Origin of the sequence: Larkinella knui (assembly GCF_003858645.1) — a bacterium.
Lineage (GTDB): Bacteria > Bacteroidota > Bacteroidia > Cytophagales > Spirosomataceae > Larkinella > Larkinella knui.
This window is the reverse complement of record NZ_RQJP01000001.1, coordinates 346,030-403,700: the sequence shown is the minus strand read 5'-3', so window position 1 is coordinate 403,700 and position 57,671 is coordinate 346,030. Positions and strand designations below refer to the sequence as shown.

Genomic DNA, 57,671 nt, shown 5'->3' with positions numbered 1-57,671 from the left:
AAAGTAAAAGAACTGTATAAGGATTTGCACGACGATGCGATCCACATGAGCGACGAACTGGAACCGTTCACCGCCGAAGAATACGCCGATTACGTTTTTAAAGCCTATTGTGGCATCTGTCTGGGTATTTTTGATTACGACCGCATGGGCCTCCAGGAGATTGACGACACCCTGGTACCGCTCCCCAACAGCAAAACGGAATCGTCCTTTATGGTGATTCACCGCGGGGTGATGGCCATGCTGGGGTACGGCGACGATGTGATGGATACGTTCTGGGACACCCTCGGAATCAACGCGTACTTACTGATTCCAAGCGCGGTGCTGGCACACAACGACATGGTCGCGCGTGATGCCGAAAACCGCCTGAATACGCTGCTGAACGATTTGCGTACGGATAAATCCCGCCTGACGATTCCCGAACTTATCGAGCAACGCAACGTGATCGACGATCTGCTGAACGATGATATTCTCGGCGACGTCTTTCAGTATAAAACCGAGCAGGAACTCTACAAAGAGGGCATGGAGCGCCGGGGAATTGCGGAACGGGTCAAAGACGCCCGCAGCAAACTGGAGCAGATGGACAAACTCATCAGCACCAAACAGGAAGAACGGACCAGCGAATACCAGCGCCGGATTCAGTACATCGTGACCATTGTCGGTGCCTTTAGCTTCTACCAGATTGTTCACGACTTCTTTGTGAATGAAGTGGCCAGAGAAGATCCGGGATCAAAAGAAAAATTTGTCAATTTGGAAGACATACCATCTTGGTTTTTATTGCCAATAAAATGGCTTGACGGAATTTCCCAACGACTATTTAAGTTTGAAATCCTACCCTACCAGAGTTGCTATGACCCCCTGGATCTGGCTCATTTAGCAATAAAGCTGGTTTTTATCGGGCTGATTCTTTTCTTGCTTTTCAATATTCTGTTCGATCCGAACAAGAGCCGGAAACACTTCTGGCAACGCCGAAATCACCACCGTACTCTGCCTAAAACCCATGCCCCGAATCCCAAAAATCGTTCGTCTTCTCCGAAACGAAAGCGTACGGCCAACCAGTGAACCGGTATCCCGGCGTAGTTTCCTCCGCCAAACGTCCGGTTTGGTGCTGGCCGGTGGTTTGCTGCCGCTGCTGTCGAAGTGCCGAACGCAAACCGCCCCCCGGATTGTGATCATTGGAGCCGGTATGGCGGGGCTGACGGCGGCCTGGCACCTCGAAAAAGCCGGTTTTCAGCCAACTTTGTATGAATCGTCGGCCCGTACCGGCGGGCGGATCGTGTCGGCCGAAAACGTGGTGGCACCGGGCATTATCACCGAAATGGGGGGCGAATTTATCGACTCCAATCATAGCGACATGCTGGCGTTCTGCCGCGCGTTTCAACTCCCGCTGCTGGACCTGAAAACGCCCGCCGAAAAGAAGCTGATCGGTACGGATTACTACTTCGGTGGTCGGCGGATTCGGGAGCAGGAAATCATCGAAGCGTTCCGGCCCTTTGCCGGGCGGATTCAGCAGGACATCGACAGTTTACCCGAATCGCTCGACCCTAACCATCTCCTTGTCAAAGTGCTGGATCATCAGTCGATTGACGAATACCTGACCCGCATCGGTATTACGGGCTGGCTATTCAACCTCATCAGTTCGTCGTTCACCAGTGAATTGGGTTTGCCGGCTGGAGACCAAACGAGCCTGAATCTGCTGGTGGTCCTGAAAACCGATACGTCGAACGGGTTTGAGATCTACGGCGAAAGCGACGAGCGGTTTAAGGTCATCGGCGGCAATGAAAAGATCGTTACCGAGCTATACAAACGCCTTAAAAGCCCGATTCATACCGGTTTTCACCTGGAAAGGATTGCTCCGAAGGATTCCGGTTATGAACTGTCTTTTGCCAACGGCAAACAGGTCGGAGCCGATTTTCTGATCATAACCTTGCCCTTCTCGGTCCTGCGCGAAGTCGATTTTAAAGTCGATATGCCCGCCCGGAAGCGCCGGTGCATTCAGGAATTGGGCTACGGGATGCAATCCAAATTGTTCATCGGGGTCAACGAGCGAATCTGGCGACCGGAAGGGTATTCGGGGTATGTCCTGAGCGATCATATTCACAATGGCTGGGACAGCAGCCAGATGCAAACCGGCAACCGGGGCCCCGGCGGTTACAGTCTTTTTCTGGGAGCCGACAAAGGGAAAAACCTGACAATTTCGCAGTATCAGCAGTATCTCGACGGCTGCGACCGGGTTTTCCCGGGAATGAAACGCGCGGCCAACGGTCGAAAGGGCTATTACAACTGGAACGAAAACCGCCTGGCGCGGGGTGCTTACGCGTGCTATAAAGTGGGGCAGGTTTCGGCCATCGGCAACACGGAGTCCGAAAAAGTAGGCACTATTTTCTTTGCGGGTGAACATTGCAGCCAATCATTTCAGGGCTTCATGAACGGAGCCGCCGAAACCGGCCGCAAAGCCGCAGAAGGCATTTTGAAAATAGTACAAGGAAACGGCCGGCCAAAGCTGGAAACCCATTCTTGAGGCTAAAAAAGCAGTGGTAGAACTGGAACGTTCGAAGGTAGGAATGTAGAATTTACCGGGCTTAAACCCGACTGTACTCATGAGACTGTACCTGCTTTTTTTTGTCTTTCATACGCTGACGCTTCAGGCACAGACCCGGTTTTACGTCGCGCCTTCGGGTAAGGACACCAACCCCGGAACGCTTGCATTGCCGTTGGCATCTGTTGGGAAAGCCCTGGAAAAGGCAAGAACCGCTCCGCAGCAAACCGTCGAGATTCTTCTTCGGAAAGGTACGTATTATTTGCCGGAAACCGTACGCATCACCCCCCAGACCAGTAACGATAAATCGCTAACCATCAGCGCCTTTCAAAAGGAGAAAGCCGAACTGAGCGGAGGAAGAAAGCTGGCGCTCCACTGGCAGAAAACCACCGGAAACACGTGGACCGCCCGCGTCGAAGGACCGCCTTTTGAGCAACTTTTCCTGAACGGCAAGAAGCAGATTCTAGCGCGGTATCCCAACTATGATGCCAAAGCGCACGTCTTCAACGGCACAGCCGCCGATGCCCTGAGCGACCAGCGGATCAGCCGGTGGAAGTCTCCCGAAGGTGGTTTTATTCATGCTCTTCACCAGGGCGAATGGGGCGATTTTCATTACCGGATTACCGGAAAAACAAACGGAAAACTCCAGCAGGAAGGCGGCTGGCAGAACAATAGGCCCGCACCCCTGCACCCCAGCGAGCGGTTTGTCGAAAGTGTTTTTGAAGAGCTGGACGCGCCGGGCGAATGGTTTTACGATCGCAAAACGCAGCTGCTTTCCCTGATTCCGCCCGCGGGAATCAATCCCGAAACCGCCACCGTGGTCGTATCTCATCTGAAAAGCCTGATCGAATTAACCGGTTCACGCGAAAAACCGCTGAAAGAAGTCCGCATCCGGGGCATCCGGTTTGTAAATGCTGAACGGACGTTTATGGAACCGTATGAGCCGCTGCTGCGGAGCGACTGGATGCTGTATCGCGGTGCTGCGGTTTTTCTGGAAAATACCGAACAGTGCCGGATCGACGACTGCGAATTTGCCGACCTGGGTGGTAATGCGTTGATGATGAGCCGTTATAACCGGAAATCAGCCGTTGAAGGGTGCCATTTTCACGACATCGGTGCCAGCGCCATCAGCTTCGTGGGTGATTCGTCGGCCGTTCGGTCGCCCGCCTTTCGGTATGAAGAATTTGTTCCTTACGGTCGGATGGATCTGAAACCGGGGCCGAAAAATGACCGCTATCCCGCCGAATGCGTAGCTGCCAACAACCTCATTCACGACATCGGACAGATCGAAAAGCAGTCGGCTGGCGTCGAAATTGCAATGGCTTCCGGGATTGTCGTTCGGCACAACACGATCTATCAGGTACCCCGATCCGGTATCAACATCGGCGATGGCACCTGGGGCGGGCACCTGCTGGAGTTTAACGATGTGTTCGATACGGTGTTGGAAACCGGCGATCACGGGGCCTTTAACTCCTGGGGCCGCGATCGGTTTTGGCACCCCAACCGCCAGACGATGGACAGTCTGGTGGCCGCACATCCCGAGCTCATACGGCTCGATGCCCAGCAAACCGTCATCATCCGCAACAACCGGTTTCGCTGCGACCACGGCTGGGACATCGATCTGGACGATGGCAGCAGCAATTACCACATTTACAACAACGTGCTGCTGAATGGCGGGCTGAAATTCCGCGAGGGATTTTACCGGACGGCGGAGAACAACATCCTGATTAACAACTCCTTCCACCCCCACGTCTGGTTTAAAAACAGCCAGGACATTTTTCGGAAAAACATCGTCATGCGGCCCTATTTTCCCATTGGCATCAAGGAATGGGGCCAGGAAGTGGATTTTAATCTCTTTCTGGATCAGGCCGCGCTTGAAAAAGCCCGCCAGAGCGGCACGGATTTCCACAGCGCGTTTGGCGACCCGGCGTTTGTTCAGGCCGATGCGGGGAATTATCAGGTCAGCCCAACCAGTCCGGCGCTAAAAACCGGTTTTCAGAACTTCCCGATGAATCAGTTTGGCGTCCAAAAAGCGTCGCTCCGTGCCCTGGCCCGCGCGCCGAAATTACCGGTTTTGCTGGACCACCGGTTTGAAGAATCGGTTCAGGAACTGGTCTGGCTGGGCGCATCCCTACGAAATGTGCAGGGCCTCGGCGACCGTTCGGCTTTTGGTCTGCCGGACGAAAAGGGCGTCATTGTCGTAAATATTCCCAAAGGGAGTCTGCTCGAAAACTCGGGGCTGAAAAATGGCGACGTGATTCGAACGGCCAACCAGGAGGAAACCCCCAACCTCGGCCGGCTGGTCGCCATTCAGCAGCAGGTCAACTGGACGGGGCGAATGGCCGTCACCGTGATCCGAAACCAGCAAACGGTGAAGCTGACCTTGCCGTTAAAGTGATTGCTCTATTTTTCCCTAAACGCATCAGCAAACACTAAAGTGTAGAACCAGCCCCGTAGGGGTTACCTGTTACTAGTCAAGCGGATCATAGTCGTAAAATCAAGCCCCGGAGGGGCATCCTAATTTAAAATTGCTTCAGGACGCCCCTCCGGGGCTTCAAAAGAAAAAAGAATCGGTTTTTCTAGTAACAGATAACCTCTCCGGGGTAAAAATTCAGTCGTTCCAAAGTTTCCCAGCGTGTTTTTTTCTGTTTACAACAGTTTGATAGTATTCCTATTCCTCATTCAATTTCACAAACGCAACATTGCGTTTCAGCCCTTCCAGTTTCGTTCGTTTCACGGCGGAACGTCGGAAAATTTCCTGAAAAATTTCCTGGGTTATTTCTTCCCAATCGTTTTTTGTGAACTCCGTCAGCGCGGGGTTTGGGTCAAAATCCGGGGTATGATGGGGGCGGGAAAACCGGTTCCACGGACAGACATCCTGACAAATGTCGCAGCCGAAAATCCAGTTTTCAAACTTCCCTTTTACCTCGTCCGGTATGGCTTCTTTCAGCTCGATTGTGAAATAGGAAATGCACTTACTGCCGTCGACCACGTACGGATCGGTAATGGCATCGGTTGGGCAGGCGTCGATGCAGCGGGTACAGGTGCCACAATAGTCGGCGATGGGGCCGTCAGGAATTAATTCCAGATCCAGAATCAGTTCGCCGATAAAGACAAAACTACCCATCTCGCGGGTGATCAGATTGGTGTGTTTGCCTACCCAGCCCAAACCGCTGCGTTTGGCCCAAACCTTATCCATCACCGGGGCGGAATCGACAAAAAACCGCCCGCCAACTTCGCCAATTTCTTCGTGAACAAACGCCAGTAGTTCTTTCAGTTTATTTTTGATAACAAAGTGATAGTCTGTACCGTAGGCGTATTTCGAAATCTTATATCCGTCCTCCTCGCAGGCGATGGTTTTCTCCGGATAGTAATTCAGCAAAACCGTCACCACCGACCTGGCACCATCGACCAGAAGTCGCGGATCAAGCCGTTTGTCGAAGTGATTTGCCATATACCCCATCTTACCGTGCATCTGCCGGTCGAGCCACGATTCGAGCCGGGGGGCCTCCTCTTCCAGAAATTCAGCGTTGGAAATCCCGCAGAAATCGAAGCCCAGTTCGGCGGCTTTGGATTTGAGCAATCGGGTATGTTTTTGCGGTATAGAAATCATAAATTGCCTGAACTTCATACCCCGGTTTGGCGGTTTTATCAACCAGAGTATGACACATTTAACGATCAGTTGTCAAATTTAACAGTACCAGGTCACGAATAAAAATGCCATCTTGTCAGTATTCTGAAAATTGGCAATGAATTTGCAACTTTTACAACTACTATGTGGTGGCGACGAAATACAACCAAGCGTATGGAAAATAAAGAAACTTTGAATACCGAAGAGCAGGAAATAACGCAGCAACCTGACAATACCGCCCGTGAATCAAACGTGGTTTCAGATGTCCCGACTGACAATACGACGGACGATGTTGAATCCGGCGCAACGGGCGAACAGGTTATCACAGAATTCGATAAAGTCAGTGTTGAACTGTTCGATTTAAAAGATAAATACCTGCGGCTGTATGCCGATTTTGAAAATTTCCGCCGTCGGACGGCCAAAGAGAAAATCGATCTGATCTCGAACGCCAACGAAGGGCTCCTGGTGGCTCTGCTGCCCGTGCTCGATGATTTCGAGCGGGCACTGAAATCGGCCGAAAACACCTCGGATGTGGAAGCGTTGAAAGAAGGGGTGAAACTGATCTTTACTAAATTCTATAAAGTTCTGGAATCCAAAGGAGTTAAACCAATGGACTCACTGGGCCAGGTTTTCAATCCTGATTTGCACGAAGCGATCACCCAGTTTCCGGCTCCCAGTGATGATCTGAAAGGAAAAATCATTGACGAAACCGAAAAAGGCTATTTGCTGAATGATAAGGTGATCCGGTTTGCAAAAGTGATTTTGGGCTCCTGAATGATACTATTATGACAGGACGATAAAACTGAACAGGACGGCGATGGGCGCTTCCCGTTCAGTTTTATCGTTTTTCAACGAACTATACATGGCTACGAAACGAGATTATTACGAAGTACTGGGGGTTGACAAGAACGCTACGCCGGAAGACGTCAAAAAAGCCTATCGGAAAATGGCGATCAAGTATCACCCTGACAAAAATCCGGACGACCCCACCGCCGAAGATAAATTTAAGGAAGCCGCCGAAGCTTACGATGTTCTGAGCGATCCGCAGAAAAAAGCCCGTTACGACCAGTTTGGCCACGCAGGCATGAACGGCGCGGGCGGAGGTGGTCAGTCGATGGACGATATTTTCTCGCAATTTGGTGACATTTTCGGCGACGAAAGTCCATTTGGCAGCTTTTTTGGCCGGGGCGGTCAGCAACAGGGCCGGCGCGTTCGGCGCGGTTCGGATTTGCGGATCAAGCTGAAACTGAATCTTCAGGAGATCGCCAACGGAGTCGAGAAAAAAATTAAAGTGAAACGGCACGTTTCCTGTACGACCTGTGGCGGAAATGGCTCCAAAAACGGAACGGCCGTAACGACCTGTAACACCTGTAACGGGTCCGGCCAGGTTCGGAAAGTGGTCAATACGATGCTGGGCCAGATGGTTTCGACCAGTACTTGCCCAACCTGTAACGGCGAAGGTAAAATGGTAACCGAACGTTGCGACACCTGCTTCGGTGAAGGGCGTTTGTTGCAGGAAGACGTCATTCCAATCAAAATTCCGGCGGGTGTAGCCGAAGGCATCCAGCTTTCGGTAACCGGCAAAGGAAACGTTCCTCCGCGCGGGGGCGTGGCGGGCGACTTGCTGATTGTAGTCGAAGAAGAAGAGGACGAAAATCTGAAACGCGACGGCAACAACGTGGTTTTTGATTTGCACGTCAACTTCGTTGATGCGGCTTTGGGAACCTCTGTGGAAGTACCGACCATCGATGGACGGGCCCGGATTACGCTGGAACCCGGCACTCAGGGCGGCAAAATCCTCCGTCTGAAAGGTAAGGGAATCAAGGAGTTGAATGGCTACGGCCGGGGTGATCAGCTCATCCACATCAACATCTGGACCCCCAAAACATTAAGCTCTGAAGAACGCAGCATCCTGGAACGCCTGCGAAGCTCTCCGAATTTTCACCCCAAACCGGGGAAGAACGAAAAAGGGTTCTTCGATAAAATGAAAGACTTTTTTCATTGATCACGCCGATTTTTACCGCTAAAGCAAGAAGCCCGACCGTTTGGCCGGGCTTCTTGCTTTAGGGCTTGCCCCTGCCGGAATCGGGCAGGATCTTTTTCTCCCTGGGAATCTGAAAAGATCGCAGTCTTGCGCCCGAATTGGGCATCGGTATTACCTGGTTTTCATCAGGTTTATGGACCGGCATTTTCGACTGAAACGAGGGTTTGGCATTGGGCATTACCCCAATCTGGCTCGTATCCGCCGGGATTCGACTGGTGTCTGTCGACATCGTGATGCTCATCAACAGACCATACAGCATCGCTACCATACGCAGTATTGATTGAACGTTCCTAAAACTACCCCTCAACTCCTTTCAAAGAATCGAGGGGTTATCGGTTAGCCTAAAGCATTTAGGTGCTTCTGAAACAGCGCATCGTATTTTTTCGCCAACGCTTCGTTCTTCGTTTCCCGGAAGGCGTTGACAATCGTTTGCAAATTGTACAGATCAAAGTTGGCGTCGCTGCTGCCGCCACCGGTTTTCTTGATGTAGGTCAGGCTCTGGTCGGCCCGCATCGCCACCACATCGGCAATTTGCTGGGCGGTTTTGGTATCGCCCACTTCCAGCAGAATCCGGATGTAGTTGGTCGAAATCTGGTCGTACGGAATACTCTTGTCGGGAATGACCTGCAACGAATGGTTCAGAACCTCTTTGGCCTGGGCGTTTTTGCCTTCGCGCATCAGCTGATCTGCCAACCGCAGGAACGCAATCCGGGCCGAAATAACCGGCGAACCCCGGTACGTATCGTCGTAATACGAATCCGGATTGTTCATTTCCCGCCAGAAAGTCTTCTTCATCATGTTGTTGTACATCACGTCGGAATTGACAAAACCGTCGGACGCGCTCGGCACCTGAACCGGCATGAGCCGGTAGGCATATCCTTCCAGTTGCATGTGATCCTTCAGATTGAGGTAGTTGGACTGCCCCAGCGTGGTCGAGAAATAAATCGGCCGCTTCCAGTTGTTGGTCGCAATCATGTCGAGCATCACCAGATCCGGCTTGTAAATATCCTGTTTGCCGTAATTCCAGACCAGGGTGTCTTTCAGCATCGGCAACAGTTTTGCAGGAACAAACCCCAACTTCTGGACCTGCGCTTTATCAACGGGCAAAAAGAACGTTTGCGAGGGCAGAATATTGGTCATTTCGCCCGTCGTAAGCGGCACCTGAATCGCCTGATTGCCCTGTTTCACCAGCCCGATGTATTCTTTCAGGTTGATCCCGTTTTTCACCGCCGGTATTTCATAGAAAGGAATTACGTCGTTTTTCCCTTTGTTAAACTGGGCAAACTCGAGCGAGATTGGCAGCGCTTCGGACTCGTACGTTTTGCGTTTCATTTGCTGGATATACCATTCCGTACCGAGCAAGCTCAGGTTACATACCCGTACGTCGGTCCGGAACCCTTCCACTTCCTGCGCATACCACAAGGGGAAGGTGTCGTTGTCACCGCCCACAAACAGAATAGCGTTCGGAGCGCAGGAATTCAGGAGGTTTTTGGCAAAATCAACGGAATGATACCGGTTCGACCGGTCGTGGTTATCCCAGCTTTTGGCCCCCATCATGACCGGAACCAGCAGACATAAACCAGCCACCAGTCCCACACGCATTTTTTCGTTCTTCAAATAACCCGCCAACCCATCGACCAGGGCCACAACGCCCAACCCAATCCAGATGGCAAAGAAATAGAACGATCCCACATAAATGTAATCCCGTTCACGTGGTTCGGAGGGCGGGGAGTTCAGGAAAATCTGTAAGGCAATACCGGTAAAAAAGAACAGCATTCCGACAATCAGCAGATCTTTCGGTCGCCGGAAGTATTGAATCACAATCCCGAATAAGCCTAGCAGGAACGGCAACATGTAAAAATTGTCGCGGGCCTTGTTGTTTTTGATCAGGTCGGGAACGCCATCATCGTTGGTCCAGGGCAGCAAATACCCCGAGCCTTCCTGATCGCCCGCGCGCCCGGCAAAATTCCACATCAAATACCGCCAGTACATGTGTCCCAACTGGTACTGAAAGAAGAACTGGAGGTTGTCCCCCATCGTTACTTTCCGGGTCGGCTGGCCCTGCGCATCGAGCGGAATGTTCAGCATCTGCGAATACAGCTGCGGGTGGCCCGGCTGGTTGCTGTAAATACGCGGAAACAGCATCTGCTTGTCGCCGTCGTAAATGTATTCCGGGGCATAATCGAAGATTTTATACTGGCCATCCCGTTTTTCATACTGCGGAGCGCCTTTTTTCTGATCGACGGGCCGGGAAAAGAACAACGGACCGTAGCTCAACGACCGGTTTCCGTATTGCTCCCGTTTCAGGTACGACACGAAATTGACCACATCGCTCGGGTTGTTTTCGTTGATCGGCGTATTGAAATCCGAGCGAATCAGTACCTGAATATAGGATGCGTACCCAATCAGTACGAACGCCAGCCCCAGCAGTGCTGTGTTCAGAATTGGCCGGTTTTTCCGCGCCGACCAGATGATACCGTAAATCAGCGCACCGATAAAGATTATCGTAAAAATGATGATACCCGACGTATAGGGAAGTCCGAAGTTATTAACGAAGAACCGTTCAACGGCAAAGGCCGCACTGGGTAAACCCGGAATAATACCCGAGTTGATAATGCCCAGAATAACCATCCCGACACCAAAGGCAATCAAACCGCCCCATAAGGTAATTTTAGGCGACTTCTTAAAGTAGTAGATCAGGGCCATGGCGGGCAGGGTCACCAGGTTCAGCAAGTGAACCCCGATGGAAAGCCCGATCAGATAGGCAATAAAAATCAGCCAGCGATTGGCCGCGGCTTCATCTTCAATTAATTCCCAACGAAAAGCCGCCCAGACAACAATGGCCGTAAAGAATGACGACACCCCGTAAACCTCGGCTTCAACGGCCGAAAACCAGAACGTATCTGAAAACGTATAGGCCAGGGCCCCAACGGCACCCGAACCAATTACGGTCCAGATTTCGGCTTGTGTCAGTTCATTGAATTGCTTGTTAATCAGTTTACGGGCCAGCATCGTGATGGTCCAGAACAGAAACAGGATGGAAAACGCGCTGGCGAGCACGGACATCATGTTAACCCAATAGGCCACCTGGGTTACATCGCCGAGGGCGAGCAACGAGAAAAGTCGCCCGGTTAGCAGGAAAAACGGCGCTCCCGGCGGGTGAGGTACCTGAAGTTTATAGGCACAGGCAATGAATTCACCACAATCCCAGAAACTGGCCGTCCGTTCGACCGTCGACGAGTAGGTAAACAGGGCGACGGCAAAAAGTAGCCAGCCTGTCCAATTGTTCAGGCGTTTATAGGAGAACGCCGACGACTGCGAAGGCGTATCCGAAATAACAGTAGACTCTGTTCCTTTGATGGTTTGCATTGGGGTAACAGCTATTTTTCCTCAAAATTAACAAAATAAACCCCGCTTGACGCCGGTCAAGCTCGTTAAAGTTTGTTAAAGCTGTTTTATCGACCGTTCACCCGGTATTCCCCAATCCTGCGACTTATCAACCGAAAGCCACCCGTTGTTGATTTCGGCTATAAAATGTCTAATCCAATTCGGTACTTCAACTCGGTATTCAACTCACTCAAAACTCGTATGAAATCTCTTTTCAAACTTGGTGTAGCCATCGATTGCATGGCCGTTTTGTACGCTATTTACGACGCATTGGCGGGCACATTCTTATGGCCGGAACTCTATGCCGGCCGGGGCTTGCTCATCATTGCCCTTTGCGGGACCTTTGTAGCGCTGGCGATTTATAGTAAAACCCGCGACCAGATTTCTCTGTCCACCGTCACCTCGCGTCTTCCGGCGTTCCCACTGTTGGGTTTCGGCCTGATGATGCTGCTAATTGCCGCTTCAAACCGGATAAGTGCGAATAAATGAGGTTGTATCGCGAAGTGAGCGGAGTAAAAAGGAGTTACGCAGAGTAATTTAAGAAAAATAAACTCCGCATAACTCCTTTTTACTCCGCTCAACTCTGCGAAATAACTCATTTACAACGTCAGCCCGCTTCGGCGGAGCATGGCTTGCGGAGAGGGTTCGCGGCCCCGGAATTTCTTGTAAAGCTCCATCGGTTTTTCCGTACCGCCTTTTTCCAGCACGTTCTTGCGGAATTTATCGGCCGCTTCCCGGTTTGAAAGTCCCTTTTCCTTGAAGAACTCAAAGGCATCCGCGTCCAGCACTTCCGACCATTTATAGCTGTAATAGCCTGCGGAATAACCGCCCGCAAAAATATGCGCGAATGCCGGACTAAACGCCGTTCCCGGCACTTTGGGGAACAGATTCACCAGCGAGTCGATGTGGGATTCCACCTGATCGACCGTCTCTCCTTTGGGCGCACTGCCGTGCCAGTACATATCGACCAGGCCGTAGCGCAACTGCGTCAGGTTCGACAAACCAGCTAAATAATTCTGGCTGGCCCGAATTTTCTCGATCAGGTCGTTCGGGATCACTTCGCCGGTCTGGTAATGCTTCGCAAACAGCTTCAGCGCTTCCGGATCGTAGCACCAGTTTTCCATCACCTGCGAGGGCAATTCGACAAAATCGCGGTAGACGCTCGTTCCCGACAGACTTTCGTATTTGCTGTTGGCGAGCATGCCGTGTAATCCGTGACCAAATTCGTGGAAAAGCGTGGTCACTTCGTTGAAATTCAGCAGTGACGGTTTGGTTTCCGTGGGTCGCGTAAAGTTGCAGACGTTGACAATGTGCGGGCGGATGTTGACGCCGTTTTCCACTTTCTGCCCGTGCAGGTCATTCATCCATGCGCCACTCCGTTTACCTTCCCGCGGGAAATAATCGCCGTAGAATACCGCCAGAAACTTGCCATCCTGATCGAAAACATCGTAGGTTTTCACTTCCGGATTGTAGAGCGGGATGTCTTTTCGTTCCTTGAACGTCAGGCCATAGAGCTTGTTGGCAATCGTGAAAGCGCCTTCAATCACGTTTTCCAGTTTGAAGTACGGTTTCAGAATTTCGTCGTCCAGGGCGTATTTTTCCTTTTTCAGTTTTTCGGAATAGTAGCCAAAATCCCAGCGTTCCAGCCGCTCGTCTTTAAAACCGTGCTGCTTCGCGTAATTGGTCAGTTCGGTCAACTGTTTTTCGGCAACCGGTTTGGCATAACCCGCCAGTTCGCTCAGAAACTGCTTTACTTTTTCCGGCGAACCCGCCATACTTTCTTCCAGAATGAAATCGGCGTGTGTCTGGTAACCCAGCAGTTTGGCGCGGTCGTAACGAAGCTGGACCAGTTTGCCGATGATCGCCTGGTTGTCGTTTTTATCCTTGTGAAAACCGCGGGAATTGTAGGCGATAAACAGTTGTTTACGCAACTCGCGGTTGTCGGCATATTGCATAAACGGCTGATAACTGGGTGCCTGCAGGGTGAACACCCAACCGGTTTTGCCCTTTTGTTTAGCTGTTGCTTTAGCAGCTTCCCGGGCGAATTCCGGCAAACCGGCCAGATCTTTCTCGTCCGTCACTTCCAGCATATACTCGTTCGTTTCGTTCAGCACGTTTTCGCCAAACTGCAACGACGCCTGCGACAGTTCTTTGTTGATGGCCCGGAATTTATCCTTGTCGGCGGCTTTCAGATTGGCCCCGTTGCGGGCAAATCCCTTGTACGATTTTTCGAGCAGCATCCGGTCTTCTCCGTCCAGCTTCAGTTTGTCACGCTGGTCATACACGGTTTTGATGCGCTGGAACAGCTTCTCATTCAGGGAGATATCATTGCTGTATTCGGTCAGCAAAGGCGACGCTTCCCGCACAATCTTCTGAAGCTCGGGGCTGGTTTCCGCACTATTCAGGTTGAATAGAACCGACGAAACCCGGCTCACCATGGAGCCGGCATTTTCCAGCGCCACCACGGTATTCTCGAACGTCGGTGCGGCCGGATTGGCCACGATGGCGTCGATTTCCTTCCGCCCCATCGTCATGGCTTCTTTGAGGGCGGGCAGGTAATGTTCATTTTTAATCCGATCAAACGGCACCGTCTCATGCGGTGTTTTGAACGGTTGCAACAGCGGATTTTCACTCATTTTTGCTTTTTCGGGAGAGGGCTGTGCTACAAGTGCCGGCGTTAAAGCCGCCAGGAGCACCGCCGTTTGAGTCATTTTTCGAAGTGTTAACATTTTAGTTTGTTCATGCGGTTTCTTACAACTTACAAAAATACGGAAAAGCCTGAAAAGGAAACTGGTACGAACGGATTTTACGGTTGAGCAGTGGCGATCAGGTCGTCAGGTCCTGTCTGATATAGACATCATATTCACCGGACGTCGTTTTTTGGTAGGGATGAACGGACGTAGCCTCCCGGAAACTGGCCGAACTCCCCGGCTTCATCCATTCGTGGAGTTCGACAATCAGGGCGCGCGCCTGTGGCAACCACGATCCGGTGTTGGTTCGGAACACCTCCGACTCACTGCCTTCAATATCGAGTTTCACCACATCGAACGGTTTTCCATCATTCTGCAAAACCAGGGCGTCGATGGATTCGGCCCGGACCGAACCGGGCGTTGGCGTTTCGGTTTCCTCCACCGTGAACCCCCACTCGCCCCCGCCCGAATCCCGGATTTCCAGATGGGTTGGCCGCGACCACAACCCGGCTTTTACGGCCCGAATCGTTGCATAAGGGGCAATGTTCTGTTGCAGAATTTTGAAGTTTTCGCTTTCCGGTTCTACGCTCAGAATCTGCATGTTTGGGTAGCGATTGGCAAAATAGACAGCCGCCAGACCGATGTTGCCGCCCCCGTCGAGGAAGTGTGCAGGGCTGAATCCCAATTCGACCGCATCGTATTCGCCATACACAAAAATGTTGTTGAATACCTTCCGGTCCGATGTACCCGCCCGCACATAAATCGGGTGTTTCACCTGCGGAATCTGAATTTGAATCACCCGTTTTCGCTTCGATTTAAGCAGAAAATAGAGGTTCAATCCTTTAAAAAAACCGAATCGATGGAGATAGAGAGGTAGTTTGCTGTTCATTTTTCGTAAAAAAACACAAGGTAATGTCTTCTGTATTAAATAAAATGAGTTTTTCAAAAGACAGCAACCGATCGTTTATCTTGCGACTCATTCGCTCATTCTGCCATGCATACCGACTATTCGCCCCCACTCACCCGCGCCCAGGAATCCCGCCTTGCCATCGAACGGCTGTACATTACGATGCGCCACCTCTTCAACCGGGGATTTTATAAACCGTCCGGCGTATCGGGCGAAGAAATCCGGCAGGCTTTGCTGACGCTCCGGCCCGAAATTTACGGCTCCGTCGACGATCCGCAGCGGGTGGAACTCGACGGACTGGTCTACGTCATGGACCGGTTGCCGAAGGGCATCGAAGCCTGCCGGGTGATCACGCTGGTTTCGCGCGAAGGATTTGAGCATTCGCGGTTTCCGGTTCTGGTCCCGGCCAAACGGCGTCGGAACTGTTACCGCGTCGATGCGGAACAAATGGTGATCGAGGTCACCAATGGCCGCAGTGAAATCTACGACATCCTGACCCACCTGACGTTCATGTTCATGGAAGCCGATAAAATCCGGCGTAATGTGTTCATCGAGCGAGGCAACAAACTCCGGGAATGGGAGAAACTGGAAGCCATCATCAAGTCGGGTGGAACCGTAAAAGAAGACGAACAGGAACTGGCGCTAATGTACCTCAGCTCGATTCTGGGCCGCACTTTTGAAGAAACCCAGCAGGCTTTCCATCGGTTCGAGGAAACCGCCGGGACTAATACCGGGCTGTTTCAGATTGTATACGGCCTGGGCAGTGTGTCGGTTCGTGAAATTCAGGAGAAGAACGTCGACCGCGAAATCAACTTCACGCCGATGTTGCGGGAACGCGTCGGGCAGCATCTGTACGGCGAGCGCTGGGCCACCCGCATCAAGCATTCTATTCAGACCAATGGCTGGCAAAACCGCCCCATTCACATCATCAGCGCCAATCCGCACAGTGTGGTCAACTGCCTGTATGCGCCGGCGGCCCTGGCCGATCTGACGTCCTGGGACAATCTGTACGATCTGGCGTACAAGCTCAGTCAACCCGCACAACAGGAACTCCGCCAGCAGGTTACCGAATTTGCCGAGGCCCACGGTTTGCACGAGCTGGAAGATCCGGGCGGCACCAATCTGCTGGTTCAACTCATCGATACGGCCCGGCTCGATGCCACGAAACTGTCGCCCGAAATTGCCCACGACCCGGCTTTGGTTCAGGAAACCCAGCCGCTGCTGCTGGTGATGGACTACGCTTTTGGCGAACAGGCGTTCGAGACGATGGATGAATTGCTGAAACCGTATGACCACGGCGACGAGTCCTTTGCGTTGAACGTGGCTTCCATCTCGATCATGGGCAAAGCCGGTATTCTGACCGGCGACAAAGGCGACCTGATGATCCCGACAGCGCACATTTTTGAAGGAACCGCCGACAACTATCCGCTGGAAAATGACTTTTCGGCTGCTGATTTTGAGGGTTTTGGGATTGCGGCTTACGAGGGCGCGATGATTACGGTTTTGGGCACGTCGTTGCAAAACAAGGACATTCTGGCGTACTTCAAGAACTCATCCTGGAAAGCCGTCGGCCTGGAGATGGAAGGGGCGCATTACCAGAAAGCCATCCAGTCGCACGCCAAAATCCGGGGCAGTGTGCAACCCAGCATGAAGGTCCGGTATGCGTATTACGCGTCCGACAACCCGCTGCTCACCGGTGCCACGCTGGCCTCCGGGAGTTTGGGGACGCTGGGCGTGAAGCCGACGTATTTGATTACGATGAAGTGTCTGGAGAAGATTCTGGGGTGCGAAATTGCGTAGGCAGCTATCCCATCCTTCAAAAATACCGGTTCATTTTCCGTCTAAAAGCTTAATACATTGTTGGTACTTTTTAAATTAATCAACTCACCTCTGCAAAGTAATGCCTTCAACTTTTGGTGATAAGCCTTGATTGGAAAATCGGAATGGAAGAGCTGGAAAACTTTATAAAATCTACAATACAGGTTGATACTAGCGCCCTTGTAACGATCGTCTCTAATTTTAAAGTACGATCAGTTGCTAAAGGGAAATTCATTTTAAAACAGGGACATATTGCTACCGACTACTTTTTTATTAAATCAGGCGCTATACGCATTTACTACGATGCAGACGACAAACAGATAACGGGTTGGATTGCATTGGAAAACGAGTTTTTTACCGAGCTTTCAAGTTTAAAAAGCCAAAAGCCATCCCGCTTCACTATACAAACCCTGGAAGATACCGTTCTGCTGACCATCACGAATGACAAAATGGAAAAGCTCTATAAGCAGTATCCCGAATGGCAGCAGTTTGGCAGACTGGTATGGGAAACTGCTTTTCTGAAAGTAATCGACGGTATTCTCGACTATCAAACCAAGACGGCAGAAGAACGCTATTTGACGGCGTTAGAGCGCTCTGACCTTCTTCAAAGGGTCCCTTTAAAACATTTATCATCGTATCTGGGCATAACACCAACTTCGTTGAGTCGGTTAAGAAAAAATATCAAATAATTCATTTCTTGCCATTTGGCAATTTTGACAAAGCGCATACTTCCGATTTTTGCATGGAAATTAAACGATAATTGATATGCAAGACAAAACATTTGACAGATTAGTAGCCTTCGCTTTGTTTTTTATGGCCCACTGGTTTTTTGGAAACCTTTACGAAGAAATCGTTTTAGCACCTAACCAGCTCACAGATTCTTACGAAGCATTAAAAGGTTGGCAAAACTATTTTAAAATCACCAATCAAATTTACTACTATGTTCCATTTACCCAATTGGCCGTAGTTGCCACTACGGTTTTATATTTTAAATCAACCGGCGAAAAGCAAAAAAACCTCTTAAAAAAGGCAGTTATCACGGGCTGGATAGCTATTTTTTTAACGATACTGATTGTCACGCAACTTAATTTAAAATTGTTTTTCGGCGACCTGGAAAAATACCAACACAAGCTTTTTACGCTTTCGGTAATCTGGCTTATTGGCAATGCCATACGGCTTTACTTTGTTGGCGCATCTCTTTTTTATGTTTTAAAGACGTATAGTTTACGGCAGTCTCTGTATGCAGACAAAACCAAATACAGCGATTGATCTGCCCATCACCTGCCGTCTCTTGCAGATTGCTTTAACTTTTTAGCAGTGCAACGCTCGAACTTGTATACCTTCACTTCTTGTGAGGTTACCCACCCCGATTAGATCAATAAATAGCGGAGAAAATAGATAAAAGACTATCTTTGAAAACGAACCGGACAGCCTTCAGCCATGAACAAACCCGCCGACATCGACAGCTACATCGCCGGGTTTCCGGCCGAAACGCAGGACCTTCTGAAGCAGGTTCGGGAAACCGTTCGGAAAGCGGCCCCCGACGCCGGAGAAACCATTAGTTATGGGATGCCGACGTTCACGCTGAAGGGCAATCTGGTGCATTTTGCAGCTTTTAAAAACCACATCGGGTTCTATCCGGTTCCATCCGGAATTGACGCTTTTAAGGAAGCACTCGCTGCGTATAAAGGCGCCAAAGGCTCGGTTCAGTTTCCGATCGACAAACCGATGCCGCTCGACCTGATCGCCGATATTGTCAAATTTCGGGTAACGGAGAACCTTCAGAAAGCCGAAGCAAAACCAAGAAAGAACTGAGCCATCATGCCCAAAAAGCGCTCTGACGAAGAGCAGGTAACCGACCATATCCAAAAACTCGAGCCCGGTCTGGGGCAGCTCGTCGAAAACATCCGGCAAATTATTCTGAACACCGACCCCGCAATTGGCGAACGAATCAAGTGGAATAACCCGAGTTTCTATTACACCGGGGAAATGAAACCGTTCGATCCGAAGGAGTACAAACGCGACATAGCGGTTTTTAACCTGCATAAAGGGCAAATCAGGCTGGTTTTTCCGACTGGGGCCCGGGTCAATGACACCTCCGGTTTGCTCGCAGGTACGTACGACGACGGTCGGCGGATTGCTCTCTTTACGGATCAGGCGGATATTCAGTCGAAAAAAAAAGCACTGCAGACGGTGATTCACGAATGGCTCAGGCAGGTGGAAAAATGAATAAGTGACAGCCCTACTTGTCCGGTATTGCAAACCAGGCCGGGTGGATGTAATTTGCTGTATGATACGTTTCTTCCGGATCCTGACTGCGGGTTTCCTGCTGCTTTTCGCTTTCGCCCAAACAAGCGCGCAGGTCATCAACATCAACACCCCCACCAACACCCGGTTTACAACTGAAAGTGTGTGGCACTTTCGCGCCGGCGACAGCACCACCTGGGCTAATCCGGCCTACGACACCCGCCACTGGAAAAAAATCAGCCCCCGTACGAGTCTGGTCGAAAACCCCACGCTTTGGCAAACCGGTCGGGGCTGGTTCCGGAAAACATTCCGGCTCCGGCAGCTCCCCAGGAACGGGGTCACGCTGACCATCCGGCAATTTGGGAGTTCGGTGCTGTATCTCGACGGCAAACGAGTGGCAACGCTGCGGCCTTTCCGGTTTGGTTCGGGCGGTTCCCAACGCATTTCGGTCCTGATTCCCATTCCGGTTGCCGATACCAGCCAGCACCTGCTGGCGGTGCGCTACGCCTTTCGGCGCGATCCCAACGTCAGTATGCTCATCGACAAAGAGCCTTTTGCGCTCGACATTGAACCGGGCGACCGGGCAACCGTCAATCTTCTGGATAACCAGCGGGTTTCGGCAGGTCTCTCCTATTTAATGGCGGGCTTATTCGGTGTCCTGAGCCTGCTGCATTTCTTGTTCTACCGCGCCAATCCTACCCAGCGAATCAACCGGATTCTGAGCCTGATGATGCTGTTTTTTTCGCTCATTTTTGTGGTCGACCTGATCAGTGAATTGACCGGCACCCTGTTTGCTAATTCAGTCATGGGAGCCGTCAGCTGGCTGGTTATGAACGGCGCATTTGGGCTGCTTCTGCTATCGGTTTATACCTACCTTGGCCGACGCCCCGGCTGGATTTTCCGAGGCACGCTGCTGCTGTTAACGGTGGACGTTGTGTACACCGTTTTTGTCAGTCCCGTTTCCATTTCCTGGATTCCTTTTGCGCTGGTGGTGGCCGAATACATCCGGGTTAGCTGGCTGGCGAAGCGGCAAAACCCCGACCCGGATGCCCGGCTGCCCTGGAAATCGCTTAAGTTTACGCTTTTTATGATGCTGGCCATTATTCCGGTGGCGGTTGGTGGATCCCTGCTGAACCATGCCTACAAGCGCGAAGGCCAATTCGACTGGCTAATGGCCCTGACGGTCGTCATGGCGCTCATTTCCCTCTTCAGCATTCCCGTGGGCCTGTCCCTTTCGCTGGTGCGCGATTATGCCCGGACGTACCAGTCGCTCCGCCAGAAACTGGATGAAGTCAACCGGTTATCCGCGCAGATGCTGGCCCATGAACAGGAAAAACAACTACTACTGGCCAGCCAGAACGAATTGCTGGAACACCAGGTAGCCGAGCGCACCAACGAACTGAAGCAGTCACTGACGGAGTTGCGGGATACTCAAAACCAGTTGATTCAATCCGCCAAAATGGCCTCGCTGGGCGAACTGACGGCCGGTATTGCCCATGAAATTCAAAATCCGCTCAATTTTGTCAATAACTTCTCGGAGGTCTCTTCCGAACTGGTAGCAGAACTGACCGAAGAAGCCGCTAAGACGGAGCGCGACAGTGGGCTGGAAGCCGAGTTGCTGGCCGATCTGGGGCAAAACCTGCGGAAGATAACCCACCATGGCGGGCGGGCTTCGGCCATTGTCAAAGGTATGCTTGAACACAGCCGCAGCATCACCGGCGAAAGGCTTCCAACCGACCTGAATGCCCTGATTGACGAATATCTTAAGCTAGCTTATCACGGCATCCGGACCAAGGATCACACTTTTGAAGCCACCCTGACTACGGATCTGGCTGCGAATCTGGGGCTTATTGCGGTTGTCCCGCAGGAAATAGGGCGCGTTCTGCTCAACCTGTTTACAAATGCTTTTTATGCCGTTCGGAAACAGAAGCAGAACGCCCCAGGCGGCTACAAACCCGAAGTCACGGTACGAACCAAACGCACAGAAAACCAGCTAATTATTCAGGTAAGAGACAACGGAACCGGTATTCCGCCAGACCTGCGACAGAAAGTATTCCAGCCTTTTTTTACCACCAAACCCAGTGGCGAAGGAACGGGGCTGGGCTTATCACTCAGTTACGACATCATCACCAAAGGCTACGGCGGCAGCATTTCGCTGGAAACCGGGGAAAATGAGTTTACCGAGTTTACCATCAGTCTGCCCGTTTCCTGATTGCTATTCTGAAGAGGGAAGGTAAGCGTATCGCCTGAAGATTTTCCCAGGTTTTGTTTTGAGGGAAACGGAAGGATTACGCATAAAATTATCGCCCGGCATCTTCCGCCTGCTTTTTCAAAAAATCATCAATTTGAATCACATTCCGTATGTCCTGCGGTCGCCGGGCCAAAATCTTCGTTTCTCTCAGGTCCTTTAAATGTAAAAACCGGATCGTGTTTCCGTGCGGATTAAAGCAGGTTCTGGAGCGGTTATAGCATTCTTCAAATTTAAAGTTCCGGTGTACGACAGTCAGCACATCGATGTAATTATTCAGACCGAAAATTTGTATTTGCGTAAAGTCCAGGGTCTTAACGTGGCTAAGTTCATCTTCTTCATAGCCCATTCCCAGAAGAGTGCAGATTAATCGCATCCCATTTTCGTGCGTAGCCTCCATCCAAACGTAAACATCTTCCGTTGCCCGGGAAAGCCCGTTGAGATACATGGCAAAACCGCCAATCACCATGTATTTTTACTGGCAACGCTCGGCGTGTTCCGCAAACAACCGGAAATCTTCGTTTTCTAAATCCACGGATGCGGCTTCATGGTTATTTTCCTTTCCCAGTTTGGGAATCCTTTCAACGCCCAAAGTCGGGCCTGCATATGAAAAAACTTCACATACCGCTCCTCGGGCGTATCTTTCAACCCATCGGCTAACTGTTTTTCATACGGATCATTCAGATCATCGTAAAAGACAATTCGCTTCTTTTCCATACCTTAAATAGCATCAATTTCCTCTGAAACACAAAAGGATGCCGTTTGAGCGACATCCTTTTGTGTTTTTTTAACAATATGGGCTCACAGCGGCCCCGTTACCAGCTCATCCTCCGCCGGAACGGTTTTCTTGCGGTCGTTGAACATAAGCACGAACAGGACCAGCACCACAGCGGCAATACCGGCGGGCACCAGCCAGACCGAGGTCCAGTCCACTTTGCCATTTACCGTGTAAATATCGGCTACAATACCGGCCAGTTTGGAACCGATGCCCATTCCAATCCCGTAGGTCGCGAGCGTAATGAGACCCTGCGCCGAGGATTTGATGCGTTCTCCGGCTTTGTTGTCGGTATAAATCTGACCCGTTACAAAGAAGAAATCATAACAGACGCCGTGCAGAACGATGGCAATGTAAAACATCCACTCGCCCGAACCCGCGTCGCCGTAGCCAAACAGCAGAAAGCGCGCAATCCAGGCCACCAGCCCAACCACCAGCATGTATTTGACCCCCAGACGCATGAAGGCCACCGGAATCAGCAACATAAAGAAAAACTCCGAAGCCTGACCCAGCGACATTTTATTCTCCACGTTGGTCATTCCCGAATCGGTCAGGGCCGGGTTGGCCATGGCGTAATAAAACGACAGTGGAATACAGATCAGCACGGACGACAGGAAGAAAATGGCAAACGACCGATCCTTCAATAATTTAAAAGCATCGACCCCCAGAATCTGCCCAATCGAGGCATTGGCACTGGCTTTGGGGGGCGTGTTCGGCAGCGTAAAGGAGAATAAGCCGAAAAACAGCGCGATGTACATCGCAATCTGGAAAATCGTCACCTGGTCGCCCACTTTAAAATAACCGACAATATTCGTGATGACAATCCACGCCACCGTTCCCAGCACGCGAATGCCCGGAAATTCTTTCTCCGGATTTTTCATGTGCTGCATGGCAATGGACGTCGTCAGCGACATGGCGGGGGCAAACGTGAGGCAGTAGGCTAAAATCTGCCAGAAAAACTGATCGGGATCTTTTTCGCGAATCAGGAAAAACAGGATGGCGGCACCGGCCAGATTCAAAACACCCAGCACTTTCTGGGCGGCAAAATACCGGTCGGCAATCAGGCCGATAAAAAAGGGGGCCACCAGCATGGCCAGCGAAAAAGCCGTATACGCATTTCCGACCTGATCGCCGGTAGCATGTAGTTGCGTAAAAAGGTATTTGCTCATCTGTCCGTACCAGGCTCCCCACACCGAAAACAGGAGAAACATCATTACAGAGAGTTGAATGCGGGTTTTGAGATTCATTGGGTTTACGTAGCGGTTTAAAGAATACGGTCTAGTCAGGGTGTCATTGCGGGTTTGAAGATAAACTAATTGCGTTAAGCGTCAAATGCCGGTGCCATAAGTTTCAATCAAATCCCCATTTTATACACTTCAGACGGCATCTTTTCCACTTGGTAAAAAGTTCGCTTCTTTCAGCATCGGCATTCGATACCTTTGGAATATGAAACTGATCTACGCTATTTTAACTGCCGCTCTGGTTTCGGTAGCCTTTGGGACACAGGCCCAGAAAGTCGACCTCGACCGCTTTTATTTTGACGCCGGTTATTTGATCCTGCCGAAAGAATACACGCCAGCCGACCATCGCACGTTTGGCGTCCGCGTGCTTTGCTCGCCTTCGGTGGCGTCGGCTTTTCCGGAGTCGGCGATTTATGAAAAAATCGGTTTGTCCGGTTTCCAGCGGGTCGAAAACAACCCGGCCGTCGGCATTACGGTCGAGTTTGGCAACGTCCGGTTTGAGAAAAGCGAAACCAAAACCCGCGTCGAAGAGAAAAAAGACAAAGACGGCAAGGTGACCAGCCAAACAACGTATTATACGATGACCGTTCGCTACAGTTTCAGTGGCAATTACAAAATTATCGGTGCCCGGACGGACGAAAAATCGCTTTCCCGCAAGGAAAAAGAGAAATCAAAGGACCTGCAAAACAACCGGTTTTTGCAGGCGGCTTCGCAGACCGATCCGGCAAAAAGCGTTACAACGAGCGGTTATTTTCCGTACGAGTTGTCGTACACGACCATCGAATACAAGAATCTGGCGGATGCCAGGCGGTATATCGAGCAAAACCAGCAAACCATTCGGACGGATCTGATCACGAAATATGTGACGGATGCGCTCGTGAGAGTGAACGAAGACGCCAATCGCTGGTACGGTTATGTGCCGACCCAAACGCGGGAGTTTCTGTGGATTCTGGATTCAAAAAGTCATCCCGAATACCCGATTCAGCAGGAAGCTATTAAAGCCGTGAAGGAGTTGTCCAAGCGGATGGCGGCCACGCAACCCATCGACCAGCTGGCCCGCGATCTTCAGCCGGTATTGGATTATTTTCAGGAATTGAAAACCAAATACCCCGGTTTGGACAAACGGAATCAGAAAATGCGGTATTCAGCTTTTTATAATCTGATGGTACTCAACTATTTTCTCGACCGTCCGGATCAGGCGATGGAAGAAGCCGATGGGCTGATCAAAAACGGCTATGATACTAAAGATGGTGAAAAATACCTGGGCTGGTCCGAGGAGTTGAAGCAAATGCTGGCGAAACACCAGATGGATTCGCGGCATGTTCAATAAATACCCACGGACTTTAAGTCCGTGGGTACATTTTTACTTCTTCATTCATAAAGCGGGATACGGGTTCGGTTGACTGAAGAAATAAAATAAGGGTTTCGAAGCGTATGCTGAGGGACCAAATCGACTGAACGGTTTAATAATTTTTGCAATTCTTCCTCCAGATTCCAAAAATTTTCAGCGTACCCATCGAACGGTTCCGAGATTTCAAAATCGATTAATAAATCTATATCGCTTTGTGTGGTAAACCGATCCGTACAGACTGACCCAAAAGCATACGCTCTTTTCACTTTATGATTTTTCAATAAAGCGATGAGTTGGGGCAATTTGGCCTGTAGAGAAGAATGGAGCATAGCGCAGGTAAATTACGGATTATTCGATCATCTTCAGCAACTCATTCAATTTCAACAACGCTTCGATTGGTGTCAGCGTATTGATATCCAGTTTGCGGAGTTTTTCCTTCACGGCTTCGGCTTTCGGGTCACCGGTTTCGAAGATTTTAAGAGTAATATCATTGTGTTTGGGCAAATCCCGCAATGTTTCGCGTTTGGTATCCGCCGAACCTTCGCGCTGGCTTTCCAGCAGTTGCAGAACCTCTCCGGCCCGGCTCACAATGCCCGTCGGCATACCGGCCATCTGCGCCACGTGAATCCCGAAACTGTGCTCGCTTCCTCCCTCCTTCAGCTTCCGCAGGAAAATCACCTTGTTACCCAGTTCCTTCACGGCCACGTTGAAATTCTTGATCCGGGGCAAATCCGTCGCCAGTTCGTTCAGTTCGTGGTAGTGGGTTGCAAACAGCGTTTTGGCGCGATACGTCGGGTGGTTGTGCAGGTATTCAGCAATCGACCAGGCGATGGAAACACCGTCGTAGGTGCTCGTTCCCCGACCAATTTCGTCCATAATCACCAGACTCCGTTCGCTGAGGTTATTGAGAATGCTGGCGGTTTCGGTCATCTCGACCATGAACGTCGATTCGCCCCGCGACAGGTTGTCGGAAGCACCAACGCGCGTAAAGATCTTGTCGACAATGCCAATCTCCGCTTCCGATGCCGGAACGAAACAGCCCGTCTGCGCCAGCAACACGATCAGGGCCGTCTGGCGCAACAACGCGGATTTTCCGGCCATATTCGGACCGGTAATGATGATAATCTGCTGGGTTTCGTCATCCAGATACAGATCGTTCGGCACATACGGTTCGCCCGGCGGCAGTTGCTGCTCGATCACCGGATGGCGTCCGTCTTTAATCTGCAACACCTTGGCGTTGGTGATCGTCGGTTTGACATACCGGTTTTTCTCGGCCACGCGGGCAAACGACGCCAGCACGTCGAGCACCGAAATCACCCGGGCATTTTGCTGAATGTGGTTCACATATTCGCCGGCCGCCAGCACCAGCTCATTGAACATCCGCTGCTCGATGCTGAAAATCTGGTCTTCAGCATTCAGAATTTTATCCTCGTATTCCTTCAGTTCCGGCGTAATATACCGCTCGGCGTTCACCAGCGTCTGCTTCCGGATCCAGTCCTCCGGAACACGGGTTTTGTGGGCGTTCGATACTTCCAGGTAATACCCGAATACCTTGTTATACGCCACTTTCAGCGACGAAATACCGGTGCGCTGGACTTCCCGGTTTTGCAATTGAACCAGGTAATCCTTGCCCGAAAAAGCAATGGCATGCAGCCCGTCCAGGTCGGCGTTGACGCCACTTTTGATCATACCGCCCTGGTTGCTCACCACCGGCGCTTCGTCGCGCAGTTCGGCTTCAATTTTGTCGACCAGAAACGTACAGGCATTCAGTTGGTCGGCGTATTTTTTCAGGGAAGAGGTGAGCGGCTGTTGCGACATAGCCGTGATCAGCAATTCTTTAATGGGCAGAATGTGCGACAGCGACCGTTTCAACTGCACCATTTCCCGCGGTGAAATCCGCCGAACGGCCACTTTCGAAATCAGGCGTTCCAGATCCCCGATTTGCTTCAGGTGCTGTTCCAGCGATTCCCGTAAACTGGGTCCGTCCGCACCCTGTGCCGCATCCGAATGACCATTTTTAAGCAGCTCAACGGTATTTAATCGTTCTTCGATCAACGGCTTGTCTTTCAACGGCAGCAGCAGCCATTTTCGCAGAAGCCGCGCGCCCATTGGGGTAACGGTCTGATCCAGAATCTGAATGAGTGGAATACCGCCATCCTGTTGAGAGGCTACCAGCTCCAGATTTCGAATTGTAAACCGGTCGAGCCAGACGTATTTATCTTCTTCGAGCCGGGTCAGCCGGACAATGTGGCCCACATCTTTGTGCTCGGTTTCATTCAGGTAATGCAGAATAACCCCGGCCGCAATAATTCCGTCGGTCAGCCCTTCGACGCCGAAGCCCTTCAGCGATGCGGTTTGAAAATGCTGGGTGAGCAGCGGATAGGCAAAGTCGTAGGTAAAGGCCCAGTCTTCGAGCGTGTAGGTATGAAATTTATCGCCAAAATACTCGACAAAATCCTTCCGATGCTTTTTGCAAAACAGTATTTCGGACGGATTAAAACTTTGCAGGAGTTTATCGGCATAAGCCGCGTTGCCCTGTGACGTTAAAAACTCACCCGTCGATATATCCAAAAAAGAAACGCCAAACAACGCTTCGGCCCCTGATCCCCTGGCAAAATGAACCGCAGCCAGGTAGTTGTTCCGGCGGGTATCGAGCACATTGTCATTGAATGAAACTCCGGGCGTAACCAACTCGGTTACACCACGTTTAACGATTCCTTTCGCCATCGCCGGGTCTTCGAGCTGGTCGCAAATGGCCACGCGTTCGCCCGCCCGCACCAGTTTGGGCAGATACGTATCGAGGGAATGATGCGGAAAACCGGCTAGGTCTTCGTTGGCTCCGCCGTTATTCCGTTTGGTCAGGGTAATACCGAGAATCCGACTGGCTTTGATGGCATCTTCGCCGAAGGTTTCGTAAAAATCCCCCACGCGAAACAGCAGAATCGCACCGGGATATTTTACTTTTATCTGGTTGTATTGCCGGTTTAGGGGTGTTTCGGTCGGTTTCTTTAGTGGCTTTGTTGTCGCTGCGGAATGTGCCAAATCAGTACTGTTTTTTATTCAAAAATACGCATTTTCAACTTCTAATCCTGAGGTTTATACGTCAAATGTCTTCCGGAGGCCACAACCGGTTAAATTTCCTGGTGAGGTCCTTTCTTTTCCGGCAGATAATTGCAGCTTTGCCTTTATTTCAAAAATACCAGAAAAATGCCCCGAAAAATTAGTCTCGACGAACTCAACCGGCTCTCCGTCGAAGATTTCAAAACCGTTGACAAATATCCTTACATCCTGATTTTAGACAACGTTCGGAGCCTGAATAACGTCGGGTCGGTTTTCCGCACCGCCGATGCATTCCGGGCCGAAAAAATCTACCTCTGCGGCATTACCGGTACCCCGCCCCACCGCGACATCACCAAAACGGCGCTTGGTGCCACGGAGTCTGTCGCTTGGGAACACGTGCAGGATGTCGTTGCCCTAATTGACGGTTTACAGCAGGAAGGCTGGATTATTGCCGCCATCGAGCAAGCGGAAGGCAGTGTCAGCTTACAGGATTTTCGGCCGGATGCCAACAAAAAGCTTGCGTTTGTGTTTGGTAATGAGGTTACCGGCGTCAATGACCACGTGATTGAAAAAGCCGACCTCATTCTTGAGATTCCGCAATATGGCACCAAACACTCCCTCAACATCGCCGTTACTGCCGGAATTGTCTGTTGGGATTTCCTGACAAAACTTAATAAAAACTTAACACATTGATTTTGTTTTTCCTGTTTCTTTCGTAGTTGTTTGTAGATTTTTTAGTTACCGCAGTACACCTTAACAATATTCCCATATGAAGACGAAAAAGAAGTCGCTGGCTGTTGAAATCGCCAGTTCTATTGAAACCAAGTTGACGGAGGTTGGCGAACAGTCTAAAAAAGTGAAGAAAGCGATTGAAAAATCAGCCAGTAAGCTAGCCGATCGAATCAGCAAGCTCTTTAAAAAGGAAGAAGAAAAGAAGAAAAAACAACTGGCCAAAGCCAAGAAAAAAGCCGACCAAAAGACTAAAAAGGTTGCCAAGAAGTTGAAGAAACCGGTTGTAAAAGCAACCGATAATGGCCAGTCCACCGCGCCCGTTCCAGCCAAAGAAGCCCCCCAACCCAAAGCGGCCACAACACCAAAACCGTCCGCAAAAACCGCCCCTGCTCCCGTAGCGAAACCGACCACAACCCGCCCAACGTCTACAACCCGCAAAGCGCCAACTCCCCAGGCTGCTCCGGAAACGACAACATCTGAATCATAAAAAGCACCCGTATTCCTGAGTAGTATTGCTATTTTGCGTAGGGCATCCGCTCTACGCTTTTTTTATTTCATCTAATTCCCTTTTAATCTGACAGTTATAGTATTTATTACCGAAGTATCGTGCAAGAGGAGCTTTTGCTATACTTTAATTATAAATTATTATTGATAAAAATTTGAATTATTGTTTATTATTCAATTACTTAGCATAAGTAGTTTACCTTACCCGCCGTCTGACAAATACTTAATCAGTATTACCTGTCTCTATCACATGAGCCATTATTTTGTTGGGTACACCCCAAGATGATGGCACTTCAGACCACTATTTTTCATAGTTTTTTGGTAAAAAAGTCTTGAATAGCTGACTTTTGGAAGATTCACTCGTCTAAACGGAGTATAGTCTATCAAGTCCACCTAATTTGACATATACTATGTCACGACTGACTACCCGTATTTTGATTGTTCTCTCGGTCCTGTCAATAATTGGCATGGTGTCAACGCAGGTCTATTGGGTGAGAAAAGCCTACGAATTGCGCGAACGGCAGTTTCTGCAATCCGTTACCAAAGCATTGGGCGAAGTGGCCCGGCGCGTGGCCCGGCCCGAAACCGGTATGCCCGTTGGCGTTCAGGTCGTCATGTTGTCGCCGACTTACTACCTGGTGAATCTCGATGCGCCCATTGACCCGGGTAAACTGGAGTTTTATTTAGGTGCTGAACTGGAAATCCACCAGATACTGACTGATTTTGAGTACGGTATTTATGACAACAATGCCGGTCAGATTATCTACGAAAATTCGTCGAGGCAACCTGCCGAATCGCCAGGCCTCGCAAAAACCGCTTCACGACCGGCTTCATCGCCCTATTATTTTGTCGTCCGTTTTCCCAATCAGGTCCAGTACCTGACGCAACAATTAGACAGCTGGATTCTAGCGTCTGTAATCGTGCTGCTGCTGACGTCCTTCTTCATGTATCTGTTTTACCGGATGCTTACCCAACGAAACCAGACCGAAGACAGGCGCGAATTTATCAACAACATGACGCACGAGCTTCAGACGCCCATTACCTCCATCAAAATTGCCGCTGACGTATTGTCGTCACCCAAAATTTTCGAACAACCGGAGCGGATGTTAAAATACGTACGGATGGTCCAGGAAGAAACCTTGCGGTTGCAACAGCAGGTCGAGACCGTTCTGACGGTAGCCCGTTCTGAAAACAAAGCAGCTTTTAAACTTCAGCCGGTTTCCATCGACATGCACGAGCTCCTCTATAATCTGGCGGAACGTCACGGCGATTACCTGCACCTGGAATTGGAAGCGCATTATCCGGTCATTCAGGCCGACCGTCTGCACCTGACCAATGTGCTGGGAAATCTGGTCGATAATGCGGTTAAATATACTCCTGCCAATCCGGTGATCCGTCTGCAAACCCGCAATGAAAACGGGCAATTCGTCTTTGTCGTTCAGGACAACGGAATTGGTATTGCCCCCGAACATCAACCGCATATCTTTAACGCATATTACCGTGCGCCAGGCGCTAACAACCACAGTGTCAAGGGATTCGGATTAGGCTTGAGCTACGTACAAAAGATTATAAAAGCGCACCACTGGAAATTAAGCTTAAGCAGTGCTCCCGGTCAGGGAAGTTCGTTCAGTATTCGCATCCCACAGCCCATCGTTCAACCCCTCCGGAAAAAGACGGAGTTAAGAGTTAAGAATTAAAAATAGGCTGACGCGTGCTGCGTCAGCCTATTTTTAATTCTTAACTCAATTTATTTGGCAACTTTTTCCGCGGTTGCGGTTTTCACCCGCATGATTCCGTTCATAATCCGCCAGTGACCGGGGAAGGTACAAACGAACGGATAGTCACCGGGTTGAGCCGGAGCGGTAAATTTCAAGCGGTATGTTTGTTCGGGATTTACAAGGGGCGACGCAGCCAGAACCTGGGGAATGGTCGGCACGTAATTTCGTTCCGCACCATCTTTCGCCGTAATCAGTTTATCCGCAGCCGCTCCAATAATTTCCAGTGACTTCGGTTTTCCAACTACGATGTTATGCTGCATGGCATCCGTGTTCTCGAGAATGATTTCAACCTGTTTGCCCGCCGTAACCGTAAATTCCTTTTTGTCAAACTGTAATGCTTCTTTGATCGGCTTGATGCGAATGGTCTCAACATTTGGGTCGGCTGCTGGCTCCGCGGCTACACCCCAGGCCTGCAACACCCGGCTCATTCGCTCACGGCTTTCGCTCGGAATGGTAGTCACCAGACTCGCAACAAACGTCTTGTCGGCATCTTTCAACGTTGCTTTCCGGCGTACTCCCCATCCCTCCGAAATTCCTTTGACAATTGCCGTGCTCCCTGCCGGATCGAGTTGTTGTGACAGCCGAAGCAAGGCAATGACCGAGTCGGCCGGTGCCGCAGAAGTGTAGTTCCGAATAGCCCGTTCGAGCACAAAAGCACTCATATTTTGCGGAGGACGGTACGTCAGTTTATGCGTGAACGTATTATTCTGCTCATTTCCTTCCGCCAGCACGTTACTGCCATCCACCGTAGCAATGACTGAATAATTGCCGGCTTTTTCGAAAACGACAGTAAAGTTCGTATTCCAGGGTCCGTTGTTTCCTTCCTGAATGGTAACGGTTTCACCCGGTTTCAGGCCCGCCGTATGTTTCTGGCTCACATACTCGACTTTTCGCCCCTGGCCTTCAATGCGAATTGCCAGTGGAATCGGCGTTCCTTCCGGAATGGCCACTCCGCCCCGGTTGGTAACCTCAACGAAAATCCGGGCTGATTCACGAACATACGGAGAGGAAGGCTCTGTTCGCACCTTCGTAATGACCAGATCCGGTTTATCACCGGCCGCAGCCAGTTGCGCAGACTGGGGCGATTGAGCCGCCATAGCCGCATGGTCGTGGTGACCACCCATCGTTTCTTCCGTCCTGGTTGCGTTTTTGCTGTTTTGTACCATTTGCTTCAGGAACGTATGCATCAACTTCCCATCATGGCTTGTCAACGCACAGGCGAAGGCATCGGGCAACCAGCGGTCATTCACTTCCCTGGCCGTATTCAGACGAGTCAGGATAGCGGTTTCAACGGTCGGGCTGGTCGGCATTTCCGACAAAGCCAGCAAGGTATTCAAAACCACCAGCGGCTCCTGGTCATTCAGCGAATTGGCTTGCAGCAATGCACTGGCCGCTGTTTCCGTACGTGGCAACACCTGGACGGCGGTTTTGCGAACACCGGCGCAGGCATGTTTCAAAGCCGCTGTTGCCACTTGCATCGCATTGGCATCCGATCCGTCCAGAGCGCCCAAACCCTGTAACGTCCAGAGTGCATGAATGGCCGACGGGTTGATACCAATTTCATCCAGCGTCTGGTCTTTCACCAGTTCCAGCAGTTGCGGAACCACGTCCTTTTGCCCTCTTTCCACCAGCAATCGCTGGGCGGTCTGACGCCAGAACATATTGTTGTTTTTCAAAGCCGCCACCAATTCCTGCGGACGATCCTTGCTCAACACCAACGGCGTATAGGCCGGGGCTTTCTTGTAGGCAACCCGGTAAATCCGGCCGTGGGTAAAATCCCGCAAATCGGTTTGGTAAGCATTTCCCGGACCATTTTGGGTACCTTTTGGCGTCGGATTGTGCTGAATGATATAACTATACCAATCGACCACCCACACCGCACCATCGGGGCCGACTTCGGCAAAAACCGGTGCCACCCATTCGTCGGCTCCGGCCAGTAGATTGAAGCCCAGCCCTTCGGTATCGTCAAAGTCGGTGCCGTTTTTCACCATGATATTCTGGTGCAAAATATGGCCGGTTGGCTCCGATACGAAGGCCACTTTGTTCCAGTAGCTTTTCGGAAAAGCGCGGGCGGTATAGAAATTATGCCCGGCGGCGGCCGTAAACCCGCCAAACACATCGACCTGCCGAACCTTCCCCGTAATCGGTTTCATGTCTTTGTGCGTATCCGTCCCCCGGCTGCCGCTGCCCATACCGCCCGGAAAATACCGGTGCGGAATAGCCATGTACCAGCCGTGGGAGTTGTTGGCCGTCGAGCCGAAGACGTCACCGGTTTCGTTGAAAGCCATACCCCAGGTGTTGTTGGAAGTGCTGGTAACGTATTCCAGTTTTGAACCATCGGGTTTGAAACGGAAAAAACCCTGACTAAACTTCAGGCTATCGGCGCCGACTTTGCCCACAAAACCGGAATAACCGATGCAGCCCCAAACCCAGTTGTCGAAACCGACGTGCAGGTTGGACGGGCCGGCGTGAGTGTCACCCGTCCCGAAACCGGTAAACAGAATCTTTTTCTCGTCGGCCTTGTCGTCGCCGTTGGTATCTTTCAAAAACAGCATGTGCGGTGCCTGTGACACCATGATTCCCCCATTGACGAACGCCAAACCGGTCGGAATACTCAGGCCGTCGGCGAACTTGGTAAACTTATCCGCCTTCCCGTCTTTGTTGGTATCTTCACAGATGAGGATGTAATCGGTACCGCCCGTGTCTTTTCGTTCGTTCGGATAATCCTTGGTAATGAGCACAAAAAGCCGTCCGCGCTCATCCCACGCCATCGCAATCGGGTGCATCACGTCGGGTTCGTGGGCAAACTGTTCCAGCGTAAAATCAACCGGCACCTGAATGTGTTTCATCGATTCCTCGGGCGAAAGCGGCAACTGGCGCATTTGCGGCCCCGAGCGTTTTTCGTAGTTCGGCAAATTGGCTTCCACATACTGGAACGGCTGTGGTTTCAGATCGTCGTGCAACTTTTTCACCTTGTCGCCCACCGCCCAGAGAATTCCCTGTTCGATTAAATCCTGAAAACCCGGCACATTCCACGTCCGCTGGTCGTGGCCGTACGCCGTGTAAAAAACCCGGCCTTTCCCGTAATTACGTGTCCAGGTATACGGTTCGGTTTTCTGCCCGGGCTTATCTTTTTCCTGATCGGCTTTGATGTCGCGCACGGCCAGCACATTGTTGTCGGCCTGAAGTTTTTCGTGCAGGTACGTTTCATCATACGCTTTAAACGGTTTCAGCCCCATGATGGCGGGGTGATTCGGCTGAACCGTCAGCGTCTGAATGGTATCCATGCGGTGACGCCAGAATTGCCCACCCACCATTTTGACATATTCCGGTGAATTTCGAAAGCAATACGAAGCACAGTGGACGGGAATCAATCCTTTACCACCTGCCACAAAATCGATCAGGGCCTTTTCCTGCGGCTGCGGAATACTGTCCCAGTTGGCGTAAATCAGCAAACCGTCGTATTTAGCCAGATTGTCGGCGTTGATATCCTCCAGCCGATCGGTATACGTCAGGTTAATTCCTTTGTCACCGAGTGCTGCCATCAACTCGGGAACCCGCTCGGCCGGCCGGTGGTGACCATTATCGCCCAGAAACAGAATTTCAGTCCGGCGCGGTTTGTCGGGAGTCGCTGCCGAAACACCCGGTCGGCCACCCATGTCACGCGGACTACTGGCCGGTTGCCGACGGGCGCAGTCGGTTAGCAAAACCAGCAGGCCCAGGGTTAGAAATAGATTATAGTTTTTCATATCGGGCTGTTATAATTCGTTGGCAACATCTAGATAGTCCCAAAATCCGGCAGATTCTTCAATTTTCCGCCGTCCATAGCCGAGTCATGGGCCAGAATTCCGACGCTGGTCCAGTTGGCCGACTGCACGGCATTTGGGAACGGGTCGCGGTTTTCGACAATGGCCGACACAAATTCGTGCACCAGGTGCGGGTGCGAACCCCCGTGGCCGCTGCCCTGGATAAATGACAAGTGGGCGTTATCTTCCTCATTATAAACCCCCTGTGTCGTAAACGACTGAATTTCTTCGGGCAGGTAATGGGCAAAATCCGGCACTTTTACCCGTTCCGGAATCTCGGGCTCGGGCTTTTTGGCCGTGTGAATGACGGGATCTTCGCCCTCAATCAAAGGCCATTCGAAGGATTTCAGCGACCCATATACTTCAAAACTTTCGCGGTATTGGCGGGCGGTATCGAACAGGGAGCGGTATACATACGCGGATAAGTCACTGTCTTTAAACTTGATATGCGCCGATTCGACCGCAAACGGTGAATTATAATGCGGGATCAATTCTTCCCGGATGGTTCCTGAACCAAAACACGAAACGTATTCGGCTTCCAGTTGCAGCAAGCCGGCCACCGGGCCAACGCAGTGCGTGGCGTAGTGCATAGGTGGCAAACCGGGCCAGTAGCCGGGCCAGCCGTCCATGTCCTGCTGGTGGCTGGCTTTTAAAAACTGAATTTTCCCTAACTCCCCTTTTTCGTATAACTCTTTGACAAACAGAAACTCCCGGCTGTAGACCACCGTCTCCATCATCATGTACTTCTTGCCGGTTTCGTTGCACGTTTTTACAATCTCCAGGCATTCTTCCACCGAAGTGGCCATCGGAACCGTGCAGGCTACGTGTTTGCCGGCCCGTAAAGCCTTCAAAGTCTGTTCAGCGTGGTTGTGAATGGGCGAATTGATATGAACGGCGTCTACCGCGGGATCGGCAAGCAGGTCATCAATGTTGTTGTAGCGTTTTTCGATCCCGAACGCATCCCCAATTTCATTGAGTTTTTCGGTGTTACGCTGACAAATAGCGTACATATTTGTCTGTGGGTGACGCTGGTAAATAGGGATAAACTCAGCTCCGAAGCCAAGTCCGACGATGGCAATGTTGATTTTCATACGTGTGTGACGGTTTTTCCAACCCGTCGCTCTTTTGGATTTAGTACCGATCTGCAACAACGTTTGAAAAGTTACAGCCGGAAATGATGAAATTAATTAAAAATACAAGACGATTGAACGCAAAAATCAGCGAGAAGAAACCTACCAATTCCGGCTTATTCCTATTTATTCTCAATCAATTACTACAAAAGTAAAAAACAAATCAGGATTCTTCTCGGCTTTTCTTGGCAAATACCGATTGTATTTTAACTAAAAAAGTTTGATAAATTTGTGAAAGACAGCAAAAGAGAGCAAAAGCCATGCGAAATGCCTTACGAAAAGACCTTGAACCCGTTGCCTCTTCGTTCATTGTAAAAGAACTTGTTGAACCGCACTTCGACCCGAACTGGCACTTCCACCCACACTACCAGTTATTTCTGGTGGAAGAGGGCACCGGAACCCGATTTATTGGCGATTCGATCAAGCCGTTTACGGAAGGCGACCTGGTTTTTTTAGGCCCGAACTTGCCCCACCTCTGGCGCAGCGATCAGGCGTTTTTCAAACGGGACTCCAGTCTGATAACCCGCGGCACCGTGGTGTACTTTTCGGAAGATTTCCTGGGCGATCATTTCTTTGAAAAACCGGAAATGAGCTTGATGCAACAGTTGCTGGAGCACGCCCGACGGGGTCTGGAGTGGACCGGACCAACCCAGATGCTGGTCCAGCAGGCTTTGCAAAAACTGGCAAATCAGCCCGTTGGCTTCAACCGGGTGTTGACATTGCTGAATCTGCTCGACGATCTTTCCCACGCCATCGATTACCGGTATATCACCAGTTTAGGCTACACCAATACCGTCAAACCGTCGGAAACCGACCGGATGCAGCAGGTGCACAATTACGTGTTGGGGCATTTTCACGACGATATTAGTTTGGATTCCGTAGCTGATCTGGCAGGAATGACCCCCCCGGCATTCTGTCGCTATTTTAAGGCGCGGGCCAATAAAACGTTTTCGGAATTTGTGTCGGAAATCCGCATTGGCCATTCGTGTAAGCTACTGATGGAAGGCAAATTGAGCGTTACCCAGGTCAGTTACGAAAGTGGTTACCGAACGCTTTCTAACTTTAACCGGCAATTTAAAGGCATTACCGGACAGACGCCGTCGGAATATGTCCGAACCGTTCGGGCGGTATAACTACGACGATCCTGTTTTGCTATCTTTGCGCCCATGCAAGGCACCATTCTCATTATCGACGACGAAGACCGGCTTCGTCAATTACTAGCCCGACTTCTGAGCCTTGAAGGGTATCATGTTCTGGAAGCCAACAACGCCCGCAACGGTCTTCGGGCCTTAGAACTGGAAGATATTCACCTGGTGATCAGTGATGTAAAGCTGCCCGACAAAAACGGCATCGAACTTTCAGCCCAAATTAAACAGCAGTATCCTGCCACAGAAATCATCGTTCTGACCGCTTTCGGGACCATCACCGACGGGGTGACCGCTATCAAAAACGGGGCATTCGACTACATTACGAAAGGTGACGACAACGACCGGATTATCCCCCTCGTCAGCCGGGCGATCGAAAAAGCACAGTTGCAGTTCCGCATCCGCCATCTGGAAGAAAAAGTAAATAAACGGTACGGTTTTGAGAGTATTATCGGTGAATCCAAAGCCATCAAACAGGCCGTCGAACTCGCCCGAAAAGTGGCCGTTACCGACACAACCGTCCTGCTGACGGGCGAAACCGGAACAGGGAAAGAAGTGTTTGCCCAGGCCATTCACCAGGCCAGTCCCCGCCGGTCGGGTGCCTTTGTAGCCATCAATTGCAGTGCGTTGGGGAAAGAAATTTTGGAAAGTGAATTATTCGGCCACCGCGCCGGAGCCTTTACGGGTGCCTCCCGCGACCGGAAAGGCTTGTTTGAGGAAGCGCACAAAGGCACCTTGTTTTTGGATGAGATTGGAGAAATGCCCCTCGATTTGCAATCTAAACTACTCCGGGTTCTGGAAATGCACGAGTTTATCCGCGTTGGTGATACGAAACCAACCAAAGTGGATGTGCGTGTGGTGGCCGCTACCAACCGCGATCTGGAACAGGAAGCGACTGCCGGGCATTTCCGACTGGATTTATACTACCGGCTTTCGGTATTCCGAATCGAACTGCCTTCCCTGCGTGACCGGCGCGACGATATTCCGGCTTTAGCCGATCAATTTGCCCGGCAAAGCGCCTTAAAGATTGGAAAGCGGGACGTACAGCTTAGTCCGGATTTTCAGCAAAAGCTTCGTCAACACGATTGGAAAGGCAATATTCGGGAGCTGAAAAACGTGATTGAACGAGCGGTAATCCTGGCAGACGGACCGGCCTTACTACCGGAACATCTTCCCTACGATTTATTGTATACAGGCAAATTGACGCCAGTAGGGCCGGTTTTTGATCTGACTCTGGTTGAAGAAAATCACATACGTCACGTGCTTCACCACACCAACGGCAACAAAGCCGAAGCGGCCCGGCTGCTAAACATTGGTCTGACCACGCTGTACCGGAAAATCACGGAATACCAGATTAGTTAAGCGGTAAGAGTGATGAGTAACTCGCTTTAGTCCGGTAACTCATCACTCTTACCGCTTAACTTCTAAGCCGTTACGGCCGAGTTGGAGGTAATGAACGAGACCAGATCTTCGTTCAATTCGTCTTTCTGCGTAAAATAAAGACCGTGCGGTTCGCCTTCATAAACCAGCAATTGCGACTGTGGAATCATTTCGTGCGTCCGTTGTCCCGATGATTTGAAAGGCACGGTCAGGTCGGCATCACCGTGAATGATGAGTGTTGGAACCGTGATAGCAGCCAGATCGGCCCGGAAATCCGTACCGGAAAAAGCCTTGGCGCATTCGATGGTTGCTTTTGGCGAACCCAACAACGCCAGCGTTTGATCCCACTTCAGGTGTGAATCACTTACCGGGTGATTGAGCATGTTGACACCGTAAAACTGCTTCCCGAATGTGGCCAGAAAATCAGCCCGGTCATCCTGAATTTTCTCCAGCATCTCATCAAATACCGACGCGTCGACGCCTTCCGGATTATCTTCGGTTTTCAACAAATACGGCGTTACCGCGCTCACCAGAACGATTTTTGAAATCCGGGCCGAACCGTGCCGACTCAGATACCGAACCACTTCGCCCCCTCCCATCGAAAAACCGACCAGCGTAACCTGTTGCAAATCCAGTTCATCCAGGACCGCTTTCAGGTCATCGGCCAGCGTATCATAATCATATCCCTCCCAGGGCTTCGATGATTTTCCAAAGCCCCGGCGGTCGTAGGCAATACAGCGCAACCCATGCTTTGGTAGTTCAGTCAATTGATACTCCCACATCTCGTGGCTCAGCGGCCAGCCGTGAATCAACACGACGGGATTTCCCGTACCCCAATCCTGATAGAACAGATTGACCGGCTCGCCATTGCGACCGGTTCCAGCTTGAATGTAACTCATAACGTTAAATAAGTTAAATGATACCGCCCTATTTACGTATTCAGCGAGAATATGGTTTTATATTTCGCAGAAACTGATTGACGGACCTAAATTTGTTCATGCTAATAAACTGGCCCATAATCCCATAGCAAGCATCGTCAGAATACCGGTCTATTTCTACCAACCGTATGATAAGTTCGCTCCTCGCCCGTTTGCAATTTCAGCCCGACGCTCTCAGTCACCTCCTGTCCGGTTTAACTGAAAACCAGATTCGGCAACGTCCGGCCGCCGACCAATGGTCTATTTTTGAGAATATTGCCCATTTAGGCCGGTATCAACAGGTATTTCTGGAACGGATGCGCATCATTTTAAAAGAAGACACGTTGACATTTGACCGCTATGTTGCCGATCAGGATCCGGAGTTTGAAAGCTGGAGGTCCCTGCCGTATCAACAAGTATTGCATAATCTTGCGATAGGCCGGTCGGATATACTCCATTTTGTTCATCCACTGACGGAAAAGGAATGGCAACGCACGGCCCGGCATCCGGTTTATGGAACGATGACGATTGAAGGCTGGACGGAGTTTTTCCTATTGCACGAAGCTCACCATTTTCTAACCATTCTAAAACTGGCGGGTCCGATTCGAATCGCTGGAAGCGGATCAAACCAGTTCGGGTCCAACCGGTTTTTCCATTGACAGGCGTTAATCGAATAAATTCAATTGCCTTTTCCGCAAAAACCGGGAGGTGTCTAATTTCGGAAAGGTTTGATTGGGCATGTATTTCTTAACCGCAATGTCATGGAACTGCCGGATTTGTTCGGCATATTTCCCTTCGCCCGACATGCGGGTTCCAAACCGTGAATCGTTCAACTGCCCGCCGTGGCATTCACGAATCTGGCTGAGCACCTTGTCTGCCCGGTCGGGGTAATTCTTACGAAGCCAGTCTTCAAACAGCGGTCCAATGGCTCCATTCAGGCGCACGATGGTATAACCCGCCCATAAGGCTCCATGTCGGGCAGCGGCTTCGATCAATTTCGGGATTTCCTGATCGGTCAAACCGGGGATGATTGGGGCCGTCATGACGCCCACCGGAATACCGGCATTGGCTAACTCGGCCACTACCTGCAACCGTCGTTTGGCGGTAACCGTCCGGGGTTCCATTACCTGCCGCAATTCTTCATTCAATGTTGTAATGGTGATTAACACCACGACGAGGTTTTGAGCCGCCAATTGTTGCAACAGATCCTTATCCCGCAAAACAAGCGCATTTTTGGTGATAATACTGACCGGATTGCGGTAGAGAAGACACTGTTCCAGAATCCGGCGGGTCAATTGAAATTGGCGTTCAGCAGGTTGGTAACAATCCGTATTGCCCGATAAATGAATGACTTCCGGCTGGTAGTTTTTCGACAGAAACTCTTTTTCCAGCAATTCCGGGGCGTTTTTTTTGACCATGATTTTACTTTCAAAATCAAGCCCTGCCGAAAAGCCCCAGTACTCGTGCGAATTCCGTGCGTAACAATAAATACAGCCGTGTTCGCAACCCATATAGGGGTTTACGGAAGCAACAAAACCAATATCCGGACTGTTTGGACGACTGACAATCTGTTTCGGAGTTTCAGCAAAGAACTGTGTTTTGACGGCCGGTTCCGGAAAATCGTCATCCGGAACAGTTTGCTCCTGGTCGGGTTCCATTTTCAGGACCTGAAAGCGGTTATGCGCATTAAACTGGGCTCCGCGTCCTTTGAGGTAGTCGTTCTTCATCCCATCAAGTCATGAACTAGTTAGCCCGTAATGATATAAGTAAAATATATAAGACACAACTAAAATATAAAGTATTTTATCATGGGGCCTCCGTTTGGATACGATCAGCTGTTAATTTTTCTTAAATAACTCCCTTACTTTGCCAACCTTTTCGTTTATAACGAACTTGCCGTCGATTATGAAACTTTTAGTTGTCTTCCTTTTCGTTTCCTACGCGTCATTGGCCCAAACGCCGAAGTATATTATTGGCAAAGTTCTGGACCAGGAAACCGGTCGGGGTGTCGGCAATGCCAGCATTATTAACAAGCGTTCACTAGCCGTTGGGCGAACCAACCAGATCGGCAATTATTACCTTCAGGTAAAACCCGGCGATTCGGTAGTTGTAACAAGTCCTACACACGGCCGTTCTGCTTTTCTTTGGGATGGAACCACGCAGCAGCCCGTGATGCGAATGAAGCGGCAACTGGCCGATAATGTCATTGAACTGGCTGAAGTAACGGTTCGGGGCAAACAGGAAGCCGAATTAAAACGGGAACTTGAACAACTCCTGAGCGAACCGGAAGCCAAACGCGGTGTGACCGGAGAACAGGTTTTGGATCGGGTAGCATCCGGTTCCGTCATAACCCTTCTCTACGAAGCCTTCAGCAAGCGGGCCAAATCGGATCGTAAAGCGCTGGTTCTCATGCAGGAAGACCGTCGGCACAAGCTGGCGTCGTACCGATTCGATCTGATTGCCGGTCGGGCAACTGATCTGACCGGAGATGAACTGGATAAGTTTAAGGAGTTCTGCCGCTTCGAAGATATGTTTATTCTGCAATCCAGTGAGTATGAATTAACCTTCGCCATTTTACAGCGCCTGAAAGAATTTAAACGCTAGGTCGCAACGGCTTATCGGGAAGATGCTAAAAAACCGGGCGATTTTCCGATAAGTGGTTTTACTTAAAGCACACAAAAAAGCCATGCGGGATTTCCCTCATGGCTTTCTGATTTACTCAACGTTATGAAAAACTTTTCTTTTCGATGCAAATATATACTATTAGTTAAGATATAAAATCCAAATAGGTCAAAAAAATTTTACGTGATCGGCTAAACTATTTTTAAACGCTCACTGTCAACCACTTAAACCGTTTACTAAAACCGACAACCCAACTACAAAATAAGTACTAATACTCAGTATTAATCGTTCAGTATTAACCCATCGCGAATTGTAAGTCGACGGTCGGCCATGTTAGCCAACAGATCATTATGGGTTACGATCACAAATGTTTGCCCCAGTTCATCCCGCAACCGAAAGAAAAGCTTATGCAATTCTTCTGCGTTGTGTGAATCCAGATTACCGCTGGGTTCATCGGCGAAAATAATGGCGGGGTTGTTAATCAAGGCTCGGGCCACTGCGGTCCGTTGTTGTTCCCCTCCTGATAATTGAGACGGCAAATGGTGCTTCCGGTCACCTACTCCCAGAATATTTAATAATTCTTCAGCCTTTGCCTGCACTTTTTTATCCTCATTACCAGCAATATAACCCGGCAAACAAACATTTTCGAGGGCTGTAAATTCCGCCAGTAAATTATGAAACTGAAAAACAAACCCGATTTTTTCATTGCGAAACCGGGCCAGTTCTTTTTCCGTAAGTCCAAAAACAGGCTGGTCTGCCAACGTAACCTGCCCGGAATCGGGCCGGTCGAGCGTACCCAGAATGTGCAGCAGCGTACTCTTGCCGGCTCCGGAAGCACCGACAATCGAAACGATTTCGCCAGCTTGTATACTTAAATTGATCCCTTTCAGGACGGGCAAATCGCCGTGGGAACGGATTAGGTCAACGGCTTTCAGAAGCGGTTCCATAGTGTAATGTTTGGGGTCAGATTTACCGTTTCTGGTTTAGCGCAACGATGTTCATGTAAAATGTAAATTGAAACTCACCACCCGAAACTCGGAACTATACCGGATTAATTGTTAAGTTTACCGCGAAAATAGTCTTTTTTTCACCATTCCTTGTTTCGCTCAATATGAACATTCACGAGTACCAGGGTAAAGAGATATTAAAAAACTTCGGTGTCCGTGTTCAGGAAGGCATCGTAGCCGAATCACCCGAAAAAGCCGTTGAAGCCGCCAAGTTGATTATGGCGCAAACCGGTTCCAAGTTTGTTGTGATTAAATCTCAGATCCATGCCGGTGGCCGCGGTAAAGGCAAAATCCGGGGTTCGGAGCAACGCGGAGTTCAGTTGGCCAAGTCGGTCGACGATGTTCGGGATATTTCGAAGAACCTGATCGGTAATGTCCTGGTTACGCACCAGACCGGCCCCGAAGGTAAAAAAGTTAACAAAGTGCTGGTGGCTCAGGATGTTTATTACCCCGGAGCTTCCGAACCGAAAGAGTATTACATCGGTATTCTGCTCGACCGGTCCAAGGCCTGCAACGTGATCATGGCCAGTACCGAAGGCGGTATGGATATTGAAGAAGTGGCGGAGCATACGCCCGAAAAAATCTTCAAGGAATGGGTCGATCCGGCCATCGGTCTACAGCCCTTCCAGGTGCGGAATATCGCGTTTGCGCTGGGTCTGCAAGGCGAAGCTTTCAAAGAAATGGTCAAATTCATCGGGTCGCTCTACAAAGCGTACGTCGAAACGGATTCGTCCATGTTTGAAATCAACCCGGTTTTGAAAACCTCGGACAGCAAGATTCTGGCCGTTGACGCGAAAGTGAACCTGGATGACAATGCGCTGTATCGTCACCCGGATTTGATCCACCTGCGCGACATTACGGAAGAAGATCCGCTGGAAGTCGAAGCAACGGCCAATGACTTGAACTATGTCAAACTGGATGGCAATGTGGGCTGTATGGTCAACGGAGCCGGGTTGGCTATGGCCACAATGGACATCATCAAACTGTCGGGTGGCGAACCGGCCAACTTCCTGGATGTTGGGGGTGGAGCCAATGCCAAGACCGTCGAAGCCGGTTTCCGGATTATCCTGAAAGATCCGAATGTGAAAGCGATCCTGATCAACATCTTCGGCGGTATCGTTCGGTGCGACCGGGTTGCGACGGGTGTTGTGGAAGCCTACAAAGCCATCGGCGATATTAAAGTGCCGATCATTGTTCGGCTGCAAGGGACCAATGCTGAAGAAGGTGCGCGCATCATCGATGAATCCGGCCTGAAAGTTTTCTCCGCCGTTCAGTTGAAAGATGCTGCTGCGAAAGTGAAGCAGGTTCTGGAAGAATTGGGAGAGTAAAGTAGAAAGAGGGTATATTTCGCGGAGTTGAGCGGAGAAAAAGGAGTTAAGCAGAGAATTATTAAAAACTCTGTTAAACTCCTTTTTTTCTCCGCTCAACTCCGCGAAATATACCCTCTTTTTATTACCTCGATTTTTGATAATACTTCATCGCATCGGGCATTTGCTTCTCCAGATCACGAATCCGGCGCTCGTCGGAAGGGTGCGTAGACAGAAATTCAGGCGGTTTTTGGCCCGATCCGGCTTTCGCCATCCGGCCCCAGAAACTAACGGCTTCCTGCGGGTTATAGCCAGCCATCGACATAAAAATCAACCCTAATTTATCGGCTTCGGATTCCTGCGCCCGACTGTGCGGCAACGCACGGCCCACCTGATACGCTACGGGAAGCCCCGCTCCTACCGCTTGCAAGAGTAACGCATTGGTTTGGCTGCGCTGGTTTTGCGATAAAGAACCCAGCACCAGTTGACCACCCTGCATCAAGCCATTGGCCAGTAAACCTTCGCTCATCCGCTCATTACCGTGTTCAGCAATGGCGTGTGAAACTTCGTGACCCATTACCGTGGCCACACCCGCTTCGTTTTGAGTGTAAGGCAAAATACCGGTATAGAAAGCCACTTTGCCACCCGGCATACACCAGGCATTTACCTGCGGACTTTCAATCAGGTTAAATTCCCATTGAAAACCATTCAGACGTTCGCTGAGGTTATTGGCTGCCATATACGTTTCAACGGCTTTTTGGATACGGCTTCCAACGCGCTTGATCATGTCTTCCTGCCCACCGGAACGAACAATCTTGCTGGTGTCCAGTACTTCTTTGTAGTTCGTAAAGCTCAATGGCAGCATCTGGGTATTCGGAATCAATACCAGCTGGTTGCGACCGGTAAGAGGAACTTTCTGACAAGCAACGACAAGGCCAAGCATCAACATGGCCATTATGGCTTTTTTCATAGTAGGATTATAATAAAGTTTACAATTTTAGACGCCAAAACTACCTATAAGAGACTGTTAGACACCCGACTTTGTTCAAAATTTTTAATAAGCTTGCGGTTGAGCCGTCTTTCCTGTTTAGATTTGTGCCAGCAGAAAAAGTTTAAAGCGCATGAAAATCATTGCCGTCGGGCGAAACTACGCCGAACACATTAAGGAACTCAACAACGAACAACCCGAAGATCCGGTCATTTTTACCAAACCGGAAACGGCCATTCTGCGACCCAACGATCCTTTTTTCTATCCGGATTTTTCGACCGACGTCCACCACGAAGTGGAGATTCTGGTACGGATCAGCCGTACGGGAAAAAACATCGAGCAAAAATTTGCGCACCGCTATTATGATGAAATCGGAATTGGTATTGATTTCACCGCCCGCGATCTGCAATCGAAGCTGAAAGCTAAGGGTTTACCCTGGGATCTGGCCAAAGGATTCAATGGCTCGGCCCCCATGTCGCCGTTCATTCCCAAGACGGATTTTCCGGATTTACACAATATTAATTTCCGGCTCGACGTCAATGGTGAAACCCGGCAAGTTGGCAACACGTCCATGATGCTGTTTCAGATCGACTACCTGATTTCTTTTGTATCAAACTATTTTATGTTGCTTCAAGGGGATATTCTCTTTACCGGAACTCCGAAAGGCGTTGGACCCGTCCACATTGGCGACAAACTGACGGCGTATATCGAAGACCGGAAAATGTTAGAGTTTGATGTAAAATAGCGACCGGCTACGGCAGTGGAATTATGGTAGAAAAAGTAAAAAGTAACCTGGTTCGAGTAAGTCTAGTTGTTTTTTTGTTGCTCATCCGTTTTCCCGGTTTCGGACAGGCAGCACCTGATAAAGAAATTTTGAAGGCCGTTCAACCCGGTTATTTTCTGTTTCCCATCATGCCCGGTGAAGCCAATTCGCTTTCGGGGGGACTGGGCGATCTTCGTCCGAACCACTTTCACGCCGGTATCGACATCCGCACGGCCCAACGCGAAGGGCTGGACGTGTATGCAGCCGCCGACGGCTACGTTTCGCGAATTGCGGTTTTTACCGGCGGTTATGGCAACGTCATCTTCATTAAACACCCCAACGGCCTGACGACGGTTTATGGCCATTTGAAGACGCTGAACGATACCCTTGGCCGTTACCTGCGATCGGAACAGTACAAAAAGCAAACGTTTGAGATCGACTTGCGCCCCCAACCGAATCAGTTTCCGGTAAAAAAAGGTGAAATCATTGCGTTGTCGGGAAATACCGGTGGATCGGGCGGGCCACACCTGCACTTCGAAATCCGCGATGATAAAAACAACCTGCTTAATCCATTACTATTTGGTTTTCAGGAGATTGAAGACAATGTTCCGCCGTTTTTCGAGCGAATTGCCTTGCAACCCCTGACGCCGGCATCCCGGGTGAACGGACAGGCCGGCCGGGTAGCCGTCACGCCAATCCGCCGACCCAATGGGGAGTATGTGTTAACGCAACCGGTTTCGGCCAATGGTCTGATTGGGCTGGAAGTTCTGGCACACGACCGGACCAGCGGTTCGCCCTTCAAAAATGGGCTCAGCTGCATCGAAATTCAACTGGATGGCCAGGAAGTTTTTGCCTACAACATGAGTAACTTTCCGAACGAGGCAACCCGTCTGATCAACCTCCACATGAATTACGGCGTCGAGCAGTTGACGGGCCAGCGGTATCATCGTTGCTACATCGCCGATGGTAACACACTGAATCTCTACCGGTTTGATCAAAGACGGGGCAAATTGCCGCTGTTCGATGGTCAAGCCCATGAAGTGACCATTACGCTGTATGATTGTAACCAACACGCGACCATGCTACGGTTTACAATTCATCCTGAAGCAGAAAGTGAGCCGTTGGCCAGGCTGATACCGAGTAAATTACCCACGGCCATTTTTAGTTCGGTAGAAGAAAATACGCTCCTCATCCGAGCCCGTAATTTTCCGACAACGACTGCGCCCACGGCTCAGTTATACATCCGGGGAGAAGCTGTTGCGCTGCCAACAACGTACATTCGAGCCAATGAAGCCTACTATATCGTTGATTTACAGAAACAGTTGCCGGATTCGGTCCAGATCGGTAAAACGGTTCTGCCGCTAAATTTCAAAAAAAGAATTCGGCCCGGTCAGGCAACTACGTACCAGGATTCATCGGTGACCGTGACATTTCCCGCCGAGAGTTTATACGACACCTTGCATTTGGCAGTAAGTTATTCGGACAATCGCCTGTCGATCAACCAGGGGACGATCCCGTTGAACGACAATTTCGAGGTCAACCTGGCGGCACTCCAACCTCTGGAAAACGCCCATAGGACTCAGATGTACCTGGTTAGCGGAAACCGGAAAACGTACGTAGGCGGTTTTTGGAAAGACAACCGGTTTCTGTTTCGATCGCGCCAATTGGGCACTTTTCAGCTCCTGACCGATGTGAATCCGCCGACGGTAAAGATTTTACGCAAAGACCACGAAGCCCTGGTTGCCACCGTCAAAGATGATTTGTCAGGACTGGATACCGTCCGGGCGATGGTCAACGGGGAGTGGATTTTAATGCAATACGATTACAAAAAGGCTTTAATCTGGTCGGACAAACTCGATCCAACCAAACCTTTTGAAGGTTCCGTGGTGTTGGAAGTAAAAGACCGGGCCGGTAATCTGACCACCGTAACGGCCACGCTCCCACCAGCTCCCCGGCCTATGACGGTGGATTCAACGGCCATCCCGGAGAAGGAAAATTAGGATTTCGCAGGGCAATGTGCATTTTTTGCCGTTACTTGCCAGTCCGAATACTGTAAACCAAGAAACTATGGCTCTTCAAATCGGTGACGCGGCTCCCGACTTCGAAACCCGCGATCAGAATGGCAACCCAGTCCGGTTATCGGATTACCGGGGCAAAAAAGTTGTTCTGTATTTTTATCCCAAAGACGATACCCCCGGTTGTACGGCTGAAGCCTGCAACCTGCGCGACAATTACAATTACCTGTTGAAAGCCGGTTATGAAGTACTGGGTGTCAGTGTAGATGACGAAAAGTCGCACCAAAAATTCATTAAGAAACACAACCTGCCATTCGCCCTACTGGCCGATACCGACCAAAAACTGGTGACGGCGTATGACGTCTGGCACGAAAAGTCGATGTATGGCCGCAAATTCATGGGCATCGTTCGCACCACCTTTGTGATCGACGAAAACGGCATTTTATCGGACATCATCACAAAAGTCGATAACGAAAATCATACCGAACAGATTTTAAAATAGAAGTGAGATTATAGACCAGAGAGTAGAGACCATGAAAGTCTTTATTCTCTGGTCTCAACTCTTTTATCTGAACATGGAAATTCAACAATTACAGAACATTGCTACGCAGGTCCGGCGCGATATTGTCCGGATGGTACACGCCGTCAATTCCGGCCACCCCGGTGGTTCGCTGGGTTGCACCGATCTTTTGGTCGCCCTTTATTTCGATGTCATGCGCCTGAAACGCGACGAACAGGGGGCCGCTATTTTCGATATGAATGCGACGGACGAAGACGTTTTTTTTCTGTCGAACGGCCACATTTCTCCGGTATTTTACAGCGTTCTGGCGCGTTCGGGCTACTTCCCGGTTTCGGAACTGGCCACATTCCGGAAGCTCGACAGCCGCTTGCAGGGCCACCCGGCCACGGCCGAACACCTGCCCGGTATTCGGATTGCTTCGGGTTCGCTGGGACAGGGCCTGTCGGTAGCCTGCGGGGCGGCTTTTGCCAAACGCTTGAATGGTGACGACAAACACGTTTATGTGCTGATGGGCGACGGCGAGCAGCAGGAAGGCCAGGTTTGGGAAGCGGCTACGTTTGCGCCCCACCACAAGCTGGGCAACCTGACGGCTATCATCGATTTCAACGGCCAGCAGATCGATGGACCGACCAAACTGGTGATGAACAACCGGGATCTGGGTGCCAAATACCGCGCCTTCGGCTGGAATGTGACCGAGATGCAGGGCAACGACATGAATGACATCATCAAAACCCTGCACGAATCGAAAGCCGAGCCCGAAGTGCCGACGCTGATTCTCATGCACACGGAAATGGGCTTTGGCGTGGATTTCATGATGGGCAGCCACAAATGGCACGGTGTTGCGCCGAATGACGAACAACTCGCCACGGCTTTGAACCAACTGCCGATTACGGCGGGAATGGGAGATTACTGAGCATGAAGATCAAACGCCTGGTCATCGAAAATTTCAAATCCATCGAACGGATTGAGCTCATCGAGCCCAATCCGTTCACGGTATTCGTCGGCCCCAACGGGTCGGGGAAATCGAATATTTTCGAGGCTTTGGAGTTTGTGAACATATTAGCTAAATATGACAATAATCCGTTTGATGCTGTTAGACTTTTTGGAGGTATCCAGAGTATAATTAATCAAAAGACTAGGGCATATTCATTTAACTTCAGTCTTGAGTTTAATAATACTCCCCCAAATACAATAAGCGTATATTTAGAATATAGCGATCATGAACAAAGTATCAGAAAGAAAAAAACGGGTGAATTAACTCCAGAAGAAGAAAAAAGATTTGGAGAATTACCTAAGCATTTATCTTTTTATCAACAGTTTTACAAGAGTTTTTCAAGGTTATTCATTAAAAATAATACTCTTCAAAAATTCAATTACCAAGATAATAAATCCCTTAGTCTTTCTGCTGACAATCTTGAAAAGGTATTAAAAAGAATATTTGACGATGAAACTTTAAAAGAAGAGATAGACGATTGGCTATCCTTGTTTATACCTGGTTTTGAAGCTATAACTATTCATTCTGATACAATAAGTGGCAACGATTCACTCTTGTTAAAAGATAAACATATTGATAAGCCGTTTAACAAAAGCTTAATTTCTGACGGTACATATAATATTATCGCTTTACTAACTGCCATATACCAAAGTGATGAACCGCAATTTCTATGCATTGAAGAACCGGAAAATGGCCTAAATCCAAAAGTTGTAAGGGAACTAGTGAACCTCTGCCGATACGCCTGTGAAGAAAAAGGTCATTTTATTTGGTTAAATACACACTCTCAAACCCTCGTTTCCAAGCTTGAACCCAAAGAGCTTATTTTAGTCGACAAAAAAAAGGGCTCAACGCAAGTCAAGCAATTCACAGGAGAACGCTTTTATGGACTTCGCATGGATGAAGCTTGGTTAACTAATGCTCTTGGAGGTGGGCTTCCGTGGTAAAAGCAGGATTTATTTGTGAAGGTGAAACAGAAACTATTATAGTGCGGTCGGACGCATTTCAAAGCTTGCTTAATACTTTCGGTATTGAATGTATTGACTCCGTTATTGACGCATCAGGGGCGGGAAATTTACTACCTCAGAATATAGAAGATTTTCGTCAAAGCTTGATAGATTCAGGTGCAAACCAAATTTTTATACTTACAGATTTAGACGATAGCACCTGTATTACTTTGACAAAACAACGAATTACTGAACGTCTAAATCAAACAATTATAGTTTCGGTAAAAGAAGTAGAATCCTGGTTTTTAGCTGATTCTGCAACAATGAGCAAACTACTTAAAGATTCATTTTCATTCGAAACTCCTGAGAGCCAGGAAAATCCATTCAGTTTCATAAAGAAGTTAATGTTGAAAAAAACCGGGGCAGGCTGTGGTAGCAAAGTTAACCTTGCCAACAAGATGATTCGGCGCGGCTTCTCCATCGAAAATGCCGCCCAACACCCCAATTGCCCCAGTGCGAATTACTTTTTAACTAAATTGCAATCGCTTAGACCATGAAGAAATACACCTATACCGAAAAAAAAGACACTCGCTCCGGCTTTGGCGCGGGTATTCTTGAACTGGGTCGCACCAATCCGAACGTCGTTGCCCTGACCGCCGATCTGGCGGGGTCGCTCAAACTGGAAGGTTTTATCAAGGAATTTCCGGAACGCTATGTGCAGTGCGGTATTTCGGAAGCCAACATGATTGGCGTTTCGGCCGGTTTGACCATCGGCGGAAAAATTCCGTTTGCCACCACGTTTGCGAACTTTGCCACCGGGCGGGTTTACGACCAGATCCGGCAGTCGGTTTGCTATTCGAACAAAAACGTGAAAATCTGTGCTTCCCACGCCGGTTTGACGCTGGGCGAAGACGGCGCAACGCACCAGATTCTGGAAGACCTCGGCATGATGAAAATGTTGCCGAACATGACGGTCATCAACCCCTGCGATTTTAACCAGACCAAAGCCGCTACCATCGCCATTGCGGAATATGAAGGACCGGTTTATTTGCGTTTTGGCCGCCCGGTGGTGCCCATTTTCACGCCCGCCGACCAGAAATTCGAAATCGGGAAGGCCATCGTGCTGAACGAAGGGCCGGATGTGTCCATCTTTGCAACGGGCCACCTGGTTTGGGAAGCCATCAAAGCCGGTGAAATCCTGGCCGAAGAAGGAATTGAAGCCGATATTATCAATATTCACACGATAAAACCGTTTGATGAAGAGGCCGTTCTGGCTTCCGTTCGCAAAACCCGCTGTGCGGTGTCGGCCGAAGAACATCAGTTGAACGGTGGTTTGGGCGACAGTGTGGCGCAGGTGTTGTCCCGTAATTACCCCGCTCCGCTCGAAATGATTGGCGTTCACGACAGTTTCGGCGAAAGTGGCACACCCGACCAGTTGATGCAGAAATACGGCCTCACGGCGGAGAAAATTGTTGAAGCCGCGAAAAAAGCCATAGAAAGACGTGCGTAGCCTGTCGTTTGTAGTTAAAACCTATAAACCATACCTACAAACCAAGCCACTAATTAATGACTGACGAAGAACTCCTGCAAAAATACCGCGATCCGCAAAGCCGGAATTATGCCTTTAATCTGATGGTGCGCCAGTATCAGCAGAAAATTTACTGGCATATCCGGAAGATGGTCATCGACCACGATGACGCGGATGATCTGGTACAGGAGACCTTTATCAAAGTCTGGAATTCGCTGGAGAACTTCCGGGGTGATTCGCAGTTATATACCTGGATTTACCGGATTGCCACGAACGAGTGTCTGAATTTTTTGAATAAAAAACGCCGGCGGTTTTTTCTGCCCATCGGCGATGTCGAGGGCGAGCTGATGGAAAAGCTGGAAAGTAATTCGGACTATGTGACCTCCGGAAACGACCCGTCCGGCGAAGAAATTCAGATGAAATTACAAAAAGCACTATTAAAATTGCCTGATAAACAACGCCTTGTGTTCAACATGAAGTATTTCGATGATATGAAATATGAAGAAATTTCCGAAATTACGGGAACATCTGTTGGAGCCCTGAAGGCGTCGTATCACCTGGCCGTGAAAAAAATTGAAGATTATCTGAATACGAATTAAACCCGATACAGGCTTGCTTGTCAAACCGTTGTGCTTATAAGACAATGGAACCGAAAAAAATAATACGACTTGACGACTTAGACCGGCAAAATTCGCTGCGGCAAGTACCGTTTACGACGCCGGATGGCTATTTTGATACACTTCCGACCCGGATTCAGGCTGAAACAACCCGTCGCTCCCACCGTTTCACGATCAGCTGGTCGTGGCAACGATCGGTGTCGACACTGGCTGGTGCGGGTTTGGTGGCGGCTCTGGTATGGTTTACGTACCCCCAAAAGCAGGATTCGCTGGAACCGGAATTGCTGAGTAAAGTGAGTACCGAATCGGTTCTGGATTATCTGCAGGATCAGGATATTTATCTGGAGGATTACTCCGATATGATCAAAACCCATGAAATGGGCAGTGATTCGACATTGATTCATGAATTGCACGTTTCGCCGGAATCGATACAACAAATGATTGAAGAGGACGCTGCCGGAACCGCAACCATCTGATTATGACCGATTATTTATTTCTAACAATTCATATGAAATCGCTCACCCGCTTACTGGTACTGTTCTTTGGTTTGCTGCTCACGCTGCCGGCTATGGCCCAGAACCAGGATCGTCAAAAAATAGAAAGTGCAAAAATTGGCCTGATTACCAACCGCTTGAACCTGACAACGGAACAGGCGCCCCAATTCTGGCCTATTTACAACGAATACAGCGACCGGCGGAGGGACATTTCCCGGCAATTGCGCAAATCGACCAAACCCGGTGGTAATGAAGCGATTAGTGAGTTGAACGAATCGGTCGAATTGAAACAGAAACTGGTTGATCTGGAGAAAGAATACAACGCCAAATTTTTACGCGTTATTTCTCCCCAGCAACTCCAGGAGCTTCATAATACGGAGCGAATGTTCAATAAAATGTTGATTGATCGGCTTAATCCACAGAATTAAAACCGTCGTTTTTTGAACGACATCAACTTTGCTATACTACAATTTCAACAAGCCCGGCCAGATTGGCCGGGCTTTGTGTTTTTATTTACCCTATAATTGATCCGTGTTAAAAAATCACTAAACAAAGTTTTTCGTTTCTATCCGATTTCCTTTACTTTGACCGTTAACTCGTACGGAGTGCGTCAATTATTCCCTTTGCGATGAATTTACCAAAAGCCGAGGAGTTTATCCTTGCTAAATTGAAGCGCGACCTTTCGCCAACCCTCTATTACCACGGTATTCATCATACCCTGGATGTTGTCGAAGCGGCTTCACAACTGGCGCATGCGGAAAACATAACCGATCCTGACGCATTGCTGCTGCTGCGAACAGCCGCTTTGTATCACGACTGCGGGTTTATCTCCACCTATCAGGGTCATGAGGCTGAGGGCTGTCGGTATGCCCGCGAGACCCTCCCGCAGTTTACCTACAACTCCGAGCAGATCGAGCGGATATGCGGAATGATTATGGCCACCAAAATCCCGCAATCGCCAACAAATCTGCTGGAAGAAATTCTGTGTGATGCCGATCTGGATTATTTAGGCCGACCGGATTTCGGCCCCATTGCCAGCACCCTTTTTGAAGAGTTGAAAGAGCGCAATTTCGTCTGCGATGAACCCGCCTGGAACCGGATTCAGGTGAGTTTCCTGGAAAGTCATCATTACTGGACCCAAACCGCTACGGTTTTACGGCAAGCCAGCAAGCAGGAACGTCTGGCGCACCTGAAAGAAATTGTCAGTCAGTATTCGGTTTAACCGACATCGTCTGAATCTTCTCGTTTTGAAACCGGATGCGCTGACACAAAATCCGGATTACATTCCGCAAAACTTCACCCCGCTCTTCCATCAGATCATAGAAATCTTCGTGATCGATGCGGAACAACAATACATCGGATGCCACCACGGCCGATGCAGACCGGGGTTCGGCATCGAGCAACGCCAGTTCGCCAAACACATCCCCCCGCTCGAATTGCGCCAGACGCTGCTGACGGTCGTAAATATCGACGGTGCCGGAGTAAATAACGAACATGCAATTTCCGATTTCACCCTTATTAAAAATAGTTTGTCCTTCCTGAAAGGTCACTTCTTTCATGATGGGCGCAATCGTACTCAGAATATTTTCGGGTGTATTCGCAAACAGCCGCGTATTTTTTAAAACAATAACCCGCTCAAAATCAGAAATATGGGCTTCGGTTGACGGTTTCATAGGGTGATCGGAAATCGTGGGGTGATCGGCCAGCAACCGCTGGTGCCATTCGGGATGCTGCGTCTGAACCAGTTGCAGGGCACCACCGGCGCTTTCACTCAGGAGTTGAACATCGTGTTGCAGATATTGACTTAACAATCGCGTATTCGCCAGCGAACGGGGAATCCACCGACGCAACGCAACGCTGATGGTCCAGGTTGAAAACAGGGTTTCGCCGTGGTGCAGAATGTACGTTAACAGCGGTTCCTGTGCGTGAAAGACATCCAGTTGCGCATCCACCAAACGGACTTTTTCGGCCACCGGAATATCATCGACCAAGGCTTGCAGACACTGGTAGACGACCCGGGGAATCAGGTTGTCGAGCATTTCCAGCGCATTCGCCCGGCGTTCCCGCGATGCATGGTCGATCCCGGTTCGAACGCTGGCAATCACGTCGCGGTCGTAGAGTTGCATGAGCAGGAAGAACAGCCGTTGGAGCAGCAGATCCATTTCATAATCCAGACAGGCCAGCAGTTCTTTGTCATTTTTGTGAAGACTTCCGTGGAGCAGTCGCTGGGCCAGTTTCAGTTCTTCCTGCACAACCCGATGAAACACCGCCGATTCGGCCGGGACCATTTCAAAATGGCTCAAAGCCTTCAGGGCCGCCATCCGAACCGACAAATCGGGCTTGCCGACGAGCGATGTTAACAAATGATAACTTTCAGGAACCTTAATTTTGGCACAAATAGCCGCAACCCGGCGCAATAGCACGACATTCTGCGATAACTCAATCGCTCTTTCCAGATACGGCAAAGCCGCTTCCTGCATGTCACTTAGCGTCCGGGCGGAGGAGCGCCAGTATACTTTATCGGACAGCAGACTGACGAGGTGGCGGGTCAATCCCGGATGACTCATAACACCAGCCGTCTGGATGGCTTCCTGTACAACGGCCGAATCGTTGCTTTTCAGGGACTCACTGACCAGGTCCGCATGCTGATTGAGTTTTAGTAACCGAATACTATCCAAAACCGCCATCCGGTTGCCCGGGTCGCTCGATGTACTCAAGGCAACGAAACTTTCCGTTGCCTGGGCCGCAAACCGGCGGTTTTTCAAACTTCCCAAAATGGCACCTTTTCGAATCGTCAAATCCGGATGGTGGAGCAAATCGGTTACGGATTTGACATCGGCTTTGGGCTGACTCCCATACAACCGGCTGGCTGCTTCACGAATGCGCGGTTCGGGATCGTGGAGGGCTAACTTGTAGAGTGTAGCTGCGTCTACGGGCGTTTTTAATTCGATAAATATTTCGAGCGCAAACCGGCGAACCTGATAATCAGTGTGTTGCAGCAAGTTGGTGGACGCTTCGGCCAGTTTTTCCGGATGATGCGTTTTTAGCCAGTCAATGGCGTTGATCACCTCTTCGACCCGGGAACTTTGCAGGTTCTTTACCACGATCTTCAGAACTTCCTCGGGTACGACCAGTTCATTCGTTTCCAGAAACCGCCGACTCAGGGCCGATTTCAGTTCGTTCAAATACTGCTGGTACGTTCGCCGAAGAAACCCGAAAGCAACCAGCGTTGCGAGTCCCATCCAGACAAACAATACCCACTCGTTCAGTTCGGGATAAGCGTGAAAAGCATAAATCAGTACCCCAGCCAGGGCCATTCCGAGCGGTTCATAAAACCCTTTGACGAGCGTGTGCCCCTGTAACCGCTGGTGGGTATTCAGCGGCTGGAAAAGCACCAGAAAAACCGGATCGAACAACGACCGGCGCATTACTTCAAACGTCAGGTAAAGCGCACAATAGTAGAGCAGCCAGGTTGATTCGCCGACATTTGAAAACCACACCACCGCAAAAACCGCCACGCCAACTAAAGCGGTTAAGGGCAGCAATTGCAACGAACGTCGGACGCCAAGCCGGTCAAGCGCCTGTCGCGATACGACAATTTTCACGACCATGGCCACTAAATAGGTCAAAGCCAGCACCTTACTCAAATATTGGAGCAGCGAGGTTGTCGAGTGAATTTTATATTTTACGTTGATAAAAAACGCATACTCCACACTTGCCGCCACGGTCGCCACCGCCACCAGACTCAGACACATCCAGGTAATCAGGCTGCTGTTGCCGAACAAATGCTCCACGATGCGGGACTGCTGCGGCTGCCGAACGCGCGCCGAACCGTGTGACGTGTGCACATCGTGGGATCGATAGGTTAAGCGGAGTATGTAAATGGCCGCCAGAAAAGAGCCAAAGGCAATCAGCAGCAGAAAAAACATGTCCGTATGGGCGTGAACCAAAGCCGCCAGAATGGCCCCTAGCGCTTTGGCGGGCATATCGCCCGAACTGATCACACTAAAAAGCCGCTTGCTCTGCCGCACATCGAAAACCACCGCCGACACGCCCCAGAACTCCAGATTCGTCAGCAGATAAATGATCCGAAAACCGACCATAATGGCGATGGACGACCAGACGGAATGACCCGCAAGAACCAGAACATCAATTACAAAGGTCAAAACAATGACCGCCCACAAAACCCGGACGGCCAGGGACCGGAGCGCCAGCAGGTGTTCGTAATGGGCATACAATTTTCCGACCACCATCATGGCAATCGCCGAGCCTATGTAAGCGATGGGCAGACTGGTTTCGGGATGATTTTCAAGCAGAATGACGTTGGCCGACACATAAACCAGAATCGTCCCAATGCCGAGAAAGAAATTATGTAAGAAAAATAACCAGACCGTTCGAACTTCATGATGGCGAACACCAATCGAACGGTAGAACTTTTGCGCTGGCGACATGCCGGTTTTAAACTTGGTAATTACAATCAATAATACGGGTTTTCCGCCATTCTGCCTACTTTTACACAACAATTTGCAATTTGATCATGGTATC

At 50.0% G+C, this 57,671-nt stretch carries 50 protein-coding genes (2 of these 50 only partly in view); 33 read left to right on the top strand and 17 right to left on the bottom strand.

Annotation, left to right across the window (positions count from 1 at the left end; genetic code table 11):
• From EHT87_RS01620 to EHT87_RS01610, 3 genes are all read left to right on the top strand, one after another.
• Positions 1–1,059, top strand: the final stretch of a protein-coding gene (locus EHT87_RS01620) for a hypothetical protein (RefSeq protein ID WP_124903180.1). It extends 2,679 nt beyond the left edge of the window; only the last 1,059 of its 3,738 coding nucleotides appear in the window; its start codon lies beyond the left edge, outside the window; its stop codon occupies positions 1,057–1,059.
• Positions 998–2,518 carry a flavin monoamine oxidase family protein gene (locus tag EHT87_RS01615; RefSeq protein ID WP_124903178.1) on the top strand — a complete coding sequence of 507 codons (1,521 nt, stop codon included), beginning with the start codon at positions 998–1,000 and terminating at the stop codon, positions 2,516–2,518. Before EHT87_RS01620 ends, EHT87_RS01615 begins: the two co-directional genes overlap by 62 nt.
• Before the next feature lie 79 nt (positions 2,519–2,597).
• Positions 2,598–4,934 carry a right-handed parallel beta-helix repeat-containing protein gene (locus tag EHT87_RS01610; protein ID WP_124903176.1) on the top strand — a complete coding sequence of 779 codons (2,337 nt, stop codon included), beginning with the start codon at positions 2,598–2,600 and terminating at the stop codon, positions 4,932–4,934.
• Positions 4,935–5,207: 273 nt separating this feature from the next.
• On the opposite strand, the gene queG is transcribed toward EHT87_RS01610, so the two are convergent.
• Positions 5,208–6,167, bottom strand: a complete 960-nt coding sequence (queG, locus tag EHT87_RS01605; RefSeq protein ID WP_229320793.1) for a tRNA epoxyqueuosine(34) reductase QueG — start codon at positions 6,165–6,167, stop codon at positions 5,208–5,210.
• Between the two features lie 174 nt (positions 6,168–6,341).
• On the opposite strand from queG, the gene EHT87_RS01600 reads away from it, so the two are divergent.
• Both EHT87_RS01600 and dnaJ read left to right on the top strand, forming a co-directional pair.
• A complete protein-coding gene (locus EHT87_RS01600; RefSeq protein WP_124903174.1) occupies positions 6,342–6,941 on the top strand; it encodes a nucleotide exchange factor GrpE in 600 nt (199 codons plus the stop codon).
• A gap of 88 nt (positions 6,942–7,029) precedes the next feature.
• On the top strand, positions 7,030–8,172 hold the full coding sequence (gene dnaJ, locus EHT87_RS01595) for a molecular chaperone DnaJ (RefSeq protein WP_124903172.1): 1,143 nt from the start codon (positions 7,030–7,032) through the stop codon (positions 8,170–8,172).
• A 58-nt stretch (positions 8,173–8,230) separates the two neighbouring features.
• On the opposite strand, the gene EHT87_RS01590 is transcribed toward dnaJ, so the two are convergent.
• Both EHT87_RS01590 and EHT87_RS01585 read right to left on the bottom strand, forming a co-directional pair.
• Positions 8,231–8,479, bottom strand: a complete 249-nt coding sequence (locus EHT87_RS01590) for a hypothetical protein (protein WP_124903170.1) — start codon at positions 8,477–8,479, stop codon at positions 8,231–8,233.
• 68 nt (positions 8,480–8,547) lie between these two features.
• Positions 8,548–11,580 (bottom strand): glycosyltransferase family 117 protein, encoded by a 3,033-nt coding sequence (locus EHT87_RS01585; protein WP_124903168.1) that lies wholly within the window; start codon positions 11,578–11,580, stop codon positions 8,548–8,550.
• 219 nt (positions 11,581–11,799) lie between these two features.
• Between EHT87_RS01585 and EHT87_RS01580 the strand changes: the two genes are divergently transcribed.
• A complete protein-coding gene (locus EHT87_RS01580; RefSeq protein WP_124903166.1) occupies positions 11,800–12,087 on the top strand; it encodes a hypothetical protein in 288 nt (95 codons plus the stop codon).
• Between the two features lie 110 nt (positions 12,088–12,197).
• Here the strand turns inward: EHT87_RS01580 and EHT87_RS01575 are convergent, their stop codons facing one another.
• Together EHT87_RS01575 and EHT87_RS01570 are read right to left on the bottom strand one after the other, a co-directional pair.
• Positions 12,198–14,327 (bottom strand): M3 family metallopeptidase, encoded by a 2,130-nt coding sequence (locus tag EHT87_RS01575; protein WP_374756016.1) that lies wholly within the window; start codon positions 14,325–14,327, stop codon positions 12,198–12,200.
• 97 nt (positions 14,328–14,424) lie between these two features.
• The gene (locus EHT87_RS01570; protein WP_124903164.1) at positions 14,425–15,177 is read right to left on the bottom strand and encodes an FkbM family methyltransferase; all 753 of its coding nucleotides are present in this window, start codon (positions 15,175–15,177) and stop codon (positions 14,425–14,427) included.
• A gap of 105 nt (positions 15,178–15,282) precedes the next feature.
• Between EHT87_RS01570 and EHT87_RS01565 the strand changes: the two genes are divergently transcribed.
• The 6 genes from EHT87_RS01565 to EHT87_RS31545 all read left to right on the top strand — a co-directional run bounded on the left by EHT87_RS01565 (position 15,283) and on the right by EHT87_RS31545 (position 21,472).
• Positions 15,283–16,995 (top strand): DUF6909 family protein, encoded by a 1,713-nt coding sequence (locus EHT87_RS01565; protein WP_124903162.1) that lies wholly within the window; start codon positions 15,283–15,285, stop codon positions 16,993–16,995.
• Between the two features lie 143 nt (positions 16,996–17,138).
• Entirely contained in the window at positions 17,139–17,702 is a 564-nt protein-coding gene (locus tag EHT87_RS01560; RefSeq protein WP_124903160.1) for a Crp/Fnr family transcriptional regulator, read from the top strand.
• A 76-nt stretch (positions 17,703–17,778) separates the two neighbouring features.
• Positions 17,779–18,282 (top strand): hypothetical protein, encoded by a 504-nt coding sequence (locus tag EHT87_RS01555; RefSeq protein WP_124903158.1) that lies wholly within the window; start codon positions 17,779–17,781, stop codon positions 18,280–18,282.
• A gap of 171 nt (positions 18,283–18,453) precedes the next feature.
• Entirely contained in the window at positions 18,454–18,828 is a 375-nt protein-coding gene (locus EHT87_RS01550) for an iron chaperone (protein WP_124903157.1), read from the top strand.
• 6 nt (positions 18,829–18,834) lie between these two features.
• Complete coding sequence (locus tag EHT87_RS01545) at positions 18,835–19,242, top strand: DUF1801 domain-containing protein (protein ID WP_124903155.1); 408 nt, start codon at positions 18,835–18,837, stop codon at positions 19,240–19,242.
• Between the two features lie 61 nt (positions 19,243–19,303).
• Positions 19,304–21,472, top strand: coding sequence for an ATP-binding protein (locus tag EHT87_RS31545; RefSeq protein ID WP_229320791.1), 2,169 nt, complete (start codon positions 19,304–19,306; stop codon positions 21,470–21,472).
• An 88-nt stretch (positions 21,473–21,560) separates the two neighbouring features.
• On the opposite strand, the gene EHT87_RS01535 is transcribed toward EHT87_RS31545, so the two are convergent.
• The 3 genes from EHT87_RS01535 to EHT87_RS01525 form a co-directional block, all read right to left on the bottom strand.
• Complete coding sequence (locus EHT87_RS01535; RefSeq protein WP_229320789.1) at positions 21,561–21,977, bottom strand: hypothetical protein; 417 nt, start codon at positions 21,975–21,977, stop codon at positions 21,561–21,563.
• A gap of 56 nt (positions 21,978–22,033) precedes the next feature.
• Complete coding sequence (locus tag EHT87_RS01530; RefSeq protein WP_124903153.1) at positions 22,034–22,225, bottom strand: hypothetical protein; 192 nt, start codon at positions 22,223–22,225, stop codon at positions 22,034–22,036.
• Between the two features lie 84 nt (positions 22,226–22,309).
• Complete coding sequence (locus EHT87_RS01525) at positions 22,310–23,530, bottom strand: MFS transporter (protein ID WP_124903151.1); 1,221 nt, start codon at positions 23,528–23,530, stop codon at positions 22,310–22,312.
• Between the two features lie 199 nt (positions 23,531–23,729).
• On the opposite strand from EHT87_RS01525, the gene EHT87_RS01520 reads away from it, so the two are divergent.
• Positions 23,730–24,854 carry a hypothetical protein gene (locus EHT87_RS01520; RefSeq protein WP_229320787.1) on the top strand — a complete coding sequence of 375 codons (1,125 nt, stop codon included), beginning with the start codon at positions 23,730–23,732 and terminating at the stop codon, positions 24,852–24,854.
• 41 nt (positions 24,855–24,895) lie between these two features.
• On the opposite strand, the gene EHT87_RS01515 is transcribed toward EHT87_RS01520, so the two are convergent.
• Positions 24,896–25,204 carry a nucleotidyltransferase family protein gene (locus tag EHT87_RS01515; protein WP_124903149.1) on the bottom strand — a complete coding sequence of 103 codons (309 nt, stop codon included), beginning with the start codon at positions 25,202–25,204 and terminating at the stop codon, positions 24,896–24,898.
• Between the two features lie 19 nt (positions 25,205–25,223).
• Complete coding sequence (gene mutS / locus EHT87_RS01510) at positions 25,224–27,917, bottom strand: DNA mismatch repair protein MutS (RefSeq protein WP_124903147.1); 2,694 nt, start codon at positions 27,915–27,917, stop codon at positions 25,224–25,226.
• 165 nt (positions 27,918–28,082) lie between these two features.
• Here mutS and EHT87_RS01505 point away from each other — a divergent pair, with 165 nt between their 5' ends.
• The 3 genes from EHT87_RS01505 (at position 28,083) to EHT87_RS01495 (ending at position 30,868) form a co-directional block, all read left to right on the top strand.
• Positions 28,083–28,628, top strand: a complete 546-nt coding sequence (locus tag EHT87_RS01505) for an RNA methyltransferase (RefSeq protein WP_124903145.1) — start codon at positions 28,083–28,085, stop codon at positions 28,626–28,628.
• A gap of 76 nt (positions 28,629–28,704) precedes the next feature.
• Positions 28,705–29,154 carry a hypothetical protein gene (locus tag EHT87_RS01500; protein ID WP_124903143.1) on the top strand — a complete coding sequence of 150 codons (450 nt, stop codon included), beginning with the start codon at positions 28,705–28,707 and terminating at the stop codon, positions 29,152–29,154.
• Positions 29,155–29,581: 427 nt separating this feature from the next.
• Positions 29,582–30,868, top strand: a complete 1,287-nt coding sequence (locus tag EHT87_RS01495; RefSeq protein WP_124903141.1) for a sensor histidine kinase — start codon at positions 29,582–29,584, stop codon at positions 30,866–30,868.
• A gap of 50 nt (positions 30,869–30,918) precedes the next feature.
• Here the strand turns inward: EHT87_RS01495 and EHT87_RS01490 are convergent, their stop codons facing one another.
• Positions 30,919–34,698 carry a PVC-type heme-binding CxxCH protein gene (locus EHT87_RS01490; protein WP_124903139.1) on the bottom strand — a complete coding sequence of 1,260 codons (3,780 nt, stop codon included), beginning with the start codon at positions 34,696–34,698 and terminating at the stop codon, positions 30,919–30,921.
• 29 nt (positions 34,699–34,727) lie between these two features.
• Positions 34,728–35,846, bottom strand: a complete 1,119-nt coding sequence (locus EHT87_RS01485) for a Gfo/Idh/MocA family protein (protein ID WP_124903137.1) — start codon at positions 35,844–35,846, stop codon at positions 34,728–34,730.
• 299 nt (positions 35,847–36,145) lie between these two features.
• On the opposite strand from EHT87_RS01485, the gene EHT87_RS01480 reads away from it, so the two are divergent.
• Together EHT87_RS01480 and EHT87_RS01475 are read left to right on the top strand one after the other, a co-directional pair.
• A complete protein-coding gene (locus tag EHT87_RS01480) occupies positions 36,146–37,018 on the top strand; it encodes a helix-turn-helix domain-containing protein (RefSeq protein ID WP_124903135.1) in 873 nt (290 codons plus the stop codon).
• 33 nt (positions 37,019–37,051) lie between these two features.
• The gene (locus EHT87_RS01475; protein ID WP_124903133.1) at positions 37,052–38,392 is read left to right on the top strand and encodes a sigma-54-dependent transcriptional regulator; all 1,341 of its coding nucleotides are present in this window, start codon (positions 37,052–37,054) and stop codon (positions 38,390–38,392) included.
• 62 nt (positions 38,393–38,454) lie between these two features.
• On the opposite strand, the gene EHT87_RS01470 is transcribed toward EHT87_RS01475, so the two are convergent.
• Positions 38,455–39,309, bottom strand: a complete 855-nt coding sequence (locus EHT87_RS01470) for an alpha/beta fold hydrolase (RefSeq protein ID WP_124903131.1) — start codon at positions 39,307–39,309, stop codon at positions 38,455–38,457.
• A 167-nt stretch (positions 39,310–39,476) separates the two neighbouring features.
• On the opposite strand from EHT87_RS01470, the gene EHT87_RS01465 reads away from it, so the two are divergent.
• The gene (locus EHT87_RS01465) at positions 39,477–39,986 is read left to right on the top strand and encodes a DinB family protein (protein ID WP_124903129.1); all 510 of its coding nucleotides are present in this window, start codon (positions 39,477–39,479) and stop codon (positions 39,984–39,986) included.
• Positions 39,987–39,992: 6 nt separating this feature from the next.
• Here EHT87_RS01465 and EHT87_RS01460 read toward each other — a convergent pair whose 3' ends face one another.
• Entirely contained in the window at positions 39,993–41,054 is a 1,062-nt protein-coding gene (locus tag EHT87_RS01460; protein ID WP_124903127.1) for a PA0069 family radical SAM protein, read from the bottom strand.
• 178 nt (positions 41,055–41,232) lie between these two features.
• Between EHT87_RS01460 and EHT87_RS01455 the strand changes: the two genes are divergently transcribed.
• Positions 41,233–41,931: a hypothetical protein gene (locus EHT87_RS01455; protein ID WP_124903125.1), complete on the top strand. Its 699-nt coding sequence runs from the start codon at positions 41,233–41,235 to the stop codon at positions 41,929–41,931.
• 299 nt (positions 41,932–42,230) lie between these two features.
• Here EHT87_RS01455 and EHT87_RS01450 read toward each other — a convergent pair whose 3' ends face one another.
• Complete coding sequence (locus EHT87_RS01450; RefSeq protein WP_124903123.1) at positions 42,231–42,896, bottom strand: ABC transporter ATP-binding protein; 666 nt, start codon at positions 42,894–42,896, stop codon at positions 42,231–42,233.
• Positions 42,897–43,060: 164 nt separating this feature from the next.
• Here EHT87_RS01450 and sucC point away from each other — a divergent pair, with 164 nt between their 5' ends.
• Positions 43,061–44,284, top strand: a complete 1,224-nt coding sequence (gene sucC / locus EHT87_RS01445; RefSeq protein ID WP_124903121.1) for an ADP-forming succinate--CoA ligase subunit beta — start codon at positions 43,061–43,063, stop codon at positions 44,282–44,284.
• 124 nt (positions 44,285–44,408) lie between these two features.
• On the opposite strand, the gene EHT87_RS01440 is transcribed toward sucC, so the two are convergent.
• Positions 44,409–45,233 carry a M48 family metallopeptidase gene (locus tag EHT87_RS01440; protein WP_124903119.1) on the bottom strand — a complete coding sequence of 275 codons (825 nt, stop codon included), beginning with the start codon at positions 45,231–45,233 and terminating at the stop codon, positions 44,409–44,411.
• Between the two features lie 151 nt (positions 45,234–45,384).
• On the opposite strand from EHT87_RS01440, the gene EHT87_RS01435 reads away from it, so the two are divergent.
• The 11 genes from EHT87_RS01435 (at position 45,385) to EHT87_RS01385 (ending at position 54,348) form a co-directional block, all read left to right on the top strand.
• Positions 45,385–45,996 (top strand): fumarylacetoacetate hydrolase family protein, encoded by a 612-nt coding sequence (locus EHT87_RS01435; RefSeq protein ID WP_124903117.1) that lies wholly within the window; start codon positions 45,385–45,387, stop codon positions 45,994–45,996.
• Positions 45,997–46,124: 128 nt separating this feature from the next.
• Complete coding sequence (locus EHT87_RS01430) at positions 46,125–48,014, top strand: M23 family metallopeptidase (RefSeq protein WP_185716116.1); 1,890 nt, start codon at positions 46,125–46,127, stop codon at positions 48,012–48,014.
• Between the two features lie 67 nt (positions 48,015–48,081).
• Entirely contained in the window at positions 48,082–48,531 is a 450-nt protein-coding gene (gene bcp, locus EHT87_RS01425) for a thioredoxin-dependent thiol peroxidase (protein WP_124903113.1), read from the top strand.
• A 73-nt stretch (positions 48,532–48,604) separates the two neighbouring features.
• Positions 48,605–49,462: a transketolase gene (locus EHT87_RS01420; protein WP_124905953.1), complete on the top strand. Its 858-nt coding sequence runs from the start codon at positions 48,605–48,607 to the stop codon at positions 49,460–49,462.
• A gap of 2 nt (positions 49,463–49,464) precedes the next feature.
• A complete protein-coding gene (locus EHT87_RS01415) occupies positions 49,465–50,487 on the top strand; it encodes an AAA family ATPase (RefSeq protein WP_124903111.1) in 1,023 nt (340 codons plus the stop codon).
• Positions 50,481–51,044 (top strand): hypothetical protein, encoded by a 564-nt coding sequence (locus EHT87_RS01410; RefSeq protein ID WP_124903109.1) that lies wholly within the window; start codon positions 50,481–50,483, stop codon positions 51,042–51,044. The genes EHT87_RS01415 and EHT87_RS01410 overlap by 7 nt, the downstream gene beginning before the upstream one ends.
• Positions 51,041–51,997, top strand: coding sequence for a transketolase family protein (locus EHT87_RS01405; protein WP_124903107.1), 957 nt, complete (start codon positions 51,041–51,043; stop codon positions 51,995–51,997). Before EHT87_RS01410 ends, EHT87_RS01405 begins: the two co-directional genes overlap by 4 nt.
• Positions 51,998–52,053: 56 nt before the next feature.
• Positions 52,054–52,614 carry an RNA polymerase sigma factor gene (locus tag EHT87_RS01400; protein ID WP_114405802.1) on the top strand — a complete coding sequence of 187 codons (561 nt, stop codon included), beginning with the start codon at positions 52,054–52,056 and terminating at the stop codon, positions 52,612–52,614.
• A 44-nt stretch (positions 52,615–52,658) separates the two neighbouring features.
• The gene (locus tag EHT87_RS01395; protein WP_124903105.1) at positions 52,659–53,108 is read left to right on the top strand and encodes a hypothetical protein; all 450 of its coding nucleotides are present in this window, start codon (positions 52,659–52,661) and stop codon (positions 53,106–53,108) included.
• A 32-nt stretch (positions 53,109–53,140) separates the two neighbouring features.
• Complete coding sequence (locus tag EHT87_RS01390) at positions 53,141–53,554, top strand: hypothetical protein (RefSeq protein ID WP_124903103.1); 414 nt, start codon at positions 53,141–53,143, stop codon at positions 53,552–53,554.
• A 200-nt stretch (positions 53,555–53,754) separates the two neighbouring features.
• Complete coding sequence (locus tag EHT87_RS01385; RefSeq protein ID WP_124903101.1) at positions 53,755–54,348, top strand: HD domain-containing protein; 594 nt, start codon at positions 53,755–53,757, stop codon at positions 54,346–54,348.
• Here EHT87_RS01385 and EHT87_RS01380 read toward each other — a convergent pair.
• Positions 54,329–57,577 (bottom strand): cyclic nucleotide-binding domain-containing protein, encoded by a 3,249-nt coding sequence (locus tag EHT87_RS01380; RefSeq protein ID WP_124903099.1) that lies wholly within the window; start codon positions 57,575–57,577, stop codon positions 54,329–54,331. The genes EHT87_RS01385 and EHT87_RS01380 overlap by 20 nt on opposite strands.
• An 86-nt stretch (positions 57,578–57,663) precedes the next feature.
• Between EHT87_RS01380 and EHT87_RS01375 the strand changes: the two genes are divergently transcribed.
• Positions 57,664–57,671: the 5' portion of a methylmalonyl-CoA mutase family protein gene (locus EHT87_RS01375; RefSeq protein ID WP_124903097.1), read on the top strand. Its footprint extends 3,397 nt past the window's final position; the window shows 8 of its 3,405 coding nt (coding positions 1–8); it begins with the start codon at positions 57,664–57,666; the stop codon falls past the right edge of the window.

Excerpts from the sequence above, each read along its gene's own strand:
- EHT87_RS01530 (WP_124903153.1), bottom strand. The coding sequence starts at position 22,225 with ATGGAAAAGAAGCGAATTGTCTTTTACGATGATCTGAATGATCCGTAT.
- EHT87_RS01600 (WP_124903174.1), top strand. The coding sequence starts at position 6,342 with ATGGAAAATAAAGAAACTTTGAATACCGAAGAGCAGGAAATAACGCAG.
- EHT87_RS01415 (WP_124903111.1), top strand. The coding sequence starts at position 49,465 with ATGAAGATCAAACGCCTGGTCATCGAAAATTTCAAATCCATCGAACGG.
- EHT87_RS01525 (WP_124903151.1), bottom strand. The coding sequence starts at position 23,530 with ATGAATCTCAAAACCCGCATTCAACTCTCTGTAATGATGTTTCTCCTG.
- EHT87_RS01590 (WP_124903170.1), bottom strand. The coding sequence starts at position 8,479 with ATGGTAGCGATGCTGTATGGTCTGTTGATGAGCATCACGATGTCGACA.
- EHT87_RS01470 (WP_124903131.1), bottom strand. The coding sequence starts at position 39,309 with ATGAGTTACATTCAAGCTGGAACCGGTCGCAATGGCGAGCCGGTCAAT.
- EHT87_RS01460 (WP_124903127.1), bottom strand. The coding sequence starts at position 41,054 with ATGAAGAACGACTACCTCAAAGGACGCGGAGCCCAGTTTAATGCGCAT.
- EHT87_RS01560 (WP_124903160.1), top strand. The coding sequence starts at position 17,139 with ATGGAAGAGCTGGAAAACTTTATAAAATCTACAATACAGGTTGATACT.
- EHT87_RS01405 (WP_124903107.1), top strand. The coding sequence starts at position 51,041 with ATGAAGAAATACACCTATACCGAAAAAAAAGACACTCGCTCCGGCTTT.
- EHT87_RS01450 (WP_124903123.1), bottom strand. The coding sequence starts at position 42,896 with ATGGAACCGCTTCTGAAAGCCGTTGACCTAATCCGTTCCCACGGCGAT.
- EHT87_RS01565 (WP_124903162.1), top strand. The coding sequence starts at position 15,283 with ATGCATACCGACTATTCGCCCCCACTCACCCGCGCCCAGGAATCCCGC.
- EHT87_RS01505 (WP_124903145.1), top strand. The coding sequence starts at position 28,083 with ATGCCCCGAAAAATTAGTCTCGACGAACTCAACCGGCTCTCCGTCGAA.
- EHT87_RS01475 (WP_124903133.1), top strand. The coding sequence starts at position 37,052 with ATGCAAGGCACCATTCTCATTATCGACGACGAAGACCGGCTTCGTCAA.
- EHT87_RS01555 (WP_124903158.1), top strand. The coding sequence starts at position 17,779 with ATGCAAGACAAAACATTTGACAGATTAGTAGCCTTCGCTTTGTTTTTT.
- EHT87_RS01500 (WP_124903143.1), top strand. The coding sequence starts at position 28,705 with ATGAAGACGAAAAAGAAGTCGCTGGCTGTTGAAATCGCCAGTTCTATT.
- EHT87_RS01610 (WP_124903176.1), top strand. The coding sequence starts at position 2,598 with ATGAGACTGTACCTGCTTTTTTTTGTCTTTCATACGCTGACGCTTCAG.
- queG (WP_229320793.1), bottom strand. The coding sequence starts at position 6,167 with ATGAAGTTCAGGCAATTTATGATTTCTATACCGCAAAAACATACCCGA.
- EHT87_RS01435 (WP_124903117.1), top strand. The coding sequence starts at position 45,385 with ATGAAAATCATTGCCGTCGGGCGAAACTACGCCGAACACATTAAGGAA.
- sucC (WP_124903121.1), top strand. The coding sequence starts at position 43,061 with ATGAACATTCACGAGTACCAGGGTAAAGAGATATTAAAAAACTTCGGT.
- EHT87_RS01455 (WP_124903125.1), top strand. The coding sequence starts at position 41,233 with ATGAAACTTTTAGTTGTCTTCCTTTTCGTTTCCTACGCGTCATTGGCC.
- EHT87_RS01440 (WP_124903119.1), bottom strand. The coding sequence starts at position 45,233 with ATGAAAAAAGCCATAATGGCCATGTTGATGCTTGGCCTTGTCGTTGCT.
- EHT87_RS01550 (WP_124903157.1), top strand. The coding sequence starts at position 18,454 with ATGAACAAACCCGCCGACATCGACAGCTACATCGCCGGGTTTCCGGCC.
- EHT87_RS01385 (WP_124903101.1), top strand. The coding sequence starts at position 53,755 with ATGAATTTACCAAAAGCCGAGGAGTTTATCCTTGCTAAATTGAAGCGC.
- bcp (WP_124903113.1), top strand. The coding sequence starts at position 48,082 with ATGGCTCTTCAAATCGGTGACGCGGCTCCCGACTTCGAAACCCGCGAT.
- dnaJ (WP_124903172.1), top strand. The coding sequence starts at position 7,030 with ATGGCTACGAAACGAGATTATTACGAAGTACTGGGGGTTGACAAGAAC.
- EHT87_RS01395 (WP_124903105.1), top strand. The coding sequence starts at position 52,659 with ATGGAACCGAAAAAAATAATACGACTTGACGACTTAGACCGGCAAAAT.
- EHT87_RS01615 (WP_124903178.1), top strand. The coding sequence starts at position 998 with ATGCCCCGAATCCCAAAAATCGTTCGTCTTCTCCGAAACGAAAGCGTA.
- EHT87_RS01570 (WP_124903164.1), bottom strand. The coding sequence starts at position 15,177 with ATGAACAGCAAACTACCTCTCTATCTCCATCGATTCGGTTTTTTTAAA.
- EHT87_RS01580 (WP_124903166.1), top strand. The coding sequence starts at position 11,800 with ATGAAATCTCTTTTCAAACTTGGTGTAGCCATCGATTGCATGGCCGTT.
- EHT87_RS01480 (WP_124903135.1), top strand. The coding sequence starts at position 36,146 with ATGCGAAATGCCTTACGAAAAGACCTTGAACCCGTTGCCTCTTCGTTC.
- EHT87_RS01495 (WP_124903141.1), top strand. The coding sequence starts at position 29,582 with ATGTCACGACTGACTACCCGTATTTTGATTGTTCTCTCGGTCCTGTCA.
- EHT87_RS31545 (WP_229320791.1), top strand. The coding sequence starts at position 19,304 with ATGATACGTTTCTTCCGGATCCTGACTGCGGGTTTCCTGCTGCTTTTC.
- EHT87_RS01400 (WP_114405802.1), top strand. The coding sequence starts at position 52,054 with ATGACTGACGAAGAACTCCTGCAAAAATACCGCGATCCGCAAAGCCGG.
- EHT87_RS01490 (WP_124903139.1), bottom strand. The coding sequence starts at position 34,698 with ATGAAAAACTATAATCTATTTCTAACCCTGGGCCTGCTGGTTTTGCTA.
- EHT87_RS01485 (WP_124903137.1), bottom strand. The coding sequence starts at position 35,846 with ATGAAAATCAACATTGCCATCGTCGGACTTGGCTTCGGAGCTGAGTTT.
- EHT87_RS01380 (WP_124903099.1), bottom strand. The coding sequence starts at position 57,577 with ATGTCGCCAGCGCAAAAGTTCTACCGTTCGATTGGTGTTCGCCATCAT.
- EHT87_RS01575 (WP_374756016.1), bottom strand. The coding sequence starts at position 14,327 with ATGTTAACACTTCGAAAAATGACTCAAACGGCGGTGCTCCTGGCGGCT.
- EHT87_RS01465 (WP_124903129.1), top strand. The coding sequence starts at position 39,477 with ATGATAAGTTCGCTCCTCGCCCGTTTGCAATTTCAGCCCGACGCTCTC.
- EHT87_RS01390 (WP_124903103.1), top strand. The coding sequence starts at position 53,141 with ATGAAATCGCTCACCCGCTTACTGGTACTGTTCTTTGGTTTGCTGCTC.
- EHT87_RS01520 (WP_229320787.1), top strand. The coding sequence starts at position 23,730 with ATGAAACTGATCTACGCTATTTTAACTGCCGCTCTGGTTTCGGTAGCC.
- EHT87_RS01585 (WP_124903168.1), bottom strand. The coding sequence starts at position 11,580 with ATGCAAACCATCAAAGGAACAGAGTCTACTGTTATTTCGGATACGCCT.
- EHT87_RS01545 (WP_124903155.1), top strand. The coding sequence starts at position 18,835 with ATGCCCAAAAAGCGCTCTGACGAAGAGCAGGTAACCGACCATATCCAA.
- EHT87_RS01420 (WP_124905953.1), top strand. The coding sequence starts at position 48,605 with ATGGAAATTCAACAATTACAGAACATTGCTACGCAGGTCCGGCGCGAT.
- EHT87_RS01535 (WP_229320789.1), bottom strand. The coding sequence starts at position 21,977 with ATGGTGATTGGCGGTTTTGCCATGTATCTCAACGGGCTTTCCCGGGCA.
- EHT87_RS01515 (WP_124903149.1), bottom strand. The coding sequence starts at position 25,204 with ATGCTCCATTCTTCTCTACAGGCCAAATTGCCCCAACTCATCGCTTTA.